This window comes from Enterobacter cloacae complex sp. SHL012, from assembly GCF_049237505.1.
Lineage (GTDB): Bacteria > Pseudomonadota > Gammaproteobacteria > Enterobacterales > Enterobacteriaceae > Enterobacter > Enterobacter kobei.
In genome coordinates this window covers 1-49,633 of sequence record NZ_JBMKIZ010000011.1, presented here as the reverse complement: position 1 = coordinate 49,633, position 49,633 = coordinate 1, and the positions used below count along the sequence as shown (strand labels likewise).

47 protein-coding genes and 4 tRNA genes are annotated in these 49,633 nt (G+C 54.9%); 29 read left to right on the top strand and 22 right to left on the bottom strand.

Going from position 1 to position 49,633, the window contains the following annotated elements:
- Nucleotides 1–276: 276 nt before the first annotated feature.
- From ACOTY9_RS21555 to aspA, 6 genes are all read right to left on the bottom strand, one after another.
- Nucleotides 277–352: transfer RNA gene (locus ACOTY9_RS21555), tRNA-Phe, on the bottom strand.
- 127 nt (nucleotides 353–479) lie between these two features.
- Nucleotides 480–1,055, bottom strand: coding sequence for a transcriptional regulator (locus ACOTY9_RS21550; protein ID WP_248197188.1), 576 nt, complete (start codon nucleotides 1,053–1,055; stop codon nucleotides 480–482).
- 49 nt (nucleotides 1,056–1,104) lie between these two features.
- Nucleotides 1,105–2,808, bottom strand: coding sequence for a protein-disulfide reductase DsbD (locus ACOTY9_RS21545; RefSeq protein WP_348566151.1), 1,704 nt, complete (start codon nucleotides 2,806–2,808; stop codon nucleotides 1,105–1,107).
- Nucleotides 2,784–3,107, bottom strand: a complete 324-nt coding sequence (cutA, locus tag ACOTY9_RS21540; protein WP_176260927.1) for a divalent cation tolerance protein CutA — start codon at nucleotides 3,105–3,107, stop codon at nucleotides 2,784–2,786. Before cutA ends, ACOTY9_RS21545 begins: the two co-directional genes overlap by 25 nt.
- Before the next feature lie 113 nt (nucleotides 3,108–3,220).
- Nucleotides 3,221–4,522, bottom strand: coding sequence for an anaerobic C4-dicarboxylate transporter (locus tag ACOTY9_RS21535; protein WP_200924727.1), 1,302 nt, complete (start codon nucleotides 4,520–4,522; stop codon nucleotides 3,221–3,223).
- A gap of 115 nt (nucleotides 4,523–4,637) precedes the next feature.
- On the bottom strand, nucleotides 4,638–6,074 hold the full coding sequence (aspA, locus tag ACOTY9_RS21530; RefSeq protein ID WP_003855923.1) for an aspartate ammonia-lyase: 1,437 nt from the start codon (nucleotides 6,072–6,074) through the stop codon (nucleotides 4,638–4,640).
- A gap of 335 nt (nucleotides 6,075–6,409) precedes the next feature.
- Here aspA and ACOTY9_RS21525 point away from each other — a divergent pair, with 335 nt between their 5' ends.
- A complete protein-coding gene (locus ACOTY9_RS21525; RefSeq protein WP_348566150.1) occupies nucleotides 6,410–6,874 on the top strand; it encodes an FxsA family protein in 465 nt (154 codons plus the stop codon).
- Between the two features lie 24 nt (nucleotides 6,875–6,898).
- On the opposite strand, the gene yjeH is transcribed toward ACOTY9_RS21525, so the two are convergent.
- Nucleotides 6,899–8,146 (bottom strand): L-methionine/branched-chain amino acid transporter, encoded by a 1,248-nt coding sequence (gene yjeH, locus ACOTY9_RS21520; RefSeq protein WP_348566149.1) that lies wholly within the window; start codon nucleotides 8,144–8,146, stop codon nucleotides 6,899–6,901.
- 179 nt (nucleotides 8,147–8,325) lie between these two features.
- On the opposite strand from yjeH, the gene ACOTY9_RS21515 reads away from it, so the two are divergent.
- Together ACOTY9_RS21515 and groL are read left to right on the top strand one after the other, a co-directional pair.
- Nucleotides 8,326–8,619 (top strand): co-chaperone GroES, encoded by a 294-nt coding sequence (locus tag ACOTY9_RS21515; RefSeq protein ID WP_003855929.1) that lies wholly within the window; start codon nucleotides 8,326–8,328, stop codon nucleotides 8,617–8,619.
- A 31-nt stretch (nucleotides 8,620–8,650) separates the two neighbouring features.
- Complete coding sequence (gene groL / locus ACOTY9_RS21510; RefSeq protein ID WP_014882201.1) at nucleotides 8,651–10,294, top strand: chaperonin GroEL; 1,644 nt, start codon at nucleotides 8,651–8,653, stop codon at nucleotides 10,292–10,294.
- Nucleotides 10,295–10,367: 73 nt separating this feature from the next.
- On the opposite strand, the gene iadA is transcribed toward groL, so the two are convergent.
- The 3 genes from iadA to ACOTY9_RS21495 are packed head-to-tail and all read right to left on the bottom strand — an operon-like array spanning nucleotide 10,368 to nucleotide 12,649.
- On the bottom strand, nucleotides 10,368–11,531 hold the full coding sequence (iadA, locus tag ACOTY9_RS21505) for a beta-aspartyl-peptidase (RefSeq protein WP_063943819.1): 1,164 nt from the start codon (nucleotides 11,529–11,531) through the stop codon (nucleotides 10,368–10,370).
- 10 nt (nucleotides 11,532–11,541) lie between these two features.
- Nucleotides 11,542–12,003, bottom strand: coding sequence for a YjiG family protein (locus ACOTY9_RS21500; RefSeq protein ID WP_014882203.1), 462 nt, complete (start codon nucleotides 12,001–12,003; stop codon nucleotides 11,542–11,544).
- Nucleotides 11,984–12,649: a nucleoside recognition domain-containing protein gene (locus tag ACOTY9_RS21495; protein ID WP_023331837.1), complete on the bottom strand. Its 666-nt coding sequence runs from the start codon at nucleotides 12,647–12,649 to the stop codon at nucleotides 11,984–11,986. Before ACOTY9_RS21495 ends, ACOTY9_RS21500 begins: the two co-directional genes overlap by 20 nt.
- Nucleotides 12,650–12,881: 232 nt before the next feature.
- On the opposite strand from ACOTY9_RS21495, the gene ACOTY9_RS21490 reads away from it, so the two are divergent.
- The gene (locus tag ACOTY9_RS21490; protein WP_014882205.1) at nucleotides 12,882–13,235 is read left to right on the top strand and encodes a DUF4156 domain-containing protein; all 354 of its coding nucleotides are present in this window, start codon (nucleotides 12,882–12,884) and stop codon (nucleotides 13,233–13,235) included.
- A gap of 65 nt (nucleotides 13,236–13,300) precedes the next feature.
- Here the strand turns inward: ACOTY9_RS21490 and epmB are convergent, their stop codons facing one another.
- Nucleotides 13,301–14,329: an EF-P beta-lysylation protein EpmB gene (gene epmB, locus ACOTY9_RS21485; RefSeq protein WP_023338937.1), complete on the bottom strand. Its 1,029-nt coding sequence runs from the start codon at nucleotides 14,327–14,329 to the stop codon at nucleotides 13,301–13,303.
- 40 nt (nucleotides 14,330–14,369) lie between these two features.
- Between epmB and efp the strand changes: the two genes are divergently transcribed.
- The 3 genes from efp (at nucleotide 14,370) to ecnB (ending at nucleotide 15,371) form a co-directional block, all read left to right on the top strand.
- The gene (gene efp / locus ACOTY9_RS21480) at nucleotides 14,370–14,936 is read left to right on the top strand and encodes an elongation factor P (RefSeq protein ID WP_421637401.1); all 567 of its coding nucleotides are present in this window, start codon (nucleotides 14,370–14,372) and stop codon (nucleotides 14,934–14,936) included.
- A 48-nt stretch (nucleotides 14,937–14,984) separates the two neighbouring features.
- Nucleotides 14,985–15,116, top strand: coding sequence for an entericidin A/B family lipoprotein (locus ACOTY9_RS21475; RefSeq protein ID WP_013095266.1), 132 nt, complete (start codon nucleotides 14,985–14,987; stop codon nucleotides 15,114–15,116).
- Between the two features lie 108 nt (nucleotides 15,117–15,224).
- Nucleotides 15,225–15,371 (top strand): lipoprotein toxin entericidin B, encoded by a 147-nt coding sequence (gene ecnB, locus ACOTY9_RS21470; RefSeq protein ID WP_003025482.1) that lies wholly within the window; start codon nucleotides 15,225–15,227, stop codon nucleotides 15,369–15,371.
- A 37-nt stretch (nucleotides 15,372–15,408) separates the two neighbouring features.
- On the opposite strand, the gene ACOTY9_RS21465 is transcribed toward ecnB, so the two are convergent.
- Nucleotides 15,409–16,008, bottom strand: coding sequence for a response regulator transcription factor (locus ACOTY9_RS21465; protein ID WP_045134434.1), 600 nt, complete (start codon nucleotides 16,006–16,008; stop codon nucleotides 15,409–15,411).
- Between the two features lie 258 nt (nucleotides 16,009–16,266).
- On the opposite strand from ACOTY9_RS21465, the gene sugE reads away from it, so the two are divergent.
- On the top strand, nucleotides 16,267–16,584 hold the full coding sequence (gene sugE / locus ACOTY9_RS21460) for a quaternary ammonium compound efflux SMR transporter SugE (protein WP_014882209.1): 318 nt from the start codon (nucleotides 16,267–16,269) through the stop codon (nucleotides 16,582–16,584).
- Here the strand turns inward: sugE and ACOTY9_RS21455 are convergent.
- Both ACOTY9_RS21455 and blaACT read right to left on the bottom strand, forming a co-directional pair.
- Nucleotides 16,581–17,111, bottom strand: coding sequence for a lipocalin family protein (locus ACOTY9_RS21455; RefSeq protein WP_023338938.1), 531 nt, complete (start codon nucleotides 17,109–17,111; stop codon nucleotides 16,581–16,583). The two genes, sugE and ACOTY9_RS21455, sit on opposite strands and share 4 nt — an antisense overlap.
- 98 nt (nucleotides 17,112–17,209) lie before the next feature.
- Nucleotides 17,210–18,355 carry an ACT family cephalosporin-hydrolyzing class C beta-lactamase gene (gene blaACT, locus ACOTY9_RS21450; RefSeq protein WP_063614396.1) on the bottom strand — a complete coding sequence of 382 codons (1,146 nt, stop codon included), beginning with the start codon at nucleotides 18,353–18,355 and terminating at the stop codon, nucleotides 17,210–17,212.
- 132 nt (nucleotides 18,356–18,487) lie between these two features.
- Between blaACT and ampR the strand changes: the two genes are divergently transcribed.
- Nucleotides 18,488–19,363 (top strand): LysR family transcriptional regulator AmpR, encoded by an 876-nt coding sequence (ampR, locus tag ACOTY9_RS21445; protein WP_014882212.1) that lies wholly within the window; start codon nucleotides 18,488–18,490, stop codon nucleotides 19,361–19,363.
- Nucleotides 19,364–19,392: 29 nt separating this feature from the next.
- Here ampR and frdD read toward each other — a convergent pair whose 3' ends face one another.
- Genes frdD through frdA form a run of 4 tightly spaced genes read right to left on the bottom strand, consistent with a single transcriptional unit; the run spans nucleotide 19,393 to nucleotide 22,686 of the window.
- On the bottom strand, nucleotides 19,393–19,752 hold the full coding sequence (frdD, locus tag ACOTY9_RS21440; protein ID WP_000609653.1) for a fumarate reductase subunit FrdD: 360 nt from the start codon (nucleotides 19,750–19,752) through the stop codon (nucleotides 19,393–19,395).
- Nucleotides 19,753–19,762: 10 nt separating this feature from the next.
- Complete coding sequence (gene frdC / locus ACOTY9_RS21435) at nucleotides 19,763–20,158, bottom strand: fumarate reductase subunit FrdC (RefSeq protein WP_014882213.1); 396 nt, start codon at nucleotides 20,156–20,158, stop codon at nucleotides 19,763–19,765.
- A gap of 10 nt (nucleotides 20,159–20,168) precedes the next feature.
- The gene (gene frdB, locus ACOTY9_RS21430; protein ID WP_014882214.1) at nucleotides 20,169–20,903 is read right to left on the bottom strand and encodes a fumarate reductase iron-sulfur protein; all 735 of its coding nucleotides are present in this window, start codon (nucleotides 20,901–20,903) and stop codon (nucleotides 20,169–20,171) included.
- A complete protein-coding gene (frdA, locus tag ACOTY9_RS21425; RefSeq protein ID WP_014882215.1) occupies nucleotides 20,896–22,686 on the bottom strand; it encodes a fumarate reductase (quinol) flavoprotein subunit in 1,791 nt (596 codons plus the stop codon). The genes frdB and frdA overlap by 8 nt, the downstream gene beginning before the upstream one ends.
- A gap of 310 nt (nucleotides 22,687–22,996) precedes the next feature.
- Here frdA and epmA point away from each other — a divergent pair, with 310 nt between their 5' ends.
- Nucleotides 22,997–23,974 carry an elongation factor P--(R)-beta-lysine ligase gene (gene epmA, locus ACOTY9_RS21420; RefSeq protein WP_014882216.1) on the top strand — a complete coding sequence of 326 codons (978 nt, stop codon included), beginning with the start codon at nucleotides 22,997–22,999 and terminating at the stop codon, nucleotides 23,972–23,974.
- Between the two features lie 198 nt (nucleotides 23,975–24,172).
- Nucleotides 24,173–25,672: a glutamate/gamma-aminobutyrate family transporter YjeM gene (gene yjeM / locus ACOTY9_RS21415; RefSeq protein ID WP_023336678.1), complete on the top strand. Its 1,500-nt coding sequence runs from the start codon at nucleotides 24,173–24,175 to the stop codon at nucleotides 25,670–25,672.
- 36 nt (nucleotides 25,673–25,708) lie between these two features.
- Here the strand turns inward: yjeM and mscM are convergent, their stop codons facing one another.
- The 3 genes from mscM to rsgA all read right to left on the bottom strand — a co-directional run bounded on the left by mscM (nucleotide 25,709) and on the right by rsgA (nucleotide 31,170).
- Entirely contained in the window at nucleotides 25,709–29,032 is a 3,324-nt protein-coding gene (gene mscM, locus ACOTY9_RS21410) for a miniconductance mechanosensitive channel MscM (RefSeq protein ID WP_023331844.1), read from the bottom strand.
- Nucleotides 29,033–29,051: 19 nt separating this feature from the next.
- Nucleotides 29,052–30,020, bottom strand: a complete 969-nt coding sequence (gene asd, locus ACOTY9_RS21405) for an archaetidylserine decarboxylase (protein ID WP_023331845.1) — start codon at nucleotides 30,018–30,020, stop codon at nucleotides 29,052–29,054.
- A 97-nt stretch (nucleotides 30,021–30,117) separates the two neighbouring features.
- Nucleotides 30,118–31,170, bottom strand: coding sequence for a small ribosomal subunit biogenesis GTPase RsgA (rsgA, locus tag ACOTY9_RS21400; protein WP_014882220.1), 1,053 nt, complete (start codon nucleotides 31,168–31,170; stop codon nucleotides 30,118–30,120).
- A gap of 107 nt (nucleotides 31,171–31,277) precedes the next feature.
- Between rsgA and orn the strand changes: the two genes are divergently transcribed.
- The 4 genes from orn (at nucleotide 31,278) to ACOTY9_RS21380 (ending at nucleotide 32,320) form a co-directional block, all read left to right on the top strand.
- Nucleotides 31,278–31,823: an oligoribonuclease gene (gene orn / locus ACOTY9_RS21395; RefSeq protein ID WP_014882221.1), complete on the top strand. Its 546-nt coding sequence runs from the start codon at nucleotides 31,278–31,280 to the stop codon at nucleotides 31,821–31,823.
- Between the two features lie 196 nt (nucleotides 31,824–32,019).
- Nucleotides 32,020–32,095, top strand: a tRNA-Gly gene (locus tag ACOTY9_RS21390).
- Between the two features lie 37 nt (nucleotides 32,096–32,132).
- Nucleotides 32,133–32,208, top strand: a tRNA-Gly gene (locus tag ACOTY9_RS21385).
- Nucleotides 32,209–32,244: 36 nt separating this feature from the next.
- A tRNA-Gly gene (locus ACOTY9_RS21380) sits at nucleotides 32,245–32,320 on the top strand.
- Nucleotides 32,321–32,590: 270 nt separating this feature from the next.
- Here the strand turns inward: ACOTY9_RS21380 and queG are convergent.
- On the bottom strand, nucleotides 32,591–33,730 hold the full coding sequence (gene queG / locus ACOTY9_RS21375) for a tRNA epoxyqueuosine(34) reductase QueG (RefSeq protein ID WP_014882222.1): 1,140 nt from the start codon (nucleotides 33,728–33,730) through the stop codon (nucleotides 32,591–32,593).
- Here queG and nnr point away from each other — a divergent pair.
- The 14 genes from nnr (at nucleotide 33,729) to rlmB (ending at nucleotide 49,506) form a co-directional block, all read left to right on the top strand.
- A complete protein-coding gene (gene nnr / locus ACOTY9_RS21370) occupies nucleotides 33,729–35,252 on the top strand; it encodes a bifunctional ADP-dependent NAD(P)H-hydrate dehydratase/NAD(P)H-hydrate epimerase (RefSeq protein WP_063862231.1) in 1,524 nt (507 codons plus the stop codon). The genes queG and nnr overlap by 2 nt on opposite strands.
- Nucleotides 35,245–35,706: a tRNA (adenosine(37)-N6)-threonylcarbamoyltransferase complex ATPase subunit type 1 TsaE gene (tsaE, locus tag ACOTY9_RS21365; protein ID WP_014882224.1), complete on the top strand. Its 462-nt coding sequence runs from the start codon at nucleotides 35,245–35,247 to the stop codon at nucleotides 35,704–35,706. Before nnr ends, tsaE begins: the two co-directional genes overlap by 8 nt.
- Before the next feature lie 16 nt (nucleotides 35,707–35,722).
- Complete coding sequence (amiB, locus tag ACOTY9_RS21360) at nucleotides 35,723–37,060, top strand: N-acetylmuramoyl-L-alanine amidase AmiB (protein ID WP_213782884.1); 1,338 nt, start codon at nucleotides 35,723–35,725, stop codon at nucleotides 37,058–37,060.
- A 9-nt stretch (nucleotides 37,061–37,069) separates the two neighbouring features.
- A complete protein-coding gene (gene mutL / locus ACOTY9_RS21355) occupies nucleotides 37,070–38,914 on the top strand; it encodes a DNA mismatch repair endonuclease MutL (RefSeq protein ID WP_045134424.1) in 1,845 nt (614 codons plus the stop codon).
- Nucleotides 38,907–39,857 carry a tRNA (adenosine(37)-N6)-dimethylallyltransferase MiaA gene (miaA, locus tag ACOTY9_RS21350; protein WP_032629682.1) on the top strand — a complete coding sequence of 317 codons (951 nt, stop codon included), beginning with the start codon at nucleotides 38,907–38,909 and terminating at the stop codon, nucleotides 39,855–39,857. Before mutL ends, miaA begins: the two co-directional genes overlap by 8 nt.
- 85 nt (nucleotides 39,858–39,942) lie before the next feature.
- Nucleotides 39,943–40,254: an RNA chaperone Hfq gene (gene hfq / locus ACOTY9_RS21345; RefSeq protein WP_008502919.1), complete on the top strand. Its 312-nt coding sequence runs from the start codon at nucleotides 39,943–39,945 to the stop codon at nucleotides 40,252–40,254.
- Nucleotides 40,255–40,327: 73 nt separating this feature from the next.
- Nucleotides 40,328–41,608 (top strand): ribosome rescue GTPase HflX, encoded by a 1,281-nt coding sequence (hflX, locus tag ACOTY9_RS21340; protein WP_014882228.1) that lies wholly within the window; start codon nucleotides 40,328–40,330, stop codon nucleotides 41,606–41,608.
- A 56-nt stretch (nucleotides 41,609–41,664) separates the two neighbouring features.
- Nucleotides 41,665–42,924, top strand: coding sequence for an FtsH protease activity modulator HflK (hflK, locus tag ACOTY9_RS21335; RefSeq protein WP_014882229.1), 1,260 nt, complete (start codon nucleotides 41,665–41,667; stop codon nucleotides 42,922–42,924).
- A 2-nt stretch (nucleotides 42,925–42,926) separates the two neighbouring features.
- Nucleotides 42,927–43,931: a protease modulator HflC gene (gene hflC / locus ACOTY9_RS21330; protein WP_013095290.1), complete on the top strand. Its 1,005-nt coding sequence runs from the start codon at nucleotides 42,927–42,929 to the stop codon at nucleotides 43,929–43,931.
- Nucleotides 43,932–44,002: 71 nt separating this feature from the next.
- A complete protein-coding gene (locus ACOTY9_RS21325; RefSeq protein ID WP_003855996.1) occupies nucleotides 44,003–44,200 on the top strand; it encodes a DUF2065 domain-containing protein in 198 nt (65 codons plus the stop codon).
- A 104-nt stretch (nucleotides 44,201–44,304) separates the two neighbouring features.
- Complete coding sequence (locus ACOTY9_RS21320) at nucleotides 44,305–45,603, top strand: adenylosuccinate synthase (protein ID WP_348566152.1); 1,299 nt, start codon at nucleotides 44,305–44,307, stop codon at nucleotides 45,601–45,603.
- Nucleotides 45,604–45,795: 192 nt separating this feature from the next.
- Complete coding sequence (nsrR, locus tag ACOTY9_RS21315) at nucleotides 45,796–46,221, top strand: nitric oxide-sensing transcriptional repressor NsrR (RefSeq protein ID WP_014882230.1); 426 nt, start codon at nucleotides 45,796–45,798, stop codon at nucleotides 46,219–46,221.
- A gap of 38 nt (nucleotides 46,222–46,259) precedes the next feature.
- A complete protein-coding gene (rnr, locus tag ACOTY9_RS21310) occupies nucleotides 46,260–48,704 on the top strand; it encodes a ribonuclease R (protein ID WP_014882231.1) in 2,445 nt (814 codons plus the stop codon).
- 70 nt (nucleotides 48,705–48,774) lie between these two features.
- On the top strand, nucleotides 48,775–49,506 hold the full coding sequence (gene rlmB, locus ACOTY9_RS21305; RefSeq protein ID WP_348566147.1) for a 23S rRNA (guanosine(2251)-2'-O)-methyltransferase RlmB: 732 nt from the start codon (nucleotides 48,775–48,777) through the stop codon (nucleotides 49,504–49,506).
- The last annotated feature ends 127 nt before the right edge of the window (nucleotides 49,507–49,633 follow it).

Genomic DNA, 49,633 nt, shown 5'->3' with positions numbered 1-49,633 from the left:
CGCCGTAGCGCCGATGGTAGTGTGGGGTCTCCCCATGTGAGAGTAGGGAACTGCCAGGCATCAATCAAGAAGAACCCCGTACCGTAAGGTGCGGGGTTTTTTGCTTTGGACTTTATTCCTCTCCTTGAAACTTTCCCGTAGGCCGGATAGGGCAAAGCCGCCATCCGGCAAAGCAGATTGCGCGATCTCACCGGAAAGAGAAGCAAGAATATAAAAGAAGGGATTTATAAACGCAGAAAAGCAAAAACCCAGCCATAGGCTGGGTTCTTTAAATAGTGGTGCCCGGACTCGGAATCGAACCAAGGACACGGGGATTTTCAATCCCCTGCTCTACCGACTGAGCTATCCGGGCAACGGAGCGCATTAAACCGCAATCGCGCCTTATCGTCAACATTATTTCGGGGAAAGCTGTTCAATTGCTTAACTTTACGGCAATCTGGCGGTTTACGCGCCGAAAAGACCAAATTTCGCTGATTCGCTTACGTCAACGCCCCGCCCATACGACACTGAGCAAAGCGAAGAATATCTTCCGCCAGGCGGTGCGCCGTATCCACATCGGCCTGGCTACGATTCACCAGCATGCGGCTCAGACAACCCTCCAGTATCAGCTCCATCTGCTTAGCGACCATTGCCGGGTCATCCACTTCAAGCGTTGTCAGTAGCTCGTGAGTGAAGTCATGCGCCGCACGCTTTTGCTGATCCGCCAGCTGATGTATTGGATGCCCGGGATCGGGATAAAATGTACAGGCGGCAATAAACAGGCAGCCCGGATAACGATTGTTACTGACACATTCAGTCAGGGCGGTGTAGCGAGCCAACAGCTTTTGCTCAGCCGTCAGTTCTTCATTAAGCATCAACTGTCTGCGCCAGATATCCACCTGCTGGCAAAGGTAGCGCAGCGCATCATAAAGCAGGGCCTCTTTATCCGGCCAGAAACGCGTTAACTCATCCAGAGGGTAATCGATACGGTCGGCTACCATCTCAAGCGTGGTGCTGGCGATCCCTTGAATCTCAAGTAATTGCAGGGCTTGTCCCAGTACGTCTTCACGTTGCACGGTTATCTCCTCCGCTATTCCCAACGGTATGTCCCGTCTAAAGTGTTGTTTACGGTTGGCGATTGCGCAAATGCGCGCTGAATGCCGTTGAATCCATAAACCCGGTTACACGCTGTTCTGGCTGCTCTTCCCCTTGTTCATTGAAGAATAAAATGGTTGGCAGCCCGAGTACGTTAAGGTGCTTAAGCAGAGTCTTATCCTGCTCATTGTTGGCCGTGACGTTTGCCTGGAACAACACCGTCTCTTTCAGGGCGCTTTGTACCTGAGGATCGCTAAAGGTGTATTTTTCAAACTCTTTGCAGGCGACACACCAGTCAGCATAGAGATCGAGCATCACCGGTTTACCTTTTGCCTGAGCCAGGGCGCTATTGAGCTCATCGACATTGTTAATGCGGGTGAAGTCCAGATGCGCCTGCGTCTGACCCACCGGCGCGCCAAATGCCCAGTCCTGCAGCGGACGCACGCTGACCAGTGCAGCCGCCAGCAGCAGGATTTGCACAAGGCGCATCCATGGCTTTTTCGCCCCCAGGCTGACGATAAATGCCCAGGAGAAGAATGCGACGCCAAGCATCGCCCACAGACGCCTTCCCCACTCGTCTCCGATGATGCGCTCCAGCAGGAACACCGGTAGCGCCAGAATGACAAAACCAAACGCGGTTTTCACCGTCTCCATCCACGGTCCGCTTTTCGGCAGCAGACGATTACCAAAGACCGTCACAAGAATGAGCGGCAGACCCATCCCCAGCGCATAAAGATACAGCGTTCCGCCACCGAGCCACATATTGCCGCTCTGGGCGATGTACAGCAGGATGGCGCTGAGCGGCGCAGTGGTGCAGGGTGAACAGATTAGCCCGGCAATTGCACCCATTGCGAACACGCCGCCTGCAGATCCTCCCTGCTGACGATTACTCATCAGCGTTAAGCGGGTTTGCAGCGAAGAGGGCAGTTGCAGAGTGAACAGGCCAAACATCGACAGCGCCAAAAGAATAAAGACAACTGACAGACCAATAAGCACGTAAGGATGCTGAAGCGCTGCCTGGAATTGCAATCCAGCGGCGGCGACCACGAGGCCGAGCGCCGTGTAGGTTAATGCCATGCCCTGGACATAAATAAAAGCCAGCAGCAGCGCCCGGGCGGTGGAAAGCCGTTGCTTACCGCCTAGCACAATCCCGGAGATCAGCGGGTACATGGGCAGTACACACGGCGTAAAGGCAATGCCAATACCAATCAGTAGCGCCCAAAACGCTGAGAAGGGAAGATCTGAAGTGGCTTCGCCTTCTCCCTTCACCCTGGCCCTCTCCCCTGAGGGGAGAGGGGAGGCAGCGCCTTTAACTTCAGTAAGCGGAACGACCTTCGTTTCAGGAGGATAGCAGAAGCCCGCGTCGGCACAGCCCTGATACGTCACGGTCAGCGTGGCGCCTTTATCCGCCTGATTCACCGTGACGGGGACGTTTAAGCGCTGACGATAGATTTCACTCTTACCGTAGAACTCGTCCTCGTGCCACTCGCCCGCGGGCATCTGCAATGCGCCGACGTTAGCCTTTGCGGACGTGATGCTGACCTGTTTGCGGTAAAGGTAGTAACCCTCTTTCACCTGCCAGGTCAGATTGAGATCGTGCTGGTTCTGCTGAAAATCGAAAACAAACGCCTGGTCGGCAGGAATAAAGTTTGAACGGCCGGGTGCGTCAAACAACCCGGCAAATACTGATGTGCTGCACAGCAGCAGGATCAGCGTAAGGAAGCGTTGAGCCATGTGAGATAGTCGTTATCGCCATGGAGCACTGGCAGCGCCAGCAGCTCTGGAGTTTGGTAAGGATGATGAGACTTGAGGCAGTCGAGGAGCGCCTGCTGGTTCGCCCGGTTGGTTTTAAGCAACATCTGGACTTCGTACTCCTGCTCCAGCTTGCCTTCCCAGTAATAAAGGGAGGTTGCGCCGGGGAGAAGCGTTACGCAGGCTGCCCATTTTTCGGCCAGCACTTTGGCGGCGAGATCCTGGGCAGAGGCTTCATCAGGGGCGGTACACAGTACGACAACGGCATCAGGCGTGTTCACAAGTCGACCTCCTCATCACGAAAGTCTTCACTATATCACGCAAGACGATTGGTCATTAATGAATCGGGCCGCAGTGCGGCCCGATTTTAACTATTTTTACAACGGCTGAAGGTTTACAGCACAATGCCACCGATGATAAAGCCGAGGATGACGCAAAGCGTAATTGCTACCACGCCCGGGATCAGAAACGCGTGGTTAAACACGTACTTACCGATACGGGTAGAGCCAGTGTCATCCATTTCAACCGCTGCCAGCAGGGTTGGGTAGGTTGGCAGAACGAACAGTGCGGAAACGGCTGCGAAAGAGGCAATCGCCGTCAGCGGCGTTACGCCTAACATGAGTGCCGCAGGCATCAGCGCTTTGGTGGTTGCTGCCTGGGAGTAAAGCAGGGTCGCAGCAAAGAACAGCACGACCGCCAGCAGCCACGGGTAGTTGTGCAGCAGGTCGCCGGCTACGGTCTGGATATCGCTGATGTGCGCCTTCACGAAGGTATCGCCGAGCCATGCCACACCCAGTACACACACGCAGGCGCTCATACCGGATTTAAAGGTACTGGCGTTCAGCACTTCGCTGGTGTCGATTTTACAGGTGATGCTAATCAGCGTCGCGATAGTCAGCATGAACACCACAATCGCTTCGTTACGCGGCAGAACCGGGTTCTGAATCAGCCCCACGGTGTCACTGATGGCGGTTGCGTAGAACATCACTGCGACGATACCAATCAGGAAAAGCAGTACGGAGCGCTTTGCGTGCGGCTTCAGTTCGAAGACCTGGCTACCGCGCAGTCTCACTTCACCTTTTGCCAGACGCTCCTGGTAAACCGGATCGTCTTTCAGTTCGGCACCGAGGAAGTTACACAGCACGGCAGTAATCATGACCGCAATCAGCGTCACCGGAATACAGATCGCCAGCAGCGTCAGGTAGCTCACGCCCATCGGCTCAAGGATACCGGCGAAGAAGACCACGGCGGCAGAGATCGGCGACGCGGTGATGGCAATCTGAGACGCAACGACGGCAATAGAGAGGGGACGAGACGGGCGAATCCCCTGTTCTTTTGCCACTTCGGTAATCACCGGCAGCGTGGAGAACGCCGTGTGGCCAGTTCCCGCGAGAATGGTCATAAACCAGGTGACCAGCGGGGCAAGGAAGGTAATGTATTTAGGATGGCGGCGCAGCATACGCTCCGCCAGACTCACCAGGTAGTCCATACCGCCTGCCACCTGCATAGCGGCGATAGCGGCAATAACTGCCATGATGATTTCGATAACGTCAAAAGGGATTGCGCCGGGTTTAATCTGAAAGATAAGGGTAAGAATGAGCACCCCGAGACCGCCGGCAAAACCGATGCCGATACCCCCGAGTCTTGCTCCCAAATAAATCGCCAACAAGACGATGACGAGTTCTGCTCCAAACATAAGGACCTGCCTTGCTTATTAACAAGTTGATATTGAATTGTTGTATTTTGGTAACGCCTAAAAAGAAAAAAGGCACGTCACAAGTGACGTGCCTTTAAAAGCCTAGCCTGAACGGTTACTGTTCGCTTTCATCGGTATATCGTTTCGCTTTATATGCCGGGTGCATCAGGTTCTGGGCGGAGAAGATATCGTCCAGCTCAGCCTCGGTCAACAGTCCGCGCTCCAGCACCACTTCACGCACGCTCTTACCGGTTTCGGCACAAATCTTACCGACGATGTCACCGTTATGGTGACCGATGAACGGGTTGAGGTAGGTGACGATCCCGATAGAGTTGTAAACGTAGCCTTCACACACTTCTTTATTTGCGGTAATGCCGTTAATGCATTTTTCCAGCAGGTTGTAGCAGGCGTTAGTCAGGATGTGGATAGATTCGAACATCGCCTGGCCAATCACGGGCTCCATTACGTTCAGCTGCAGCTGACCGGCCTCGGAGGCCATCGTCACGGTAGTGTCGTTACCGATGACTTTGAAGCAAACCTGGTTCACCACTTCTGGCACGACCGGGTTCACCTTAGCTGGCATGATGGACGAACCCGCCTGCAGTTCTGGCAGGTTGATTTCGTTCAGGCCAGCGCGCGGGCCGGAAGAGAGCAGGCGCAGGTCATTACAGATTTTGGACAGTTTCACCGCCAGACGTTTCAGTGCGCTGTGTACCATCACGTACGCGCCGCAGTCGGAGGTGGCTTCAATCAGGTCTTCCGCAGGCACGACCGGCAGGTTGGACACTTCAGCCAGCTTCTGAACCGCCAGCTGCTGATAGCCATCCGGGGTGTTCAGACGCGTACCGATGGCGGTTGCGCCCAGGTTCACTTCCAGTAGCAGCTCAGAGGTGCGCAGCAGGTTTTTGGTCTCTTCATTCAGCAGCACGTTAAATGCGTGGAATTCCTGGCCCAGCGTCATTGGCACTGCGTCCTGTAACTGGGTACGACCCATTTTCAGGATATCCTGGAACTCAACCGCTTTACGCTGGAAGCCATCGCCCAGTTGGTTGATGGCGTCCACCAGTTTCACCACGGAGGCATACACCGCGATACGGAAGCCGGTTGGGTAGGCGTCGTTGGTGGACTGGCATTTGTTAACGTGGTCGTTCGGGTTCAGGTACTGGTATTCACCTTTCTGATGACCCATCAGCTCCAGGCCGATGTTTGCCAGTACTTCGTTGGTATTCATGTTGACGGAGGTACCCGCGCCGCCCTGATAGACGTCAACCGGGAACTGGTCCATGCATTTGCCGTTGTTCAGCACTTCATCGCAGGCAGCGATAATCGCATTTGCCGCGCTTTTAGGAATGGTTTGCAGCTCTTTGTTGGCCAGCGCTGCGGCTTTCTTCACCATCACCATGCCACGGACAAACTCAGGGATATCGCTGATTTTGCTGTTGCTGATGTAGAAGTTTTCAATCGCTCTCAGAGTGTGAACACCATAGTAGGCATCCGCTGGAACTTCCCTGGTACCCAACAAGTCTTCTTCGATACGAATGTTGTTTAACATGTGAACCTTCTTTTCAAGCTGCCGATGGATTGTACTAAACACACAGTATATATGTGGTTTTGAATATTTTCTGACCGACGATTATTCCCTCAATCAGCCAGATGCTCGAGATCATATGCTGATGATAGCGAATTGCCGTAAGCTGGATCACTTATTATCGAGCCGATTCCATGATAATTATTAATCTGTGAAATGTGTCACCGCTTTAATATTTCCAGAAAAAATATCCGTGCAAACCGATTGAATTTTCGCTAACTGCCACCATTTCATACAAACGCGCGTCGCGAACACATTCAGACAGGGGCCTGACGGCACCTGCCCTACAGGAGATGCCAGTGCGCTGGATACCATTTATTGCTTTCTTTCTCTATGTTTACATTGAGATTTCCATTTTTATCCAGGTTGCCCATGTACTGGGCGTCCTGCTGACGCTGGTTCTGGTGATTTTCACCTCCGTCATCGGCATGTCGCTGGTGCGTAACCAGGGTTTCAAAAATTTCCTGATAATGCAGCAGAAGATGGCTGCAGGCGAAAGCCCGGCAGAAGAGATGATCAAAAGCGTGTCGCTGATTATCGCGGGTCTGCTGCTTATTCTGCCTGGCTTCTTTACCGACTTCCTCGGCCTTTTGCTGCTTCTGCCGCCAGTGCAAAAACACCTGACCATGAAGCTGCTGCCGCATCTGCGTTTTAGCCGTATGCCGGGCGGTGGCTTCAGTACGGGCCCGGGCGATACGTTTGAAGGGGAGTATCAGCGTAAGGATGAACAGCACCACCGTTTAGACCACAAAGACGATCGGTGATTTTTATGCCCGGTGGCGCATCGCTCACCGGGCCTGCGGATTTTGCCGCTTCGGTAAAAACAGCCACAGCCCTGCCAGCATGACGATGGCATACACACTCTTCCATCCCACCATTGCCAGCAACAGCAGGCAAAGCACACCCCCGACGACCGCCAGTGCTTTATAACGGCCTTCCAGCAGACGACAGCCCGCCAGCATGCACAGCAGATAGATCATAATGAAAATGCCGTTGGCGTAGACGATCAGGGCATCCAGATTGATTTTCAGTACGTAAATACCCAGCGTACTCAACACGCAGCAGCCCAGCACGCTATTCAGTGCATTCACCGGAAGTTGACGTTTGGACAACTGCGCAAGACGGCTTTCAGGATTATAAAGCGCCTGCGACCACACCAGACGGGCAAAGCTCTGGATATAAATATTCAGGCTGGCAAAACAGGCGAGATAGCCAATCATACACGCGACCCACAGCGCTTTTACGCCAAACAGCTGTACCACTATGCCAGGCAGTGACGCGGCAGCCGCTTTATCCGCACCGAATGCGTTGAAGTGCAATACCAGCACGGTGCAGGCCCAGTAAACTGTTCCTGCCAGCAGCAGGCCAATCATCAGCGCGCGCGGAAAATCGCGCTCAGGCTGCTTAAATTCAGAGGCCAGATGGGCGAACGCTTCGAGACCCACAAAACACCAGAACATAACGGCAAGGGCGGCGAAAAGCTGTGAATGGTCAATGTTTGTCGCTGCCGGGAAGGGAATGTCCTTAATTGTGATATTGCCCGCCCACCAGACAGCCGCAACGAGCGCAACAATCAGTACCGCAACCAGCGTCTGCAGGTTTGCACTTGAGCTGGCGCCGCGTGAGCCCACCCACCAGACGATGGCCAGCGTACCCAGTTCAGCCAGCAGGAGCTGCTCGTTATGCCAGCCAAACAGCGCCTGTCCAAAGCCGGTTGCAATATGCAATGCCGCAGGAAGACCCACCGGGATCACCGAGAGAAACAGCCAGCCGGTAACACGCTTCAGTCGCGGGCCAAACGCCAGCCCGACAAAGTGCGCCACACCGCCTGCGTCAGGGAAGTGCCGCCCGAGGATGGCAAACACAATGGCTATCGGAAACACCAGCACAATCAGCACCGGCCACGCCCACAGGCTGTTATTGCCTGCTACCAGCGCCGCCAGTGCGGGTACGGCAAATACGCCCGTACCTAACAAGGAGGTTGAGAGCAGGCCAACGCCCTGCGCCAGTCCCAACTCCTGTTTAAGTCCACTCATTGACATCGTCCTGCCAATACCAAAAGAGAGGGGATGGTAACACTTTCGCAAAATTTTTTTTCAACTCCCCCTTGAAGGGGGAAAAAGCTATCCCCATCTCTCAGGGCACTAGTCGGAAAACCGCATGCGGGCCGGCGTCATCCATAACTGATAATGACTTTCTCAAAGGAGAGCTATCAATGAGTATTCGTCCGTTACATGATCGTGTGATCGTCAAACGTAAAGAAGTTGAAACCAAGTCTGCTGGCGGCATCGTTCTGACCGGTTCTGCTGCAGCCAAATCAACGCGTGGCGAAATCATCGCTGTCGGTAAGGGCCGCATCCTGGAAAACGGAACTGTGCAGCCGCTGGACGTTAAAGTTGGTGACATCGTAATTTTCAACGATGGCTACGGCGTGAAATCCGAGAAGATCGACAATGAAGAAGTGTTGATCATGTCCGAGAGCGACATTCTGGCAATTGTTGAAGCGTAATTTACGCACGAGAATTTGAGGAAATAAGAACATGGCAGCTAAAGACGTAAAATTCGGTAACGACGCTCGTGTAAAAATGCTCCGCGGCGTAAACGTACTGGCCGATGCAGTTAAAGTGACCCTGGGCCCGAAAGGCCGTAACGTAGTGCTGGATAAATCCTTCGGCGCGCCAACCATCACCAAAGATGGTGTTTCTGTAGCACGTGAAATCGAACTGGAAGACAAGTTCGAAAACATGGGTGCGCAGATGGTGAAAGAAGTTGCCTCTAAAGCGAACGATGCTGCAGGTGACGGTACCACCACCGCGACCGTACTGGCGCAGGCTATCATCACTGAAGGTCTGAAAGCCGTTGCTGCGGGCATGAACCCAATGGATCTGAAACGTGGTATCGACAAAGCTGTCGCTTCCGCTGTTGAAGAGCTGAAAGCGCTGTCCGTACCGTGCTCTGACTCCAAAGCCATTGCTCAGGTAGGTACCATCTCCGCTAACTCCGACGAAACCGTAGGTAAACTGATCGCTGAAGCGATGGACAAAGTCGGTAAAGAAGGCGTTATCACCGTTGAAGACGGTACCGGTCTGGAAGACGAACTGGACGTGGTTGAAGGTATGCAGTTCGACCGCGGCTACCTGTCCCCATACTTCATCAACAAGCCAGAGACTGGCGCTGTTGAGCTGGAAAGCCCGTTCATCCTGCTGGCTGACAAGAAAATCTCCAACATCCGCGAAATGCTGCCAGTGCTGGAAGCCGTTGCGAAAGCAGGCAAACCGCTGGTTATCATCGCTGAAGACGTTGAAGGCGAAGCGCTGGCGACCCTGGTGGTTAACACCATGCGTGGCATCGTGAAAGTGGCTGCGGTTAAAGCACCTGGCTTCGGCGATCGTCGTAAAGCGATGCTGCAGGATATCGCTACCCTGACTGGCGGTACCGTTATCTCTGAAGAGATCGGTATGGAGCTGGAAAAAGCGACCCTGGAAGACCTGGGCCAGGCAAAACGCGTTGTGATCAACAAAGACACCACCACCATCATCGACGGTGTGGGTGAAGAAGCCGCTATTCAGGGCCGTGTTGGTCAGATCCGTAAGCAGATCGAAGAAGCAACCTCTGATTACGACCGTGAAAAACTGCAGGAGCGCGTAGCGAAACTGGCAGGTGGTGTCGCTGTTATCAAAGTCGGTGCTGCGACCGAAGTTGAAATGAAAGAGAAAAAAGCGCGCGTTGACGATGCCCTGCACGCGACCCGTGCTGCGGTAGAAGAAGGCGTGGTTGCTGGTGGTGGCGTTGCGCTGGTGCGTGTTGCCGCTAAACTGGCTGGCCTGACTGCACAGAACGAAGACCAGAACGTGGGTATCAAAGTTGCGCTGCGCGCAATGGAAGCGCCTCTGCGTCAGATCGTTTCTAACGCCGGTGAAGAGCCATCTGTGGTTGCGAACAACGTGAAAGCGGGCGAAGGTAACTACGGTTACAACGCGGCAACTGAAGAATACGGCAACATGATCGACTTCGGTATTCTGGACCCAACTAAAGTTACCCGTTCTGCTCTGCAGTATGCGGCATCTGTAGCTGGCCTGATGATCACCACCGAGTGCATGGTTACTGATATGCCTAAAGGCGACGCGCCTGACTTAGGTGCTGCTGGTATGGGCGGCATGGGTGGTATGGGCGGCATGATGTAATCATGTTGTTCTGAACCTCTCAGAACGAACCCCGGGCAGCGATGCCCGGGGTTTTTTATTGCCTGTCCAGCTGCTACTCAAAGGTGCCTTTCACGCACACAACACCTTCGCGCACCATCTGGCGGCCTTTCGCCCAGACCTCGTGGATTTTTAGATCGTCCGTCAACACCAGGAAATCGGCATCGCATCCGGGCGCGATCCGTCCTTTATGCTCCAGCCCGAGAAACTCCGCCACATTACGCGTAAATGGCAGAAGCGCCTCCTCCAGCGGCAGGTGATAGCGGCTGACCAACTGCTGTAGGGTTTCCGGAAGGGATTCGAATCCTGCCACGCCAATACCTACCAGATTGCCATTTGCGTCAAAATTCGGTTGGCTACCGTTACCGTCCGAGCTGAGCGTGAGACGGTTAAACGGCACCTGCGCTTCGCGGGCTGTCGCAATGGCGGTGGCGGCATCAATGGGTTCGCTGATGCTGGTGGTGATATCGATATAACCCCCTTCGCGAGCATAGTTTAGCGCGGCGAGGAAAAGCGCCTCGCCGCGGTTAACATGGGTGGGCAGCAGCTTCGTGCGGGGAACGTCAGCGTTATTCAGAATGTTAAGGAGCGGCTCCAGCAGCTTCGGGCTGTTGCCGAGGTGAAAAACGGAGATACCCGCTTTGGCACCCAATAGCCCGCCGACGCGTGACTGGGCGGCCATGCTGGCGAGCCGATCGTCCGCTGGTGCGGAAGAGCGATGATCGGAAATCGCGCATTTCACACCAATGATTTTGTCGATCAGCGCCACATCTTTTTCAATACTGCCGGTAATCGTCGGAGAAGGCAGTCCGTACGCGCCCGTCAGCATCCACGCGCTGATCCCTTCATGCTCAAGCGCTCGTGTTTTTGCCAGCAGTGATTCAGGGTGTCGGGTGACGCCGTCGGTGCCCAGCAGGCCAACCACGGAGGTGATACCTGCTGCTACCAGCGCAGACAGCCGCACCTCCGGCGTGCGGGTGTGGGGCCCCGCTTCACCGCCGCCACCGATGAGATGCACGTGCTGATCGATAAATCCCGGGCAAATCACCGCTCCAGCGAGATCGGTTTCAGGACACGCCATCCGCGTTGTTGCATGCCCCGCTTTTTCGATCGCAACAATTTTTCCCCCAGCGATCAGCAGATCGCAATGTCCCCGATCCTCCGGGGCGTAGAGATGTGCGTTGCGGAAAAGATGGGGTTCCAGCACTGAAAAATCCATTTTTATCTCCTCAGAAGAGTAGCTGCATCACCCACATTGAGAGCAGGGCGTTAATGACGCAAACCGTAATAATGTGCGGGTAATATTTCGGATTCACGCCTGCGGTACCCAGGCAGCGGCCGGTATTTTGCACCGGATTGCCCATCAAATAGATGGCGGGCAGCAGGATGGTGGCATCGTGACCGTTGAGTGAGCCGGCGGCGACCAGACTGGCGCAGACCCCCACGCCGCCGCCCATACTCATCACCGAGGCCAGAAGGACCGTTGCCGCCGCGCCCGGAAGCCCCCAGAGCGCCATGACGGGCTCGCAAACATTGCCCACGATATCCAGCAGGCCCGTCACCTTCAGCGCCTGAATAATGACAAATGCCATGACCACGTTTGGCAGCAGGCTGGTGGTCGCGATGGTAAAGCCGCGACGGGCACCATCAATAAACATGTCCATGATATTTTTACGCGGCTGGGCGATCATTTTTTTCCTCCTGAATACGATGATCTTCCATACGGGCGATCCACAGTCGCAGGAAGTTAGCGCCAACAAATTTGAATACCAGAATGACGGCCAGCGGCGCGATCACCGGGACGGTAATAAACGTGAAAAGCGCGGCGCCGGAAGAAAAATAGTTGGTAATAATGGCGCTTCCGCTGGTCTGGAAGGTAGCGAAAATGGCGCGTTCATGGTCGGTAATTGCTCCGTCGTCGGTCAGCTCTTTGGTCATACCTGCCGCCGCATCGGTGTTTTGCAGGTTGGCGATAAGGGCCAGAGAGCAGATCCCCGGCACGCCAAGCAGCGGACGCAAAATAGGCGTCATCAGCTGTTGTGCGGCACGCAGTCCGCCCAGACCTTCGGTGACGGCAATGATCCCGAGCGATAAAATGACCGAGGGCGCCAGTTCAAGGGCAAATAAAAACCCGTCTTTCGCCCCCGTTCCGCCTGTGCCGCGAAACGTCAGGGCGCCGTTGACCGGTCCAAAGCTACCGTTTAAGACGGTAAAGTCCAGCACGCGCCACCATTCAGTACTTTTGGCGAAAAAACCGGAGAAAAATACGATGGTGAGTACAAACGCCAGATAGCCTACCCATGTCACTTTTTCCTCTCCTGAGGATGATGCACTCATGAAACCCCCTTTTTCATTGCGTACAAAAGTTGTACGTCGCACCACTACATACGATCGAGGGCTAAAACACGATATCCCAAAGGCTATTATCAGAATTCATTTAAGATGTCGGAGGAGTGCCTGGCGGAATCTGGCTCGCAGAAATGCTCGGCATTTTTCTTTTGGTCATCTTTTAGGTATAAGATTTAGACACGGACAACTACTGTCCAGCTTATTGAAAACGAGGAATAACATGCGCGTAAAAGTCTGTGCAGGGATTGTAGGGGCAGCATTGCTGCTGGCGGGTTGTAGCTCCAGCAATGAGCTGTCGGCGGCGGGCCAGGGTGTTCGCTTTGTGGAAGATAAGCCGGGTAGCGAATGCCAGCTGTTAGGCACGGCCACGGGCGAGCAAAGCAACTGGATGTCGGGACAGCATGGTGAAGAGGGCGGCTCTATGCGCGGTGCGGCGAATGCCCTGCGTAACCAGGCTGCGGCAATGGGCGGCAATGTGATTTACGGCGTGAGTAGCCCAACGCAGGGAATGCTCTCCAGCTTCGTGCCAACCGCCAGCCAGATGAGCGGCCAGGTCTACAAGTGCCCGAACTGAGTTAACGCGGTGATGGCGCTGCGCCCGGACCCTGTAGGGCAGGTAAGCGTAGCGCCACCTGCCTTTTAGTGCTGCCGCAGCTGCAAATCCAGCGGCGTCTTACTTGGCTCTCCGCCAATTTCGCGCGCCAGCTTGGGTACCATATAACCTGAAACCAGCGTTAACAGCTCGCGCATAATCTGTCGGGCTTCTTCATCGGTCACCATGAAGTGCGCCGCACCCTGCACGCGATCCAGCACATGCAGGTAATAGGGCAAGACACCCGCATCAAACAGGGCGTTGCTGAGGTCGGCCAGCACACGGGCGCTATCATTTACCCCACGCAGCAGCACGCTCTGGTTTAGTAGCGTGACCCCCACTTTACGCAGGCGCGCCATGGCCGCGCGAAATGCATCGTCAATTTCATTCGCGTGGTTAATATGGTTCACCAGCAGCACCTGCAAGCGGGATTGCGCCAGGCGCGACACCAGTCCGTCAGTAATGCGTGCCGGAATGACAATCGGTAAACGGCTGTGAATACGCAGACGTTTGATGTGCGGGATGGCCTCAAGCTGGGTTAATAGCCAGTCCAGCTCATGATCTTTTGCCATCAGCGGGTCACCGCCGGAAAAAATAATCTCATCCAGCTCTGAATGGGCGGCGATATAGTCCAGCGCGACCTGCCAGTTGCGCTTATTTCCCTGGTTTTCGGCGTAAGGGAAGTGCCGACGGAAGCAATAACGGCAATTTACCGCGCAGCCGCCTTTGACCAGCAGCAGGGCGCGGTTGAGATACTTATGCAGTAAACCCGGTACCACACTGTTCTGCTCTTCCAGGGGATCGGTGCTGTACCCTGGTGCAGTAATGAACTCATCCTGCAAGGTAATGGTTTGTTTTAAAAGCGGATCGTCAGGATTGCCTTTCTCCATGCGCGCAACAAACGCGCGTGGAACGCGCAGGGCGAAAAGGCGCTTTGCCTCGCGGCCCGCAAGCAACTCTGGGTGCTGATCGAGGTCTAAAAGACGCAGCAATTCATCAGGACTGGTGATTACATCGGCAAGTTGCGATAACCAATCTTCTCTGGACGGGGTGTTTAGGGTTACAATATGCGCCATTTTGTGGCTTAGCTACCAGTTAACAAATTTAGAGGGCCTTATGGCAACGTACTATAGCAACGATTTTCGTGCTGGTCTTAAAATCATGATGGACGGCGAACCGTACGCGGTTGAAGCCAGCGAATTCGTTAAACCAGGTAAAGGCCAGGCATTCGCACGCGTTAAGCTGCGCCGCCTGCTGACCGGTACCCGCGTTGAGAAAACTTTCAAGTCTACCGACTCCGCTGAAGGCGCAGATGTTGTGGATATGAACCTGACTTACCTGTACAACGACGGTGAGTTCTGGCACTTCATGAACAACGAAACTTTCGAGCAGCTGTCTGCTGACGCGAAAGCGATTGGCGATAGCGAAAAATGGCTGCTGGATCAGGCTGAGTGCATCGTGACCCTGTGGAACGGTCAGCCTATCGCTGTTACTCCACCAAACTTTGTTGAGCTGGAAATCGTTGAAACCGATCCAGGTCTGAAAGGTGACACTGCCGGTACTGGCGGTAAACCAGCGACGCTGTCTACCGGTGCTGTGGTTAGAGTGCCACTGTTCGTACAGACTGGCGAAGTGATCAAAGTGGATACCCGCTCCGGCGAATACGTATCACGCGTGAAGTAATAGTCAGGGCGCAGCGCCCGCTGCGCCTGATTTTTGCAGGCAGGGATGATGAAACGTACCGTTAAAATTCTGCTTCTGTTAGCGCTCTCCAGTGCATTGCTTTCCGGCTGTAACACCACGCGCGGCATGGGGGAAGATATCCAGGATCTTGGGCATATCATTTCTCACGCGGCCAGCTAAGCTCGTCTAATTTTCCGAAAAATGCTTCCTTGTCCGTCAATCGGCGGGATCTTGTCTATTCTTAAGTTGCTATACACAAAACAACTTTGGCTATAAAAGGAAGATATTATGGTTAAGAAGACAATTGCAGCGATCTTTTCAGTCCTGGTACTTTCTTCAGTATTAACTGCCTGTAATACCACGCGTGGCGTTGGTCAGGATATTTCTGAAGGTGGTAGTGCAATCTCTGGTGCGGCAACAAAAGCACAGCAGTAATTAATTAACGGTACGGAACCAGAAGGGTTTCGTACCGTCAGTTTTCTGTACCCTGCGGAGATAAAAACGGGGAAAAGCGCGTGTCCATATGCAGCTTCATGCGGATATTTCGCTTGTAGGTATATACCGTTTTCCCATTGATACTCAGGTGAGCGGCAATTTTTTGATTGCTTGCGCCGTCCATCCACATTGTCAGCACTTTCTCCTCCTGGCGGGTCAGCAACGGCGTGGCCACTGTTGGTCTGTGCGTGTCTGAGCCCGAAATTAACGCGTCATTAATAACCGTGGCGAGTTCCTCAAGACGGGCATTTTTCATGAGTGAAGACCAGACCGGGAAGTTCTCCAGCCAGGCCGTCATGTCTCTGTCCTCTCCCGATTGCAACATAATAAAGGGGAGTTTTTCGCTGGCATTCAGTAAGGAAGAGAATTGCTGGAAATGGGGAGTATCCTGCCTGAAACCATGCAGGTCAGCGATAACCAGTGAGGGTTTCCATTGCAGAATGTGCTCTCTGGCGAGGAAAAGATTGTTCAGCCCGGTCACAACGTAATGTCCCGGGAATAAACCGGAATGATTGAGCCATGCTTCAAACCCCGCGCGGGTAAAGTGACAACGGTCAATCAAAAGTATTTTGAACATATTTTATTCGCAGTCGGCTAGTGGTTTGGCTTCCTGCCATCAGAAAGCACATCATCATAGAGAAGTCCGATGAGTAATAAATGCCTGAACTGCGCGCCTTACTGCGGCTATTTCTGGCCTTAAGGGGGTCAGCAGAAAATGATTGAAAAAAAATCGCACGTTAACCAAAATATGAGGCGTTATCTGCCTTGCGGGACGACCCGTAAGCGCTTTCTTCATCGGGGACGGCCCCAACTTATTTAAGTTAAGGAGCCTGAGATGTCCTGGATTATTCTTTTTATTGCCGGCCTGCTCGAAGTGGTATGGGCGATTGGTCTTAAGTACACCCACGGTTTTACCCGCCTGACGCCCAGCGTCATTACCGTTTCTGCGATGATTGTGAGTATTGTTCTGCTCTCATGGGCGATGCGTTCCCTGCCCGTGGGAACAGCCTATGCTGTCTGGACGGGGATTGGTGCCGTGGGGGCTGCAATTACCGGCATTCTGTTGCTGGGTGAGTCAGCGAGCCTGGCGCGTATCGCCAGCCTCGCCCTGATTGTGGCCGGTATCATTGGACTGAAGCTCAGCACCCATTAGTGGGGCTGTTTAACCCAGATGAGTTTCGACACATCAAACCCTTGCCGGGTCGCGACATCCAGCATCTGCTGTTTCATCTCCGACGAAATGGTTGGCGTGCGGGAAAGTATCCACAGATAGTTGCGATCCGGCCCGCAGACCAGTGCGTGACGGTACTCTCTGTCGAGCGCTATCACGTTATAGCCGCCATAGAAGGGGCCAATGAAAGAGACTTTGAGCGCGGCCCGTTGCGGGTCGCCGGTGAAGTATGCTTTCCCGACAGACTGCTGCCACATCTGCCGATCGGGGTTATAGCCCCGGTTGATAACCTGAATACCCCCATCCTCCATCGTGCTGTAATGTGCAGTCACCTTCTCTAAACCCTGTTCGAACCGATGGTCGAGGCGGGCGATTTCATACCATGTTCCGAGAAAGCGTTGGGCGTCAAAAGGCGTGACGACAGTGACACCAGGAGGTGGGGTAGGGGAACTGCAGGCAACCACTAAAAACGCGGCTGTCACCGCGGCGATAACAGGCAGAATGCGCATAGGAGTTTCCTTACTGTTTTTTGTTAAGTGTAGATGACAGCAGGGAAAATGCGGGAATTTTGCAGGCCGGGTGGGCATTAGCACCACCCGGCAAGGTTTTACTGCAGAGCGCTCAGAATACGGTATGCCGCTTCCACGCGCGCCGGGTTCGGGTAGCTCTTGTTCGCCAGCATAACAATGCCGAGTTCCTTCTCAGGAATAAATGCGACATAGCTGCCGAATCCACCCGTCGAGCCTGTTTTATGTACCCATGATGCTTTTACTGGCGGAGCTGGAGGGTTCACTTCTGCCACCGGTAACGGTGCAAGAGCCACCTTGTTATCGCTGCCCTCCACGACGGTTTTGGATTCTACCGGCCAGTTGAGCATCTCCCAGCCCAGACCCTGATACATGGCACCCACGCGCCAGTAGCGAGACTGTGCCAGGGCAATACCCTGTTTCAGCGTTGAATCCGGAAGAGCGGCAGGGTTCATGTTGGCCTTCACCCAGCTCGCCATATCCTGGACGTTGGTTTTGACACCATACGCTTCGGCATCCAACATTCCCGGTGAAACGTGGACCGCTTTACCATCACGGTATCCCCAGGCGTAATACGCCTCTTCTTCTTTCGGAACGTTAATCCATGTATGGTCCAGTTTGAGTGGCTTGAAGACCCGCTTCGTCATGGCCTGTTCAAAGCTCATACCGGAGGGTTTAACCGCGAGGGCGCCAAAAAGCCCGATGCTGGCGTTCGCATAAAGACGCGTTGTGCCTGGTTTCCACTGCGGTTGCCAGTGTTGATAGAAGCGCAGCAGGGAGGCGTTATCCGTGACCTCATCCGGCACCTGTAGCGGCAGGCCACCCGCGGTGTAGGTCGCCAGATCCAACATGCGAATACCCTGCCACTGCTTGCCTGTTAGCTCGGGCCAGTACTTTGCCACGGGGTCGCCCAGCGATATTTCTCCGCGCGCAATCGCATCGCCACCTAATACGCCAGTGAAGGTTTTACTTATAGAGCCCAGCTCAAACAGGGTTTGCGGGGTGACAGGTTTGTTCGCCGCAACATCGGCCTTTCCGAAGGTAAAGTAGTGCGGCTGACCCTGATAAATCACCGCTACCGCCATGCCCGGAATGGCTTGCGCTTTCATCAGGGGGGTAACGGTACGTTCCACCACGTCAGACAGCTGTTTCTCTGACATCGGCGCGGCGAGAACAGAGCAGGAGGTGCTGAGCAGCAGGGCACAGCAAAGGGATTTTGTCTTCATCAGTTATCTTCCGTAATAGCGGTTCAAGGGAGTGTCCGGGCCCGTCAGACCTCAGTAGTCTGTTGGATTTGACTGTGGCTGACAAACGGTTAAATTTAGCATTAGCTGTTAATTTTTCTAACGGAAGTAATGATGACCCGCAGCTATCTCCCGCTTAATTCGCTTCGCGCTTTCGAAGCTGCCGCCAGACACCTCAGTTTTACGCATGCCGCGATAGAGCTGAACGTGACTCACTCTGCCATCAGCCAGCACGTTAAAGCGCTGGAGCAGCATCTGAATTGTCAGCTGTTTGTCCGCGTTTCGCGCGGGCTGATGCTGACCACGGAAGGTGAAAACTTGCTGCCGGTGTTGAATGATTCATTCGATCGGATCGCCGGAATGCTGGATCGCTTTGCCAGTCATCGCGCCCAGGAGAAGCTAAAAGTGGGTGTGGTCGGCACCTTTGCTACCGGTGTTTTATTCTCGCAGCTCGCGGACTTTCGTCGCTGCTATCCGCATATCGATCTTCATCTTTCGACCCATAACAACCGCGTCGATCCCGCGGCGGAAGGGCTGGATTATACGATTCGATACGGTGGCGGGGCGTGGCACGGCACTGAAGCACAGTTCCTGTGTTCTGCACCGCTGTCCCCGCTTTGCTCACCCGATATTGCTCTCGGGCTCCAGTCTCCGGCCGACATTCTGAAGTTTACCCTGCTGCGCTCCTACCGACGCGACGAATGGTCGGCGTGGATGCAGGCGGCAGGTGAACATCCCCCGTCACCCACGCATCGGGTGATGGTCTTTGATTCGTCCGTGACCATGCTGGAAGCCGCGCAGGCAGGTGTGGGCATCGCCATAGCACCTGTGGATATGTTTACCCATCTGCTCAATAGCGAGCGTATCGTGCAGCCGTTTGCCACCCGGATAGACCTGGGGAGTTACTGGCTCACGCGATTACAGTCGAGGGCTGAAACCCCCGCAATGCATGAGTTTGCTCAATGGCTGGTGGGAAAAATGCAGAAATAAAAGGCCCGCCGGAGGGCGGGCCAGATGTATCAGATAGTGACCACGGCAATCAGCGTCACCACGGTCAGGATGGTCGCCAGACCGTAGAATACCCATTTACCGCTCGGTACATGGATTTTCAGGTCATGCATCGCATGATGAATACGGTGCAGGCCACACCACAGCGGCAGGACGATCATCAGGAAGATGAATACCCGACCAATAAAGCTGCTCGCAAACGCCAGCACGCGTTCGTAGCTCAGCGCATCGCCCGGGAATAACCCCAGCGGCAGCATAATCCCGACCAGCAGAATGATCACCGGCGCGATGATGGCGCTCCACATGCCGCCTGCGCCAAACAGGCCCCAGAAGACCGGCTCGTCTGAACGTTTTGGATTTGGATTAATCACAGTCGTCTCCTTACCAGAACAGTGCGACAAACAGAATGACCACAGTGACCAGGATCGTCACTCCCCATAGCCCTTTAATCACCGGCTCTGGCCCCATTTTCTCGCCTTTTACGATGATGTTTGCCGCTTTTGGCGCCAGTTCAAACCAGGTTTTGGTATGAAGCAGCGCTGCCGCGAGCACGATCAGGTTCAGAATTACGATGATGGGGTTTTGCAGGAAACCGACAAAGTTCGCCCAGGTTTCCGGCCCGTGCTTGAGGGCAAAAACGCCATACATCAGCTCAAGGCTGAACCAGACCGCCGGTACCGCCGTGCCTTCACGCAGCATGTAGAAGCGATAAAACGGCAGGTTTTTCCACCAGGTGGACGGCACTGGCCGCACATAGGCTTTGCGTTTAGTCGTCATCATGCACTCCTTAGCGTGGTTTCAGGGTAGCGATAAGAAAGTCTTTCGAGCTTTCCACTTTACCCTGCTGAATTGCGGCGGCCGGGTCGACATGCTTCGGACAAACTTCGGAGCAATAACCCACAAAGGTACAGGTCCAGACGCCGTTCTGGCTGTTAAGCTGCGCCATGCGTTCTTTTTTACCGTGGTCGCGGCTGTCTTCGTTATAGCGGTGCGCCAGGGTAATGGCGGCCGGGCCGATGAACTCAGGGTTCAGGCCAAACTGGGGACAAGCGGCATAGCACAGGCCGCAGTTGATGCAGCCGGAGAACTGATGGTATTTCGCCATCTGCGCTGGTGTCTGGGTATTGGGTCCCTGATCCGGGGTACGCGGGTTGCCAATGATGTACGGCTTAATCGCTTCCAGACTTTCGATAAAGTGCGTCATATCGACCACCAGATCGCGCTCGATTGGGAAATTACCCAATGCTTCAACCTTGATGCCTTTGGTGTAATCGCGCAGGAAGGTTTTGCATGCCAGCTTCGGCACTTTGTTGACCATCATGCCGCAGGAGCCGCAGATTGCCATGCGGCAGGACCAGCGGTAGCTCAGGTCCGGTGCCAGGTTATCTTTGATATAGCCGAGCGCATCCAGCAGGGAGGTTTGCTCGTCATAAGGCACTTCATAGAAAGCGCTGTGGGGGGCGGTATCCACTTCCGGATTGTAGCGCACCACTTCAACTTTCAGTTTTTGCATCTCAGCCATTCGCCTTCTCCTTCTTCTCGGCGGCTTCTGCTTCTGCGCCGTACACGCGTTTAGCCGGCGGCAGCGTGGTGATTTTCACGTCGCTGTAGTCCAGGCGCGTTGTGCCATCCGCATCGCGCCAGGCGAGAGTGTGTTTCAGGAAATTGACGTCGTCACGTTCGGTGCAGCCTTCGTCCAGACGCTGGTGCGCCCCACGCGACTCTTTACGCGCCAGCGCAGAGTGCGCCATACATTCCGCGACGTTCAGGCCGTGGCCCAGCTCAATGGTATAGAGCAGGTCGGTATTGAAGACGCTGGAGGTGTCGGTGATGCGCACGCGCTTGAAGCGCTCCTGCAGCTCCGCCAGCTTGTCGACGGTTTTCTGCATCAGCTCAGGGGTACGGTAGATACCGCAGCCTTCTTCCATCGACAGACCCATTTCATCGCGGATCTTCGACCAGTTCTCGTTACCTTCCTGGTTCACCAGGTCTTTCAGGCGTTTTTCAACGTCTGCGACCTGCGCATCCAGCGCGGCACCGTTAGCTTCGCCTGCGGTTGCGGCACGCTCCATTGCGCGTTCGCCCGCCATGCGGCCAAAGACCACCAGCTCTGCCAGTGAGTTAGATCCCAGACGGTTGGCGCCGTGCAGACCCACAGAGGAACATTCGCCCACCGCAAACAGGCCCTGAATGCGGGTTTCACACTGCTGATCGGTTTCGATACCGCCCATGGTGTAGTGTGCAGTTGGGCGAACCGGAATCGGCTCTTTCACCGGGTCGACGCCCACATAGGCTTTCGCCAGCTCACAGATAAACGGCAGACGTTCCAGCAGTTTCTTCTCGCCCAGGTGACGCAGGTCAAGGTAAACCACGTCGCCGCGTGGCGTTGAGATGGTGTTGCCTTTACGCCACTCGTGCCAGAAGGCCTGAGAAACTTTGTCGCGCGGACCGAGTTCCATGTATTTGTTCTTCGGCTCGCCAAGCGGCGTTTCCGGACCCATACCGTAATCCTGCAGATAGCGGTAGCCGTTTTTGTTGACCAGAATACCGCCTTCACCGCGGCAGCCTTCCGTCATCAAAATGCCGGACCCTGGCAGACCGGTTGGGTGATACTGCACAAACTCCATATCACGCAGCGGCACGCCGTGGCTGAGCGCCATGCCCATTCCGTCACCGGTAACGATGCCGCCGTTGGTGTTGTAGCGGTACACGCGTCCCGCGCCGCCCGTTGCCATCACCACCGCGTTAGCGCGGATCTGAACGAGCGTGCCTTCCATCATGTTCATTGCCACCAGGCCGCGCGCATGCCCGTCATCAACCAGGATATCGAGGACGAAATGTTCATCAAAGCGCTGAATTTGTGGGAACTGAAGGGAGGTCTGGAACAGGGTATGCAACATGTGGAAGCCGGTCTTATCGGCGGCGAACCAGGTGCGTTCAATCTTCATTCCGCCGAAGCGGCGGACGTTGACGCTGCCGTCCGGACGGCGGCTCCACGGACATCCCCACTGCTCAAGCTGGGTCATCTCCGTTGGACAATGATGGACAAAGTAGTCAACGACATCCTGTTCGCAAAGCCAGTCGCCCCCTGCAACCGTGTCGTGGAAATGGTATTCAAAGCTGTCATGATCCTGCGCAACGGCGGCGGATCCTCCTTCTGCGGCAACAGTGTGGCTGCGCATCGGATAGACTTTTGAAATCAGTGCGATTTTAGCGTTTGGATTAGCCTGCGCTGCAGCAATCGCAGCACGTAATCCAGCCCCGCCAGCGCCAATTACGGCAAGATCGGCTTGAAAAGTTTGCACGACATTCCTCCAGATTTTTGTTATTTCGCAACGCGACAAACTAAAGGTAGTTCACCCGTCCAAAGGGACGATTGCGAAAGCGTTTCCACTGCTCCTTTATGGGTAAAAGAGTATAACCGTGTAGATGTCAGGGAAATTTGACGTGTTCGATTTTTTTGCTGTTCTGTGCGGTGATTTATCATGGTGATTGATGAATTACGTCACGAAATAATCAACCTAAATGAAATGCGCTTTTTTACTGCGCAAAATTTGTCTCTGTCCCTGCTAACGAGTAGACTTCGTGCCCTTGTCTGAAATCGGAGAAAAACTCATGAGCGAAACGGCCACCTGGCAGCCGAGCGCATCCATCCCAAATCTGTTAAAACGCGCTGCAATTATGACGGAGATCCGCCGTTTCTTTGCCGACCGCGGCGTCCTGGAGGTGGAAACCCCGTGCATGAGTCAGGCAACGGTGACGGATATTCATCTGGTCCCTTTTGAAACCCGTTTTGTTGGTCCTGGCCACTCTCAGGGCATGAATCTGTATCTGATGACCAGCCCGGAATACCACATGAAACGCCTGCTGGCGGCGGGGTGTGGTCCGGTGTATCAGCTGTGCCGCAGTTTCCGAAATGAAGAGATGGGTCGTCACCATAACCCGGAATTCACCATGCTGGAGTGGTACCGCCCGCATTATGATATGTACCGCCTGATGAATGAGGTGGACGATCTGCTGCAGCAGGTACTGGAGTGTTCAGAAGCAGAAACGCTCTCTTATCAGCAGGCTTTCCAGCGCCATCTGGAAATCGATCCGCTGTCGGCGGACAAGGCCCAGCTGCGCGAAGTGGCGGCAAAACTGGATCTGAGCAACGTGGCGGATACCGAAGAGGATCGCGACACGCTGCTGCAACTGCTGTTCACTTTTGGTGTTGAACCACTGATTGGCAAAGATCGCCCGACCTTCGTTTACCATTTCCCGGCAAGCCAGGCGTCACTGGCGCAGATCAGCACCGAAGATCACCGCGTAGCGGAGCGTTTTGAGGTCTATTACAAAGGCATTGAGCTGGCGAACGGTTTCCACGAACTGACCGACGCGCGTGAACAGCAGCAGCGTTTTGAGCAGGATAACCGCAAGCGCGGCGCGCGTGGTCTGCCGCAGCAGCCAATTGATAACAACCTGCTGGAAGCGTTAAAAGCCGGTCTGCCGGACTGCTCAGGCGTAGCGCTGGGTGTTGACCGTCTGGTAATGCTGGCCCTTGGCGCAGAGCAACTGGGCGATGTGATTGCCTTTACGGTCGATCGCGCGTAAAGAATTGCCGGGTGGCGCTATCGCTTACCCGGCCTACGCTTCTGGTGGCAATTATCCTTTCCATTTCGTCATGGCAACATTAAAAACTGCCATTTTCTGTGTACACGGGTCTTTTTCTTAAATTGCTTCGTATAGCCACAATATTTGTCTGGTCATCTGCTAACATCCGCGCAGTTTAATTCCTCTTCGGATGGTTATATGTCCCACTCACTCAAAAAAATGACCCTTACCGGGCTCATACTGATGATTTTTACGTCAGTTTTTGGCTTTGCTAACAGCCCGTCGGCTTTCTATCTGATGGGCTATAGCGCGACGCCGTTTTATATCGTTTCTGCTCTGTTCTTCTTTATCCCGTTTGCGCTAATGATGGCGGAGATGGGCTCGGCTTACCGAAAAGAAGAGGGCGGTATCTATTCGTGGATGAACAACAGTATCGGCCCGCGTTACGCGTTTATCGGGACGTTTATGTGGTTTTCATCCTACGTCGTGTGGATGGTCAGCACGGCGGCCAAAGTCTGGGTGCCGTTCTCCACGTTTCTTTTTGGTACGGATAAAACGCAGGTCTGGTCTCTGGCAGGGCTGAGCTCCACGCAGGTCGTCGGTATTCTGGCGGTCTTCTGGATGGTGATGGTCACGCTGGTGGCGTCGAAAGGTATCAACAAAATTGCCCGTATCACCGCGGTTGGTGGTATTTCAGTGATGTGTCTGAACCTGGTGCTGCTGCTGGTGAGTATCGCTATTCTGTGCCTGAACGGCGGGCATTTTGCGCAGGAGGTCAATTTTGTTTCATCCCCTAATCCGGGTTATCAGTCCGGGCTGGCTATGCTCTCCTTTGTGGTGTTTGCCATCTTCGCTTACGGTGGTATTGAAGCGGTAGGCGGGCTGGTCGACAAGACCGAGAACCCGGAAAAGAACTTCGCCAAAGGGATTATTTTTGCCGCTATCGTGATTTCCATCGGCTATTCACTGGCCATTTTCCTCTGGGGCGTCAGCACCAACTGGCAACAGGTGTTGAGCAATAACACCACTAACCTCGGCAACATTACCTATGTGCTAATGAAAAGCCTGGGGATGACCCTGGGGCAGGCCATGAACCTGAGCCCCGAGGCGGCATCGGTAATGGGAGTCTGGTTTGCGCGTATCACCGGCCTGTCGATGTTCCTCGCCTATACCGGCGCATTCTTCACGCTTATCTACTCGCCGCTGAAAGCGATCATTCAGGGTACGCCTAAAGCGCTGTGGCCAGCACGCATGACGCAGTTGAACACCGCAGGAATGCCAGCTAACGCTATGTGGATGCAGTGTCTGCTGGTCTGCATGTTCATCCTGCTGGTGTCTTTTGGTGGCGATACGGCGTCTGCGTTTTACAACAAGCTGACCCTGATGGCGAACGTGTCGATGACGCTGCCCTACCTGTTCCTGACCCTGGCGTTCCCGTTCTTCAAAGCGAAGCAGGATCTTGAGCGTCCGTTTGTGATCTTCAAAACCCGCGCGGCAACGCTGCTGGCGACCACGGTGGTGGTGCTGGTCGTGGCGTTTGCCAACATCTTTACCGTTATACAGCCCGTGGTTGAGGCGAATGACTGGAACAGCGCGTTGTGGATGGTTGGTGGGCCGATCTTCTTCTCGCTGCTGGCGATGGGGATTTACGAGAATTACCGTCGACGCTCGCAGGCGTTCGTCACGGAAGTGGCATAGCGCTAAAATACCCCTCCCGAAGGGGAGGGGAGACAGTTACAAACTTCCTGCCGGGCGGGTTCTTGCCGCCGAGGTTAGGGTTTTACCCATCTTTCGTCCGTCCATACTTTCCAGACGCATCTGGAACGGTGGGAACGGCATATCAATACCGTGCTCGCGGAAGCCCGCCAGAATCAGCTGGTGGATCTCGTGGCGAAGCGGCATTCGGTGCCCCATTTCGGCGGCGTAGATACGCAGCTCGAAAATCTGGATCCCCTGTTGTAAATCGACCAGGAACACTTCCGGTGCAGGGTTATCGAGCACCAGCGTGCAGCGTTCGGCAGCGGTATAGAGGATCTGCGTGACTTCTTCACTGTTAGCATCCGACGGTGCCGGCACTGTCAGCACCACACGCGTGACGGAGTCTGACAACGACCAGTTGATAAACTGCTCGGTGATAAACGCCTTGTTAGGCACGATGATCTCTTTACGGTCCCAGTCACTGATTGTGGTGGCGCGAGTGTTGATCTTCGTTACGCTACCGGTCAGATCGCGAATCGTCACCGTATCGCCTATACGAATCGGTTTTTCAAACAGGATGATCAGGCCGGACACAAAGTTGGCGAAAATCTCCTGCATGCCAAAACCCAGGCCAAACGTCAGCGCGGCGACCAGCCACTGCAGTTTAGACCACTCGATACCAATCATTGAGAAACCGACCATCCCACCAAAAAGCAATATCAGGTATTTGGTGATGGTGGTAATCGCATATCCCGTGCCGGGGGTTAAATCCAGATGCTGCAATAGCGCCAGCTCGAGCAGTGCCGGGAAGTTACGCACCAGTTGGGTGGTGATGATCAGCACCAGAATGGCAATCAGCACTGCACCCAGGGTAATCGGCTCCAGGCTTTCCACGCCCTGCACCGTGGACGTCACATCCCACAGAGAGATGTTCTCCAGGAAGCCAAACGCGGAATGAATTTCCGACCACAGGAAGATTACCGACAGGAGGGCTATCAGCATCAGGATGGAACGCACCAGCCGCAGGGACTGGGTACTGATGGCATCCAGATCCAGTTCGACCTCGTCCGCGTCTATCGTGCCTTCCGTGCTATTAACATGGTTTGACTCTTCCTCACCTCGCGCACGTTGAGCGAGGATCTCCGCCCGGCGATGCTTGGCGCGGTCAAAGGCCAGACGACGGCGCTGGATCAGCATTCCGCGGCGGATAACGTGATACACCACCAGAAGCAGGAACCAGATCGCCACCGAGGTTTCCAGACGCGCCAGTAGCGCCTTCGAGGTAGCCAGATATCCCACTGCTGCAGCCAGCATTGCAATCAGAGGGGCACTGAGCAGCAGGTTCCAGAGCAGTCGGTTAAACATGTTGTCGCCGCTACCGGATTTATCCAGATAGAGCGGTATCCCTGCACGTTTCAGGCTGAGCGTGACAATGGCCAGCGCACCGCATATCAGCATAAAGCAGAGGCGGCCCAGCGAGCCTGAGAACTCGCGGTCATCGAGATTATCAAACATGATCAGCGCCATAATCAGCGGCACAATCAGCCCGATGCTCATCAGGTAGTAGCGCATGGCGCGCGCAACGCGGTTACGTGGCCAGCCAAAGTGGGCAATGAAAAGGCCATTTGGTCGCGCGAGGGTGGCGCAGATCATCACGACCCACAGCAGCGGTACCGTGGCTGTCACGCCATCGCCAATGGCAACGGCGAGTGGATAGGGCCAGGCTTCCCGTAGCCCGTACCCGAGCGTCATCCACAGCACCGGCAGCGGAGAGGCGACAAGTATCGACCAAAACACGGTGCGCAGCGTCAGCCAGAAATGGTCCTGAGTGACTTTCCCCACCCGTGCGCTGGAACGCTCCAGGAAACGGGTAAAATGCCTGCGTGAGTAAATGCTGAATCCCACCAGAATCAACGCGCCCAGCAGCGGGAAGATGGTCTCTTTGCTGGTCAGCATCATCACGCTGGCCTGTCCCAGTTGGCTGACGGTGTCCAGCGAAATCAGACGGCGCAAATCCTGCACGATCTCGATCGGCCATGAGAAGGTCATTGGACGCACGTCGGATGTCCAGAAAAGATAACGGTGCGTTGCCTCGTTGACCTCTTTCAGCGCATCTTCCAGCTGGCTGTTGGAAACCTTGAGCTTAGTCAGCTCCAGAATCAGCGTATCGCCGCCCTGCAGCAGGGAGTTCAGCAGTTCACGCTGGGTACGCAGCTGAGCTTCCAGAATCCGGTTTTGCTCGCTGGTCAGGGGCTGGCCATCCGCCTGTCGGATTTGGCGAATTTGCGGCTGCTTATTGAGGAGATCCTCAAAATGCAGTCGCTGAACGCGTAGCTGGGCCATCTCAGTATCCAGCTGCTGCGGCTTCGGCATTTCCGGCAGACGCGCAACCTGGGCACGCAACGCCTCGCCCAGCAGGTTTGATGACCCAAGCCACTGGGACTGTTCGCGCAGGGTGTTGAGCGCCTGACGCACCTGCAGGGTTTGATTAGTCGCCTGACGTTGCTGTGAGGCAACCAGATCCATACGCTGCGCCTGCTGATTCAGTGCGGCAGAAAGCTCACGGTTGACCTTAAACTGATCGACGATGTCCGCTGGCAGGTTGGCACTGTTTTCCGCCAGCAGTTCGGTGCTTTCGAGAGCACGTTCGGCCTCGCGCTGGCGCTGGCTATTAAGCTGATTACGCAGGGCCTGAAGATACGCATCCAGCTGCTCGCTCTGCTTTTGTGCGAGTTCCGAGCGCATCCGCGATAGCTCCTGGCGGTTATTGGCGGACAGCTGCGCCAGTTCCAGTTCATCCACCAGGGCTTTCAGACGCGCCGATTCCGCCTGCAGGCCAAGATTTTGTGCCTGCGCCTGAGGCGTGTTGCCGGTTTGCGTACCCACGCGGCGCTCAACTTCGTTAAGCTGGCGACGGGCGTCGGTTTGCTGCTGTGGGAGCTGGCTGAGGGAGTCGGCAATTTCACGTGCACGCTCTTGCTCCTGCTGAGCCAGACGGCTCTTCTCCAGAAGCTGGCTGCTGACCTGCAGGATTTCCTGATTCAGGGCGTCCGTGGTCATGTTGGCTGGCACATCGCGCGGCTCATCACGCAGATTAGCCAGCTGCGCGCGCAATGTTTGCGATAGTTTGGGGAAGTTGTCGATAACTTGCTGATATTGCTGAGCGCGCTCAAGAGAGCCTTTCCGCTCTTCAAGCGCGTTCAGTGCGGACTGAAGCGACTCGACGGTCTCTGGCTGAGCGGGTTTGGCCGCTTTTGCCTGCTCCAGTTCCTGACTTATCTGTTTGGCGTCGGGGGCTGTCGCTGCGTACGCCCCCATGCTGAGGCACCAGGCCATCAGTAGAACGATAATCGGGCGCACGTCAGCGATCCTTCTGTTGTTAGCCTTCGTCTTTTTTGTCGTCAACCAGCGGGCTGGCGTCATGCTCGGCGTTGATCTCTTCTTGTGACAGCGGAGCAGGTTCTGCATCGGGTGTCACAAAAGTTTCGGTGGAGACTGCCAGCGGCTGGCCAAGTTTGGTCACCGACAGGCTTTCAAGCTGTTCAGCTAGCTTCACTTTGCCCGGCGCAAACAGGTTGATAACGGTAGAGCCCAGCTTGAAGCGCCCCATCTCCTGACCTTTCAGCAGGGCGACAGAGCCTTCCGCTTCACCAGCAGGCCACGTCCAGCGTTTGATGATACCTTCACGCGGAGGCGTGATGGTGCCAGCCCAGACGGTTTCAATACTGCCGACAATGGTCGCGCCCACCAGAATTTGCGCCATCGGGCCAAATTCAGTATCGAACAGGCAGATGACGCGTTCGTTACGGGCAAACAGGTTCGGTACGTTCTGCGCGGTCAGGTGGTTCACGGAGAAGAGATCGCCCGGAACGTAGATCATCTCACGCAGGATACCGTTACACGGCATGTGTACGCGGTGATAGTCGCGCGGCGACAGGTAGGTGGTCGCAAACGTACCGTTACGGAACAGGTCCGCCATCAGGTAGTTACCCGCCAGCAGCGCTTCCAGGCTGTAGTTATGGCCTTTCGCCTGCAGGATTTTGTCGTCTTCGATATTACCCAGCTGGCTGATCACGCCGTCAGCGGGCATCACCAGTACGTTAGGGTCGGTGTTCAGCGGACGCACTTCATCGCGCAGCGGGCGTACAAAAAACTCGTTGAAGGTACGGTAGCTGGCGGTGTCTGGCTTCTGTGCCTCTTTCATGTCGACCTTGTAATACTTCACAAAAAGGTCGATGACCAGTTTGGTCAGCCAGCCCGCGCGTTTGCTTGCGCCCCAGCCCGCCAGGCGAGTGAGCCACAGTTTTGGCAGAATGTATTGAAGCGAAAGTTTAAATGCGTTTAACAAGGTAGCCTCCAGGCCATTGTTTTGTCGTTCCTGATCCGGCGGTAAGCCGCCGGAACCTGAAAAAAGGGGACGATTTTAGCGATGCTTAGCTTAGTTGTCAGTTGTCAGAATCAGAAAAGTTTTTACGCGTTTTTACCTGATCCATGCTCTCAAGAATGCGGTGGTAATTCTCGAAGCGGGTCTCCGCAATCTCACCTTTTTCGACCGCTTCACGGATAGCGCAACCTGGGTCGTTATCGTGTTTACAGTCGCGGTACTTGCAAGCGCCTAAATAATCATGGAATTCGACAAATCCGTTGAAGATTTGTTCCGGTTCAAGATGCCACAAACCGAACTCGCGCACGCCCGGGGAGTCGATGACATCGCCACCGTGCGGGAAGTGATACAGGCGTGATGCGGTGGTGGTGTGCTGGCCAAGACCCGATACATCAGACACATCATTGGTAAGGATCGCCTGCTGGAGGCCAAGCAAATTGTTCAGCAGACTCGATTTGCCCACGCCGGACTGGCCCGCAAAGATGCTGATGCGATCGGTGAGCGCCTCTTCCAGCGGTTTCAGACCATCTTTGGTATGGCTGGAGACCATCAGGACGCGATAGCCAATATTGCGATAGATATCCATCTGCTCATTGACGAAGGCCATCCCGTCGTCGTCCAGCAGATCGATTTTGTTTAATACAATGATCGGCTCAACCTGCAGCGTTTCGCAGGCGACAAGATAACGGTCGATAATGTTGAGCGAAAGCTCAGGTAAAATCGCCGAAACAATAACGATCTGGTTAATGTTGGCGGCAATCGGCTTCACGCCATCGTAGAAATCCGGGCGGGTGAGCACCGACGTGCGTTCATGCACGGCTTCAACGATACCTTTAACCGTGACCCCTTCAGCCGCCTCTTTACCCGGACGCCAGACCACGCGATCGCCGGTAACCAGTGAACGGATGGTGCGACGGATATTGCAGCGGTGAATATCCCCGTCGGCGGATTCCACATCGGCATGCATACCGAAACGGCTGATGACGACGCCTTCTGTCGCTTCACCAAACAGGTTATCGTCATAATCCGGCTTCTCCGAAGTGGTTTTAAGACGGCGCTGGTGGTTGGCGTTTACGCGGCGCTGCTGCCCTTTGGAGAGTTTATTTTTACTCAATCGCGCTGGCTCCTGGTCGCCCGTAAGGGGCAAAACCTCTATGATACACTCTAATTAATACTAGTTAACCTGCTACTGCCGGTTATGCGAGAAGGGTGGAAAATAACATGAGCGCGGATGAAAACAACCTGATTTGGATCGATCTCGAAATGACCGGGCTGGATCCCGAGCGCGATCGCATTATTGAGATTGCAACTCTGGTGACGGACGCTAACCTGAATATTCTGGCCGAAGGGCCGACGATTGCCGTGCATCAGTCCGACGATCAGCTGGCTTTGATGGATGAATGGAACGTGCGCACCCACACCGGTAGCGGCCTGGTGGATCGCGTGAAGGCCAGCACGTTGGGCGATCGCGAGGCAGAACTGGCGACGCTTGAGTTCCTGAAACAATGGGTTCCGGCAGGTAAATCGCCTATCTGTGGGAATAGCATTGGCCAGGATCGCCGTTTCCTGTTTAAGTACATGCCGGAGCTGGAGTCTTACTTCCACTACCGCTATCTGGATGTCAGTACCCTGAAAGAGCTGGCGCGCCGCTGGAAACCTGAAATCCTTGATGGGTTTAAAAAGCAGGGGACGCACCAGGCGATGGACGATATTCGTGAGTCTGTGGCAGAGCTTGCGTACTACCGCGAAAACTTTATTAAGCTGTGATTTTGAGATCCGGCGCCTTGCGTAGCCGGGTTTTTGTCGTTAAATTGTTCAGCTTGCCGATTTAATAAGCATTTGAACTGAATTTCGAAAAAATCGCTTTAAGGGGGGTTGCAGCTAAAAGGATTTCTCGTATAATGCGCCTCCCGTAACGACAGTGAATTACACGTTACGACAGCAACAAAAGCAGTACAGATTTGCGGGAATAGCTCAGTTGGTAGAGCACGACCTTGCCAAGGTCGGGGTCGCGAGTTCGAGTCTCGTTTCCCGCTCCAAAATTTGAAAAGTGCTTTCACAGCACAGACTGCCCAAGCGGGAATAGCTCAGTTGGTAGAGCACGACCTTGCCAAGGTCGGGGTCGCGAGTTCGAGTCTCGTTTCCCGCTCCAAAATTTGAAAGTGCTTTCAGAGCACGGACCACCCAAGCGGGAATAGCTCAGTTGGTAGAGCACGACCTTGCCAAGGTCGGGGTCGCGAGTTCGAGTCTCGTTTCCCGCTCCAAATTCTTCTTCATATTTAAAGTATCCACAGCGAAAAGAGTCGTTGGGGACGTTTTCTATTTCTTCTGAAATACTCTTGTGAACAGAGTTATCCACAGATTCCGTCTTTAATCCTGACTGTGCAGAAAGTTAGCAGGGTGAATAATATCCTTCCAAGTGATTGTATAAATTGAAGAAAATTTGATTTCAAAATGTTATTGAGATCACTTGACCTCTTCTCAAGCCCAGATGGCGCTTGAGTTTTTATTTTTATACACAGGCTGTGAATAGTTCACGCATCCCGCGTAAGTCCTTTTTCGATGACCCTGACCAGCCGCTGTTTTTTCGGAAGCTGCACCTCAACCACACAGGCATTACGCTTCTCAATCTGCTGCGCAATCGCCCATTCTATGTGTTCATCAAGAAGTGGGTGCTCACCTCTACGGCTTTCAAGAGCCTGAATGTTCGCTTCATCCCACGGGGCATTACCCAGCGCGACGGCGACATTACGCAGCCAGCGCAGATGACCGATACGACGAATGGCCGAGCCTTCCGTCACTTTCAGGAACCAGGCTTCGCTCCAGGCGAACAGTTCGATGAGTTGTGGCGCATGCAGCGCCTTACGCGGGCTGAAATCCTCTTCATCCGTAAGCTGCGAATAACGGTTCCACGGGCAGATCAGCTGGCAGTCATCGCAGCCGTATATGCGGTTGCCGATAAGTGGTCGAAACTCCTCCGGAATGGCCCCTTCCAGTTCGATAGTGAGATAGGAGATGCAGCGACGGGCATCAACGGTATAAGGCTCAACGATAGCCCCCGTCGGGCAGATGGTCATGCAGGCCACGCACCGGCCACAGCCTTCCTCCACCGGGCCGTCTATCGGTAACGGTAAATCAATCAGCAATTCGCCAAGGAAGAAGAACGATCCGGCGTCACGGCTAAGGATAAGTGAGTGCTTACCTGTCCAGCCAAGCCCGGCTTTTTCAGCGATCGGGCGCTCAAGAATAGGCGCGGAATCAACAAAGGGTCTAAAATTCAGCGAAACACAGTGCTGCTGAATAGTTTCCCCGAGTTTTTTTAAACGGTTACGCAGAAGCTTATGGTAATCACGCCCCAGGGCGTACCGGCTAACGTAACCCAGAGAGGGATTTTTTAGCGTGCGCGCAAAAGCTGCGTTGGCAGGCAGATAGTTCATGCGTACGCTGATGACGCGCAAGGTACCCGGTAAAAGCTCGTGTGGGCGGGCACGCATCATGCCGTGACGCGCCATCCACTCCATTTCGCCGTGGTATTGTTTGTCCAGCCAGGCCTGCAGTTTTGGCTCGCTGGCGGAGAGGTCGGTGTCGGTAATACCCACCTTCTGGAAGCCAAGCTCAGCACCCCACTGTTTTATTTTTTGCGCTAACTCATTGAGATCGAGGGGCTGTGACATGACGGACCATACAGTGAAGAAAAACCCCGCAAGTATACCACATTCCATCTGGCATGCGGATGACCTCCGGCGTGCCGAAAAAGAGGCTGCAGACAGCCTCGGGATCACCCTTTATGAACTGATGCAGCGTGCGGGTGAGGCAGCATTTACCGTTGCCCGCAGCGCCTGGCCGCAATCCACCCACTGGCTGATTTTGTGCGGACACGGCAATAACGGCGGGGACGGCTACGTCGTTGCCCGTCTTGCGGTAGCTGCCGGTATTCGCGTTACGCTGCTGGCGCTGGAAAGTGATAAGCCCCTGCCGGAAGAGGCCAGCGCAGCGCGGGAGGCATGGCTGAATGCCGGTGGTGTGATTCATGCGCCTGATATCGTCTGGCCGGAGGATGTCGATCTGATTATTGATGGTCTGCTGGGTACCGGGCTGCGCAGTGCTCCCCGCGAGAATATTGCCGCGCTGATTGAACACGCCAACAGACATTGCGCCCCGGTAGTGGCGCTGGATATCCCTTCAGGCCTGAACGCGCAAACCGGCGCGACGCCTGGCGCCGTCATCCAGGCTGCGCACACCGTGACCTTCATTGCTTTGAAGCCGGGTCTGTTAACCGGTAAAGCACGGGATGTGGTCGGCGTATTACACCATAACGCGCTCGGGCTGGAGGGCTGGCTAGCCGGGCAGGAAATGCGCATCGCCCGTTTTGATGCATCGCTGCTGACTGAGTGGTTTCCGCCACGCCGTCCGACATCCCATAAGGGCGACCACGGCAGGCTGGTGATTATTGGTGGCGATCGCGGTACGGCAGGGGCGATTCGCATGACCGGCGAGGCAGCATTACGCAGCGGTGCTGGTTTAGTGCGAATTCTCACTCGTATTGAGAACATTGCACCGCTAATCACAGCCCGACCGGAGCTGATGGTGCATGAGCTTACGCCCCAGACGCTTGAGGAAAGCCTCGAATGGGCGGATGTCGTGGTCATTGGCCCAGGGCTTGGGCAACAGGGATGGGGTAAACAGGCCCTGCAAAAAGTCGAGAATTTTCGTAAACCGATGCTGTGGGATGCCGACGCGCTTAACCTTCTGGCAATAAACCCGGATAAGCGTCACAATCGCATCCTGACGCCACACCCCGGCGAAGCCGCGCGCCTGCTTAACTGCAGCGTCGCAGAAATTGAAAGCGATCGCTTACTTTCTGCTCAGCGTCTGGTAAAACGTTACGGAGGTGTTGCCGTTTTGAAAGGGGCAGGAACCGTCGTTGCCAGTGACGAGGCGCTGGGCATTATTGATGCCGGAAATGCGGGCATGGCGAGCGGCGGTATGGGCGACGTGCTTTCCGGTATCATCGGCGCATTGCTTGGACAGAAACTTCCCCTTTATGATGCAGCCTGTGCGGGCTGCGTGGCCCACGGTGTCGCGGCAGATAAACTGGCGGCGCGATATGGGACACGCGGTATGCTGGCCACCGATCTTTTTTGCACGCTACGGCGTGTTGTTAACCCGGATGTGATTGACGTAGAAAATGACTAATCGAGCGATTCCTTTACCTGATGAACAAGCCACTTTAGATCTCGGCAAGCGCGTGGCGCAGGCCTGTCAGGGGGCAACCGTCATTTATCTGTATGGTGATTTGGGGGCGGGTAAAACCACTTTCAGCCGGGGTTTTTTGCAGGCGTTAGGGCATAACGGGAATGTGAAAAGCCCAACCTACACGCTCGTCGAGCCGTACACCCTCGACAATCTCATGGTGTACCACTTTGATTTATATCGCCTTGCGGATCCTGAGGAGCTGGAATTTATGGGGATCCGTGATTATTTTGCCAATGATGCCATCTGCCTGGTGGAGTGGCCGCAACAAGGTGCGGGTGTGTTACCTGACCCGGATGTCGAAATTCACATAGATTACCAGGCACAAGGGCGTGAGGCTCGCATCAGTGCGGTTTCCTCATCAGGGTGTTCCTTACTGGCGCGTCTCGCCGGTTAAGCGTAGGGATGACGGGATGAAAAATCGCGTTAAAGGTTGGCTGTTAGCTGCTTCGGTGCTGCTGTGCGCGCAGGCCGGGGCGGCAAGCCTCTCGGATATTCAGGTGTCAAACGGCGAAAGCCAGGCCCGGATCACGTTTAGCTTTATGGGTGACCCTGAATACGCTTTTTCACAGCCAGACAGCCACAGCGTGGCGCTGGATATCAAACAGACCGGGGTGATTCAGGGGCTCCCGCTTCGGTTCAGCGGTAACAACCTGGTGAAAAGTATCCGCTCGGGTAACCCGCAGGACAGCCAGTCATTGCGCCTGGTGGTGGATCTCACCGAAAAGGGCAAAACGAAAGCGGTTAAGCAGCAAAACGGCGCGAACTATACGGTAGTTTTTACCATCAATGCCGACGTTCCGCCGCCGCCTCCGCCACCACAGGTTGTCGCGAAACGCGTGGAGGAGCCTGTGTATACTCCGCGTCCATCGGAACCCGCGCGTAATCCGTTTAAATCGCAGAACGATCGCATTACCGCAGCAACCAGCAGCAATACGGTAACGCGTCCGGCGGCCAGTGCGCGCCGCGCGGTCAGCGGTGATAAAGTGATTATCGCCATTGATGCCGGACACGGTGGTCAGGATCCGGGTGCGATTGGCCCGGGCGGCACGCGGGAGAAAAACGTCACAATTGCCATTGCCCGCAAGCTGCGCGCGCTGCTGAATGACGATCCTATGTTTAAAGGCGTGTTGACCCGCGACGGCGACTATTTTATTTCCGTTATGGGCCGCTCGGACGTGGCGCGTAAGCAAAATGCCAATTTCCTGGTCTCTATTCATGCGGATGCTGCGCCAAACCGCAGTGCCACGGGCGCGTCTGTGTGGGTGCTGTCAAACCGCCGGGCAAACAGCGAGATGGCAAACTGGCTGGAAGAGCATGAGAAACAGTCAGAACTGCTGGGCGGTGCGGGTGATGTGCTGGCAAACAGTCAGTCAGACCCGTACCTCAGCCAGGCGGTACTGGATTTACAGTTCGGTCATTCCCAGCGCGTCGGGTATGATGTCGCCACTAACGTGTTGAATCAGCTGCAGGGCATCGGGGCATTGCACAAGCGTCGCCCGGAACATGCGAGCCTGGGCGTGTTGCGTTCGCCGGATATTCCGTCAATTCTGGTGGAGACCGGCTTTATCAGCAACAACGCCGAAGAGCGCCTGCTGGGAAGCGACAGCTATCAGCAGCAAATTGCCGAAGCGATTTATAACGGTCTGCGTAAATACTTTGACGCGCACCCGCTGCAGTCCGCGCCGTCGGGCGGAGCAGGCCAGGTGGCCAACGCTTCACTGCCGGGTGGGATGACCGCGACCAACTAAGGAGACATCATGCCGATTCAGGTTCTACCGCCGCAGCTTGCGAACCAAATCGCCGCCGGTGAGGTGGTGGAACGTCCTGCATCGGTGGTGAAGGAACTGGTGGAAAACAGCCTCGATGCGGGAGCTACCCGCATTGATATTGATATCGAACGCGGCGGGGCGAAACTTATCCGCATTCGCGATAACGGCTGTGGGATAAAAAAAGACGAGCTGGCGCTGGCGCTGGCGCGTCATGCAACCAGTAAAATTGCCTCTCTGGACGATCTTGAAGCAATAATCAGCCTCGGCTTTCGCGGCGAGGCGCTCGCCAGTATTAGCTCGGTTTCCCGCCTGACGTTGACCTCTCGTACCGCTGAACAGCAGGAAGCCTGGCAGGCTTACGCCGAAGGGCGCGACATGGATGTGACGGTTAAACCCGCGGCGCATCCTGTCGGTACCACGCTGGAAGTGCTGGATCTGTTCTACAACACCCCCGCCCGACGCAAGTTTATGCGTACCGAAAAAACCGAATTCGGCCATATCGACGAGATCATTCGTCGTATCGCGCTGGCGCGTTTTGACGTCACCATTAATCTCAGCCATAACGGCAAGGTGATGCGCCAGTATCGCGCGGTGGCGGAGGGCGGGCAGAAAGAGCGCCGTTTAGGGGCTATCTGCGGAACGCCATTTCTGGAACAGGCGCTGGCGATAGAGTGGCAGCATGGCGATCTCGCTTTACGTGGCTGGGTGGCCGACCCGAACGCCAGCAGTGCGGCTTTCTCTGAAATTCAGTATTGCTACGTGAATGGCCGCATGATGCGCGACCGCCTCATTAACCACGCCATTCGTCAGGCCTGTGAAGACAAGCTTGGGGCCGATCAGCAACCGGCTTTTGTGCTTTATCTGGAGATCGACCCGCATCAGGTCGATGTTAACGTTCACCCCGCCAAGCATGAGGTGCGCTTCCATCAGTCGCGTCTGGTGCATGATTTTATCTATCAGGGCGTGCTGAGCGTATTGCAACAGCAGGTTGAGCCTGCATTGCCGCTGGAAAAAGACGATTCCTCACCGCGTCCCATCCCGGAAAACCGTGTCGCAGCGGGCCGCAACCATTTTGCGCAGCCCGCTGTCGCGCGAGAGCCGGAAACGCCTCGATTCTCAACCGGTGCGAGCACGACGCGTCCGACGGGAGCAAACTATCCGAACGCTCAACCCGGCTATCAAAAGCAGCAGGGGGCGTTGTACCGTAAGTTGCTGGAAACGCCTGCTGTTGAGCGCAAAGATCACGTTGCAGTGGCGACACCGTCCCTTGAAGGGCACAGCCAGAGTTTCGGGCGAGTGCTGACGATTATCGCACCGGATATGGCATTGCTAGAACGCGACGGTAAATTGCAGCTTCTGGCGTTACCGGTTGCCGAACGCTGGCTCAAACAGGCGCAACTGACGCCAGGGGAAAATGCGGCCTGTGCGCAGCCGTTATTGATCCCGGTTCGTCTGAAAATATCCACTGAAGAAACGCGGGTATTGCAGCGTACAGAGGCCCTACTGGCGCAAATGGGCATTGAAATGGTGCTCGAACCACAACATGTGACAATTCGCGCAGTGCCTTTACCCTTACGCCAACAAAATTTACAAAACTTGATTCCTGAACTGATAGGCTACCTGGCGCAGCAAACATCGTTTGAGGCCGCCAACACCGCGCAGTGGATCGCTCGCCATCTGGCCAGTGAACATACACCGTGGAGTATGGCGCAGGCGATTACCGTGCTGGCGGAGGTCGAACGCCTCTGCCCACAGCTGGTGAAAGCGCCACCGGGTGGGTTATTACAACCTGTTGATTTGAAAACGGCGATGACCGCCCTGAAACATGACTGACGTAAGTAAGGCGAGCCTGCCAAAGGCAATTTTTTTAATGGGCCCAACGGCCTCCGGCAAAACGGCGTTAGCCATTGAGTTACGCAAAGTTTTGCCTGTAGAGTTGATTAGCGTTGATTCCGCCCTCATCTATCGGGGGATGGACATTGGTACGGCGAAGCCTGGCGCAGAAGAACTGCGTGCGGCACCGCACCGTTTGCTGGATATTCTCGACCCGGCAGAGGCTTACTCCGCAGCGGATTTCCGCCGGGATGCCTTAGCCGAGATGGCCGAGATTACGGCGGCGGGACGTATACCGCTGTTGGTTGGCGGCACCATGCTCTACTTTAAGGCGCTGCTGGAAGGATTATCACCTTTACCTTCCGCAGATCCTGACGTGAGAGCAAAGATTGAGCAACAGGCGGCAGAGCAGGGATGGGACGTGTTGCATAAGCAACTGGCAGAGATTGACCCGGTTGCGGCAGCGCGAATCCATCCAAATGATCCGCAAAGGCTTTCCCGGGCACTGGAAGTTTTTTTCATTTCGGGTAAAACTTTAACGGAACTGACGCAAACGTCAGGAGACGCTCTGCCGTATCAGGTGCATCAGTTCGCCATCGCCCCGGCGAGCCGTGAACTGCTCCATCAACGAATTGAGCAGCGTTTTCATCAGATGTTAGCTTCAGATTTTGAAGCAGAAGTGCGGGCGCTATTTGCCCGTGGAGATTTGCATACGGATATGCCTTCCGTTCGTTGTGTGGGATACCGCCAGATGTGGTCGTATCTTGAAGGTGAGATTTCATACGATGAAATGGTTTATCGAGGTGTTTGCGCCACGAGACAGTTAGCGAAGCGCCAGATCACCTGGTTGCGCGGTTGGGAGGGAGTTCACTGGTTAGACAGTGAAAAACCGCAACAGGCGTTAAACGAGGTGATTGAGGTTGTTGGTGATATCGCCCACTGAATGTGTACAATTGAGACGTATCGTGCGCAATTTTTCAGAATCGCAAGGTTCTAAGTACAAAACAAGCATATAAGGAAAAGATAGAATGGCTAAGGGGCAATCTTTACAAGATCCGTTCCTGAACGCATTGCGTCGGGAACGTGTTCCAGTTTCTATTTATTTGGTGAATGGTATTAAGCTGCAAGGTCAGATTGAGTCTTTCGATCAGTTTGTGATCCTGTTGAAAAACACGGTCAGTCAGATGGTCTACAAGCACGCTATCTCTACTGTTGTTCCGTCCCGTCCAGTCTCTCATCACAGCAATAACGCTGGCGGCGGCACTGGCAGTAACTACCATCATGGCAGCAACGCGCAGGGTTCTTCAACGCCAGCGCAGGACAGCGACGAAACCGAATAAGGTTTCAGCTGTTATCCACACGGGGAGCCAGGGATCCTGCGTTCCCCGCTGATCTTTTTAGAGAGGTTTACGCTTGTTTGACCGTTATGATGCCGGTGAGCAGGCGGTGCTGGTACACATCTATTTTTCGCAAGACAAAGATATGGAAGATCTCCAGGAGTTTGAATCTCTGGTCTCTTCCGCCGGTGTCGAAGCAATGCAGGTGATTACCGGTAGCCGTAAAGCGCCGCACCCAAAGTATTTTGTTGGTGAAGGTAAAGCAGTAGAAATTGCGGATGCCGTAAAAGCAACCGGCGCGTCAGTCGTGTTGTTTGATCATGCGCTGTCTCCAGCCCAGGAGCGCAACCTGGAAGCTCTCTGCGAATGCCGTGTGATCGACCGCACGGGATTGATTTTAGACATTTTTGCTCAGCGTGCACGTACCCATGAAGGGAAATTGCAGGTTGAGCTTGCACAGCTGCGCCATCTGGCGACGCGTCTGGTGCGTGGCTGGACCCACCTTGAAAGACAAAAAGGCGGGATCGGTTTGCGCGGTCCGGGTGAAACCCAGCTCGAAACCGACCGTCGTTTACTGCGTGGCCGTATTACCCAGATCCTCTCGCGTCTGGAACGTGTAGAGAAACAGCGTGAACAGGGGCGTCGGGCGCGAACCAAAGCTGACATCCCGACCGTGTCGCTGGTGGGTTATACCAACGCCGGTAAATCCACCCTGTTTAACCAGATAACCGAGGCCCAGGTTTATGCCGCAGACCAGCTGTTTGCGACCCTGGACCCTACGCTGCGTCGTATTGACGTAGCAGACGTGGGTGAAACGGTGCTGGCGGATACCGTAGGGTTTATCCGCCATTTGCCACACGATCTGGTGGCGGCGTTTAAAGCGACGTTGCAGGAGACGCGACAAGCGACCCTGCTGCTGCACGTGATTGATGCGGCTGACGTACGCGTGCAGGAGAACATCGACGCGGTGAACGTGGTGCTGGAAGAGATTGATGCCCACGAAATTCCCACGCTGTTGGTGATGAACAAGATCGATATGCTGGAGGATTTCGAACCGCGTATCGACCGAGATGAAGAGAACAAACCGATTCGGGTCTGGCTTTCTGCTCAGACCGGTATTGGTGTGCCACTGCTTTTCCAGGCTTTGACAGAGCGTCTTTCCGGTGAGGTAGCGCAGCACACGCTGCGCCTGCCGCCACAGGAAGGCAGGCTGCGAAGCCGGTTTTATCAGCTTCAGGCGATAGAAAAAGAGTGGATGGAGGATGACGGCAGCGTGGGGATGCAGGTGCGTATGCCGATCGTTGACTGGCGTCGCCTCTGTAAACAAGAACCTGCGCTGGCGGACTATATCGTCTGATCAGAAAGGGGAAGCCTGAAAAATTCGCCCTTGCATAACAAATATGGAGCATATACATGGCGTGGAATCAGCCCGGTAATAACGGACAAGACCGCGACCCGTGGGGAAGCAGCAATAATCAAGGCGGCAACTCTGGGGGAAATGGCAATAAAGGTGGTCGCGAGCAGGGGCCGCCGGATCTGGATGATATCTTCCGCAAGCTGAGCAAAAAGCTTGGTGGCCTGGGCGGAGGAAAAGGTTCTGGCTCAGGGGGTAATTCCACTCAGAGTCCGCGCCCGCCAATGGGTGGCCGCGTAGTGGGCATTGTGGCCGCTGCGGTGGTAATCATCTGGGCAGCCAGCGGGTTCTACACCATTAAAGAAGCAGAACGCGGCGTGGTCACCCGTTTCGGTAAGTTCAGCCATCTGGTTGAGCCGGGCCTGAACTGGAAGCCGACCTTCATTGACGACGTGACAGCGGTAAACGTGGAGTCCGTCCGTGAACTGGCCGCCTCTGGCGTGATGCTGACGTCTGATGAGAACGTGGTGCGCGTTGAGATGAACGTCCAGTACCGCGTGACCGATCCTGAACGTTATCTGTTTAGCGTAACCAGCGCCGATGACAGCCTGCGTCAGGCGACTGATAGCGCCCTGCGTGGTGTGATTGGTAAATACACCATGGACCGCATTCTCACCGAAGGTCGTACCGTTATTCGTAGCGATACCCAGCGCGAGCTGGAGGAGACCATTCGTCCGTACAACATGGGTATCACCCTGCTGGACGTTAACTTCCAGGCTGCTCGTCCGCCGGAAGAGGTGAAGGCCGCATTTGATGATGCAATTGCTGCCCGTGAAAACGAACAGCAGTACATCCGTGAAGCGGAAGCGTACACCAACGAAGTTCAGCCACGTGCTAACGGTCAGGCGCAGCGTATTCTGGAAGAAGCACGCGCGTATAAGACGCAGACCATCCTGGAAGCACAGGGTGAAGTGGCTCGCTTCGCGAAGATTCTGCCGGAATATAAAGCAGCGCCAGAAATTACCCGTGAGCGTCTCTATATCGAGACCATGGAAAAAGTGCTGAGCCATACCCGCAAAGTGTTGGTTAACGACAGCAAAGGTGGAAACCTGATGGTGCTGCCGCTGGATCAGATGCTGAAGGGCGGTTCTGCACCGGCCGCGAAAGACACCAGCGGAGCGAACAACCTGCTGCGTCTGCCGCCAGCGTCATCGGGCAGCGCCAGCGCGAACACAACGCCTTCTTCGAACGATGGTGACATTATGGACCAACGCCGTGCTAACGCGCAGCGTAACGACTACCAGCGTCAGGGGGAATAAGGATGCGTAAGTCAGTTATTGCGATCATCGTCATCGTACTGGTCGTGCTGTATACCTCGATCTTTGTGGTGAAAGAGGGCGAGCGTGGGATCAAGTTCCAGTTCAGCAGCGTCGTGCGTGACAGTGACAAACGTCCGGTGATTTACGAACCGGGTCTGCACTTCAAGGTGCCGTTCATTCAGTCAGTGAAAACGCTGGATGCGCGTATCCAGACTATGGATAACCAGGCTGACCGTTTCGTGACCAAAGAGAAGAAAGACCTGATCGTTGATTCCTACATCAAATGGCGCATCAGCGATTTCAGCCGTTACTTCCTGGCAACCGGTGGTGGCGACGTTTCTCAGGCGGAAGTGCTGCTGAAACGTAAGTTCTCTGACCGTCTGCGTTCTGAAATTGGTCGTCTGGATGTGAAAGACATCGTGACCGACTCCCGCGGTCGTCTGACCCTGGAAGTGCGCGATGCGCTGAATTCCGGTACAGCGGGCACGGAAGACGAAGTGGAAACGCCAGCAGCGGATGACGCGATTGCGAAAGCAGCTGAACGCGTTCAGGCTGAAACCAACGGTAAAGTGCCGGTGATCAACCCGAACAGTATGGCTGCGCTGGGTATCGAAGTGGTTGACGTGCGTATCAAGCAGATCAACCTGCCAGCTGAAGTGTCCGAAGCGATCTACAACCGTATGCGCGCCGAGCGTGAAGCTGTAGCCCGTCGCCACCGTTCACAAGGCCAGGAAGAGGCTGAGAAGCTGCGTGCGGCAGCGGACTACGAAGTTACCAAGACGTTGGCGGAATCTGAACGTCAGGGCCGTATTCTGCGCGGTGAAGGTGATGCGGAAGCGGCGAAGCTGTTCGCTGATGCCTTCAGCCAGGATCCCGACTTCTACGCCTTTATCCGTAGCCTGCGTGCTTACGAGAATAGCTTCCAGAGCAACCAGGATGTGATGGTGCTCAGCCCGGACAGCGATTTCTTCCGTTATATGAAGACGCCGACTAACGCAACACGATAAACTCTGGCACGTTTGAGTATTCAAACCACCGCTCCCTCCGGAGCGGTGGTTTTCTTTTATAAGGAATAAAAATGAATTCAACCATTTGGCTGGCGCTGGCCCTGGTGTTAGTGCTGGAAGGCCTGGGACCGATGCTTTATCCGCGTGCCTGGCGCCGCATGATCGCGACCATGAGCCAACTTCCGGATAATATTTTGCGCCGTTTCGGCGGTGGACTTGTGGTTGCTGGCATCGTGATCTACTACATGTTGAGGAAAACGATTGGCTGATCAAAAAGTGGTCGGATTTGGCGTATTTTGAGGTCAAAAAGTGCTGTATATCTGAAAAAGCGATGGTAGAATCCATTTTTAAGCAAACGGTGATTTTGAAAAAAATGGGTAACAACGTCGTCGTACTGGGCACCCAATGGGGTGACGAAGGTAAAGGGAAGATTGTTGATCTTCTGACTGAACGGGCTAAATATGTTGTACGCTACCAGGGCGGTCACAACGCAGGCCATACTCTCGTAATCAACGGTGAAAAAACCGTCCTCCATCTTATTCCATCAGGCATTCTTCGCGAAAACGTCACCAGCATCATCGGTAACGGCGTTGTGCTGTCTCCCGCTGCGCTGATGAAAGAGATGAAGGGTCTGGAAGACCGTGGTATCCCTGTTCGTGAGCGTCTGCTGCTCTCCGAAGCCTGCCCGCTGATCCTGGATTATCACGTGGCTTTGGACGTCGCGCGTGAGAAAGCACGTGGTGCGAAAGCGATCGGTACCACCGGTCGTGGTATCGGCCCGGCTTATGAAGATAAAGTGGCACGTCGCGGTCTGCGCGTGGGCGATCTCTTCGACAAAGCCACCTTCGCTGAAAAACTGAAAGAAGTGATGGAATATCACAACTTCCAGCTGGTGAACTTCTACAAAGCTGACGCTGTTGACTACCAGAAAGTGCTGGATGACGTCATGGCGATTGCAGACATTCTGACCGGTATGGTTGTTGATGTGTCCGATCTGCTGGACCAGGCGCGCAAGCGTGGCGATTTCGTCATGTTCGAAGGTGCGCAGGGTACGCTGCTGGACATCGACCACGGTACCTATCCGTACGTAACCTCTTCTAACACCACCGCAGGTGGCGTGGCGACCGGCTCTGGCCTGGGTCCACGTTATGTGGATTACGTTCTGGGCATCATCAAAGCTTACTCCACGCGTGTGGGGGCAGGTCCATTCCCGACCGAGCTGTTTGATGAAACCGGCGAGTTCCTCTGCAAGCAGGGTAACGAGTATGGCGCGACCACCGGTCGTCGTCGTCGTACCGGCTGGTTGGACGCGGTTGCTGTGCGTCGTGCCGTGCAGATCAACTCCCTGTCTGGCTTCTGCCTGACCAAGCTGGACGTGCTGGACGGCCTGAAAGAAGTGAAAATCTGCGTCGGCTACCGTATGCCAGACGGCCGTGAAGTGACCACGACTCCGCTGGCCGCTGATGACTGGGAAGGCATTGAGCCAATTTACGAAACCATGCCGGGCTGGTCTGAGACCACTTTCGGTGTGAAAGAGCGTAGTGGCCTGCCACAGGCGGCGCTGGATTACATCAAGCGTATTGAAGAACTGACCGAAGTGCCGATCGATATTATTTCTACCGGCCCGGATCGTACTGAAACGATGATCCTGCGCGACCCGTTCGACGCATAATCTTCGTGAATGCTGGCCTGCGGGGAAACTCGTAGGCCGGATAAGCGTAGCGCCATCCGGCGACCGCTCCTGGATCTCCGCTTTTTCGCCCCGTCTGTCAAATAAATTAGCCGCTATCTATCTGGCTGGTTTATCATCATTAATGAATATCTCTGCGGTTTGACCGCGTTTTCCCTTTTTCCTGAGGTTGATGTGCAGTTAACAAGTTTCACCGATTACGGCTTACGTGCGCTGATTTACATGGCGTCGTTACCCGATGGGAAGATGACCAGTATCTCTGAAGTGACGGAGGTATACGGCGTATCTCGTAATCATATGGTCAAAATAATCAATCAACTTAGTCGTGCCGGATACGTTGCTGCCGTCCGCGGGAAGAATGGGGGGATCCGTCTCGGTAAACCGGCGCAGAGTATTCGCATCGGGGATGTGGTACGCGAACTGGAGCCCTTGTCTCTGGTGAACTGCAGCAGTGAGTTTTGCCACATTACACCCGCTTGCCGCCTGAAACAGGCGCTTTCTAAGGCTGTGCAAAGTTTTCTCAAGGAACTGGATAACTACACGCTGGCCGATTTGGTTGAAGAGAATCAACCGCTTTATAAATTATTGCTGGTGGAATGAAGAAAATTTCCACCGGAGCTGACAACGGAGGAACCGACATGTCACAAGATCCTTTCCAGGAACGCGAAGCCGAAAAATACGCGAATCCTATCCCCAGCCGCGAGTTCATCATTGAACACTTAACAAAACGCGAAAAACCCGCCAATCGTGAAGAACTTGCCGTTGAATTAAATATTGAAGGTGAAGAGCAAATTGAAGCCCTTCGCCGTCGCCTGCGTGCCATGGAGCGTGACGGGCAACTGGTCTTTACCCGCCGCCAGTGCTACGCGCTGCCTGAACGCCTCGACTTGCTGAAAGGCACCGTGATTGGGCACCGTGATGGCTTTGGCTTCCTGCGCGTGGAAGGCCGCAAAGATGACCTGTATCTGTCATCTGAACAAATGAAAATGTGTATCCACGGCGACCAGATCCTGGCGCAGCCGCTGGGTGCTGACCGTAAAGGTCGCCGGGAAGCGCGCGTGGTGCGCGTACTGGTGCCAAAAACCAGCCAGATTGTTGGCCGTTACTTCACTGATGCGGGTGTGGGCTTTGTGGTGCCGGACGACAGCCGTCTGAGCTTTGACATCCTGATCCCGCCTGAAGAGGTGATGGGCGCACGCATGGGCTTTGTTGTTGTGGTAGAACTCACTCAGCGCCCAACGCGTCGCACCAAAGCGGTCGGTAAAATCGTGGAAGTCCTGGGCGATAACATGGGCACTGGCATGGCCGTTGATATGGCATTGCGCACCCATGAGATCCCCTACATCTGGCCGAAAGCGGTTGAAGATCAGATCGAAAGTCTGCGTGAAGAAGTGCCGGAAGAGTCCAAAGTGGGCCGCGTGGATCTGCGCTCCCTGCCGCTGGTCACCATTGATGGCGAAGATGCCCGCGACTTCGATGATGCCGTTTACTGTGAGAAAAAACGCGGTGGCGGATGGCGTCTGTGGGTGGCGATTGCGGACGTGAGCTACTATGTGCGTCCGCACACCCCGCTGGATAACGAAGCGCGCAGCCGTGGTACCTCGGTGTATTTCCCCTCTCAGGTAATACCGATGCTGCCGGAAGTGCTCTCTAACGGCCTGTGCTCCCTGAACCCGCAGGTTGATCGCCTCTGTATGGTGTGTGAGATGACCATCTCCACCAAAGGGCGCTTAACCGGCTACAAGTTCTATGAAGCGGTCATGAGTTCCCATGCGCGTCTGACCTATACCAAGGTCTGGCATATGTTGCAGGGCGACCAGGATCTGCGCGAACAATACGCGCCGCTGGTCAAGCATATTGAAGAACTGCATAACCTCTACAAAACGCTGGATCAGGCACGCGAAGAGCGCGGCGGGATCTCGTTCGAGAGCGAAGAAGCGAAGTTTATCTTCAACGCAGAGCGTCGCATTGAGCGTATCGAGCAGACCCAGCGTAATGATGCGCACAAGCTGATCGAAGAGTGTATGATCCTGGCGAACATCTCGGCAGCGCGTTTCGTTGAGAAAGCCAAAGAGCCAGCGCTGTTCCGTATTCACGATAAGCCGTCAACGGAAGCCATCACCGCGTTCCGTTCAGTACTGGCGGAACTGGGTCTGGAGCTGCCTGGCGGCAACAAGCCTGAACCGCGCGATTACGCCGAGCTGCTGGAGTCCATTGGCGACCGTCCTGATGCAGAAATGCTGCAGACGATGCTGTTGCGTTCGATGAAGCAGGCGATTTACGATCCGGAAAACCGGGGACACTTCGGCCTGGCGTTGCAGTCTTACGCGCATTTCACCTCGCCGATCCGTCGCTATCCTGACCTCTCTCTGCACCGCGCGATCAAGTATCTGCTGGCGCAGGAGCAGGGCCATAAAGGGAACACTACCGAAACCGGCGGTTATCACTATTCGATGGAAGAGATGCTGCAGCTCGGTCAGCACTGTTCCATGACCGAGCGTCGTGCTGATGAAGCCACGCGCGACGTAGCGGACTGGCTGAAGTGTGACTTTATGCTGGACCAGGTAGGCAACGTCTTTAAAGGCGTGATTGCCAGCGTGACCGGCTTTGGTTTCTTCGTGCGTCTGGACGAGCTATTTATCGACGGTCTGGTGCACGTCTCCAGCCTGGATAACGACTACTACCGCTTCGACCAGGTTGGTCAGCGCCTGATTGGCGAATCGGGCGGTCAGACCTACCGTCTGGGCGACCGTGTGGAAGTGAAAGTTGAAGCCGTGAATATGGACGACCGTAAAATCGACTTCAGCCTCATCTCCAGCGAGCGTGCGCCGCGTAACGTCGGTAAAACCGAGCGTGAACGGGCGAAAAAAGGCGGAAACGGTAAACCGGGCGGCGGTAAACGTCGTCAGGCGGGTAAGAAGGTAAACTTCGAGCCAGACAGCGCGTTCCGCGGCGAGAAGAAGCAAAAGCCGAAGGCGGCGAAGAAAGACGCTCGCTCAGCGAAAAAACCTTCTGCGAAGACGCAGAAAATCGCTGCTGCCACCAAAGCAAAACGTGCAGCGAAGAAAAAACAGGCGGAGTAAGTTCCGCCCCTCACCCTGACCCTCTCCCCAGTGGGGAGAGGGGAAAGAACAGTCATAATGAGAACCATCAATGAGTGAAATGATTTACGGCATCCACGCGGTGCAGGCCCTTCTCGAGCGCGCACCGGAGCGTTTTCAGGAAGTGTTTATTCTGAAAGGGCGTGAAGACAAACGTCTGATGCCGCTGATCCACGCGCTGGAAGCGCAGGGCGTGGTGATCCAGCTGGCGAACCGTCAGTACCTGGATGAGAAAAGTGAAGGCGCGGTTCACCAGGGCATTATTGCCCGCGTGAAGCCGGGCCGTCAGTATCAGGAAAACGATCTGCCGGATCTTATTGCCACACTGGATAACCCGTTCTTCCTGATCCTTGATGGCGTCACCGATCCACACAATCTCGGCGCATGCCTGCGTAGCGCGGATGCGGCAGGTGTGCATGCTGTGATTGTACCGAAAGATCGCTCCGCGCAGCTGAACGCGACGGCGAAGAAAGTGGCCTGCGGCGCAGCGGAAAACGTTCCGCTGATCCGCGTAACCAACCTGGCGCGTACCATGCGTCTGCTGCAGGAAGAGAATATCTGGATCGTCGGTACCGCGGGTGAGGCAGATCATACCCTGTACCAGAGTAAAATGACCGGACGTCTGGCGCTGGTGATGGGGGCGGAAGGTGAAGGTATGCGCCGTCTGACGCGCGAGCACTGCGACGAGCTGATCAGCATCCCAATGGCGGGCAGCGTGTCGTCCCTGAACGTGTCTGTGGCGACGGGCATCTGCCTGTTTGAAGCGGTTCGTCAGCGTAGCTGATTTTCGCCCGATGGCGCTTCTGTATGACCGGATACATAGGTGACAGATCAGACCGGGAACATAGGTAACACTTTTAGTCTATCCGGAGCACACTCTGGGTTTTTCGGTCGTAGTACGCAAGTGTTAT

Coding starts and splice junctions, on each gene's coding strand:
- ACOTY9_RS21545 (WP_348566151.1), bottom strand. CDS start 2,808: ATGGCTCAACGCTTCCTTACGCTGATCCTGCTGCTGTGCAGCACATCA.
- ACOTY9_RS21535 (WP_200924727.1), bottom strand. CDS start 4,522: ATGTTTGGAGCAGAACTCGTCATCGTCTTGTTGGCGATTTATTTGGGA.
- aspA (WP_003855923.1), bottom strand. CDS start 6,074: ATGTTAAACAACATTCGTATCGAAGAAGACTTGTTGGGTACCAGGGAA.
- yjeH (WP_348566149.1), bottom strand. CDS start 8,146: ATGAGTGGACTTAAACAGGAGTTGGGACTGGCGCAGGGCGTTGGCCTG.
- ACOTY9_RS21515 (WP_003855929.1), top strand. CDS start 8,326: ATGAGTATTCGTCCGTTACATGATCGTGTGATCGTCAAACGTAAAGAA.
- groL (WP_014882201.1), top strand. CDS start 8,651: ATGGCAGCTAAAGACGTAAAATTCGGTAACGACGCTCGTGTAAAAATG.
- iadA (WP_063943819.1), bottom strand. CDS start 11,531: ATGGATTTTTCAGTGCTGGAACCCCATCTTTTCCGCAACGCACATCTC.
- ACOTY9_RS21500 (WP_014882203.1), bottom strand. CDS start 12,003: ATGATCGCCCAGCCGCGTAAAAATATCATGGACATGTTTATTGATGGT.
- ACOTY9_RS21495 (WP_023331837.1), bottom strand. CDS start 12,649: ATGAGTGCATCATCCTCAGGAGAGGAAAAAGTGACATGGGTAGGCTAT.
- ACOTY9_RS21490 (WP_014882205.1), top strand. CDS start 12,882: ATGCGCGTAAAAGTCTGTGCAGGGATTGTAGGGGCAGCATTGCTGCTG.
- epmB (WP_023338937.1), bottom strand. CDS start 14,329: ATGGCGCATATTGTAACCCTAAACACCCCGTCCAGAGAAGATTGGTTA.
- efp (WP_421637401.1), top strand. CDS start 14,370: ATGGCAACGTACTATAGCAACGATTTTCGTGCTGGTCTTAAAATCATG.
- ACOTY9_RS21475 (WP_013095266.1), top strand. CDS start 14,985: ATGAAACGTACCGTTAAAATTCTGCTTCTGTTAGCGCTCTCCAGTGCA.
- ecnB (WP_003025482.1), top strand. CDS start 15,225: ATGGTTAAGAAGACAATTGCAGCGATCTTTTCAGTCCTGGTACTTTCT.
- ACOTY9_RS21465 (WP_045134434.1), bottom strand. CDS start 16,008: ATGTTCAAAATACTTTTGATTGACCGTTGTCACTTTACCCGCGCGGGG.
- sugE (WP_014882209.1), top strand. CDS start 16,267: ATGTCCTGGATTATTCTTTTTATTGCCGGCCTGCTCGAAGTGGTATGG.
- ACOTY9_RS21455 (WP_023338938.1), bottom strand. CDS start 17,111: ATGCGCATTCTGCCTGTTATCGCCGCGGTGACAGCCGCGTTTTTAGTG.
- blaACT (WP_063614396.1), bottom strand. CDS start 18,355: ATGAAGACAAAATCCCTTTGCTGTGCCCTGCTGCTCAGCACCTCCTGC.
- ampR (WP_014882212.1), top strand. CDS start 18,488: ATGACCCGCAGCTATCTCCCGCTTAATTCGCTTCGCGCTTTCGAAGCT.
- frdC (WP_014882213.1), bottom strand. CDS start 20,158: ATGACGACTAAACGCAAAGCCTATGTGCGGCCAGTGCCGTCCACCTGG.
- frdB (WP_014882214.1), bottom strand. CDS start 20,903: ATGGCTGAGATGCAAAAACTGAAAGTTGAAGTGGTGCGCTACAATCCG.
- epmA (WP_014882216.1), top strand. CDS start 22,997: ATGAGCGAAACGGCCACCTGGCAGCCGAGCGCATCCATCCCAAATCTG.
- yjeM (WP_023336678.1), top strand. CDS start 24,173: ATGTCCCACTCACTCAAAAAAATGACCCTTACCGGGCTCATACTGATG.
- orn (WP_014882221.1), top strand. CDS start 31,278: ATGAGCGCGGATGAAAACAACCTGATTTGGATCGATCTCGAAATGACC.
- nnr (WP_063862231.1), top strand. CDS start 33,729: ATGACGGACCATACAGTGAAGAAAAACCCCGCAAGTATACCACATTCC.
- queG (WP_014882222.1), bottom strand. CDS start 33,730: ATGTCACAGCCCCTCGATCTCAATGAGTTAGCGCAAAAAATAAAACAG.
- tsaE (WP_014882224.1), top strand. CDS start 35,245: ATGACTAATCGAGCGATTCCTTTACCTGATGAACAAGCCACTTTAGAT.
- amiB (WP_213782884.1), top strand. CDS start 35,723: ATGAAAAATCGCGTTAAAGGTTGGCTGTTAGCTGCTTCGGTGCTGCTG.
- mutL (WP_045134424.1), top strand. CDS start 37,070: ATGCCGATTCAGGTTCTACCGCCGCAGCTTGCGAACCAAATCGCCGCC.
- miaA (WP_032629682.1), top strand. CDS start 38,907: ATGACTGACGTAAGTAAGGCGAGCCTGCCAAAGGCAATTTTTTTAATG.
- hfq (WP_008502919.1), top strand. CDS start 39,943: ATGGCTAAGGGGCAATCTTTACAAGATCCGTTCCTGAACGCATTGCGT.
- hflK (WP_014882229.1), top strand. CDS start 41,665: ATGGCGTGGAATCAGCCCGGTAATAACGGACAAGACCGCGACCCGTGG.
- hflC (WP_013095290.1), top strand. CDS start 42,927: ATGCGTAAGTCAGTTATTGCGATCATCGTCATCGTACTGGTCGTGCTG.
- ACOTY9_RS21325 (WP_003855996.1), top strand. CDS start 44,003: ATGAATTCAACCATTTGGCTGGCGCTGGCCCTGGTGTTAGTGCTGGAA.
- ACOTY9_RS21320 (WP_348566152.1), top strand. CDS start 44,305: ATGGGTAACAACGTCGTCGTACTGGGCACCCAATGGGGTGACGAAGGT.
- rnr (WP_014882231.1), top strand. CDS start 46,260: ATGTCACAAGATCCTTTCCAGGAACGCGAAGCCGAAAAATACGCGAAT.
- rlmB (WP_348566147.1), top strand. CDS start 48,775: ATGAGTGAAATGATTTACGGCATCCACGCGGTGCAGGCCCTTCTCGAG.